Source organism: Acinetobacter sp. CIP 102129, from assembly GCF_000368305.1.
Lineage (GTDB): Bacteria > Pseudomonadota > Gammaproteobacteria > Pseudomonadales > Moraxellaceae > Acinetobacter > Acinetobacter parvus.
This window is the reverse complement of sequence record NZ_KB849341.1, coordinates 1,063,615-1,121,285: the sequence shown is the minus strand read 5'-3', so window position 1 is coordinate 1,121,285 and position 57,671 is coordinate 1,063,615. Positions and strand designations below refer to the sequence as shown.

Annotated in this window: 46 protein-coding genes, 3 tRNA genes and 2 pseudogenes (1 of these 51 running past the window's edge); 25 read left to right on the top strand and 26 right to left on the bottom strand. The window is 44.4% G+C overall.

The window, feature by feature from the left end; all coding sequences use genetic code 11:
- Nucleotides 1–249 precede the first annotated feature (249 nt).
- The 5 genes and pseudogenes from lpxO to F973_RS14865 form a co-directional block, all read left to right on the top strand.
- Complete coding sequence (lpxO, locus tag F973_RS13365; protein WP_004762296.1) at nt 250–1,164, top strand: lipid A hydroxylase LpxO; 915 nt, start codon at nt 250–252, stop codon at nt 1,162–1,164.
- A gap of 327 nt (nt 1,165–1,491) precedes the next feature.
- Nucleotides 1,492–3,291 (top strand): excinuclease ABC subunit UvrC, encoded by a 1,800-nt coding sequence (gene uvrC / locus F973_RS13360; RefSeq protein ID WP_034432778.1) that lies wholly within the window; start codon nt 1,492–1,494, stop codon nt 3,289–3,291.
- 104 nt (nt 3,292–3,395) lie between these two features.
- Entirely contained in the window at nt 3,396–4,193 is a 798-nt protein-coding gene (locus F973_RS13355; RefSeq protein WP_004674389.1) for a thioesterase family protein, read from the top strand.
- Between the two features lie 105 nt (nt 4,194–4,298).
- Nucleotides 4,299–4,886, top strand: coding sequence for a CDP-diacylglycerol--glycerol-3-phosphate 3-phosphatidyltransferase (gene pgsA, locus F973_RS13350; protein ID WP_004674390.1), 588 nt, complete (start codon nt 4,299–4,301; stop codon nt 4,884–4,886).
- Nucleotides 4,887–5,007: 121 nt separating this feature from the next.
- Nucleotides 5,008–5,160: pseudogene (locus tag F973_RS14865) on the top strand (fusaric acid resistance protein); the annotation flags it as partial.
- Here F973_RS14865 and ruvX read toward each other — a convergent pair.
- From ruvX to recN, 3 genes are all read right to left on the bottom strand, one after another.
- Nucleotides 5,161–5,604 carry a Holliday junction resolvase RuvX gene (gene ruvX / locus F973_RS13345; RefSeq protein ID WP_004674392.1) on the bottom strand — a complete coding sequence of 148 codons (444 nt, stop codon included), beginning with the start codon at nt 5,602–5,604 and terminating at the stop codon, nt 5,161–5,163. It lies immediately after the preceding pseudogene.
- Nucleotides 5,597–6,151, bottom strand: a complete 555-nt coding sequence (locus F973_RS13340; RefSeq protein ID WP_004674393.1) for a YqgE/AlgH family protein — start codon at nt 6,149–6,151, stop codon at nt 5,597–5,599. Before F973_RS13340 ends, ruvX begins: the two co-directional genes overlap by 8 nt.
- 134 nt (nt 6,152–6,285) lie before the next feature.
- Nucleotides 6,286–7,947 (bottom strand): DNA repair protein RecN, encoded by a 1,662-nt coding sequence (recN, locus tag F973_RS13335; RefSeq protein ID WP_004762291.1) that lies wholly within the window; start codon nt 7,945–7,947, stop codon nt 6,286–6,288.
- Between the two features lie 229 nt (nt 7,948–8,176).
- Between recN and F973_RS13330 the strand changes: the two genes are divergently transcribed.
- The 3 genes from F973_RS13330 (at nt 8,177) to F973_RS13320 (ending at nt 10,314) form a co-directional block, all read left to right on the top strand.
- Nucleotides 8,177–8,503 carry a pyrimidine/purine nucleoside phosphorylase gene (locus F973_RS13330; protein WP_004680708.1) on the top strand — a complete coding sequence of 109 codons (327 nt, stop codon included), beginning with the start codon at nt 8,177–8,179 and terminating at the stop codon, nt 8,501–8,503.
- Nucleotides 8,504–8,622: 119 nt separating this feature from the next.
- Complete coding sequence (gene rlmB, locus F973_RS13325; RefSeq protein WP_004762289.1) at nt 8,623–9,372, top strand: 23S rRNA (guanosine(2251)-2'-O)-methyltransferase RlmB; 750 nt, start codon at nt 8,623–8,625, stop codon at nt 9,370–9,372.
- A 30-nt stretch (nt 9,373–9,402) separates the two neighbouring features.
- A complete protein-coding gene (locus F973_RS13320) occupies nt 9,403–10,314 on the top strand; it encodes a DMT family transporter (RefSeq protein WP_004762287.1) in 912 nt (303 codons plus the stop codon).
- Here the strand turns inward: F973_RS13320 and coaE are convergent.
- From coaE to pilB, 4 genes are read right to left on the bottom strand one after another with little or no spacing between them, the layout of a single operon-like run.
- Complete coding sequence (gene coaE, locus F973_RS13315; protein WP_004762286.1) at nt 10,311–10,916, bottom strand: dephospho-CoA kinase; 606 nt, start codon at nt 10,914–10,916, stop codon at nt 10,311–10,313. The genes F973_RS13320 and coaE overlap by 4 nt on opposite strands.
- A gap of 1 nt (nt 10,917) precedes the next feature.
- Nucleotides 10,918–11,778 carry a prepilin peptidase gene (locus F973_RS15570; RefSeq protein WP_004762285.1) on the bottom strand — a complete coding sequence of 287 codons (861 nt, stop codon included), beginning with the start codon at nt 11,776–11,778 and terminating at the stop codon, nt 10,918–10,920.
- A complete protein-coding gene (locus F973_RS13305) occupies nt 11,778–13,004 on the bottom strand; it encodes a type II secretion system F family protein (RefSeq protein ID WP_004762284.1) in 1,227 nt (408 codons plus the stop codon). Before F973_RS13305 ends, F973_RS15570 begins: the two co-directional genes overlap by 1 nt.
- 23 nt (nt 13,005–13,027) lie before the next feature.
- The gene (pilB, locus tag F973_RS13300; protein ID WP_004762283.1) at nt 13,028–14,740 is read right to left on the bottom strand and encodes a type IV-A pilus assembly ATPase PilB; all 1,713 of its coding nucleotides are present in this window, start codon (nt 14,738–14,740) and stop codon (nt 13,028–13,030) included.
- 362 nt (nt 14,741–15,102) lie between these two features.
- Between pilB and tpiA the strand changes: the two genes are divergently transcribed.
- From tpiA to F973_RS13255, 9 genes are all read left to right on the top strand, one after another.
- Complete coding sequence (gene tpiA, locus F973_RS13295) at nt 15,103–15,894, top strand: triose-phosphate isomerase (RefSeq protein ID WP_004756291.1); 792 nt, start codon at nt 15,103–15,105, stop codon at nt 15,892–15,894.
- Nucleotides 15,895–15,906: 12 nt separating this feature from the next.
- Nucleotides 15,907–16,236, top strand: a complete 330-nt coding sequence (secG, locus tag F973_RS13290; protein ID WP_004680701.1) for a preprotein translocase subunit SecG — start codon at nt 15,907–15,909, stop codon at nt 16,234–16,236.
- A 57-nt stretch (nt 16,237–16,293) separates the two neighbouring features.
- Nucleotides 16,294–16,378: transfer RNA gene (locus F973_RS13285), tRNA-Leu, on the top strand.
- Nucleotides 16,379–16,419: 41 nt separating this feature from the next.
- Nucleotides 16,420–16,496 (top strand) — tRNA-Met (locus F973_RS13280).
- A gap of 88 nt (nt 16,497–16,584) precedes the next feature.
- Nucleotides 16,585–16,661 (top strand) — tRNA-Met (locus tag F973_RS13275).
- Between the two features lie 203 nt (nt 16,662–16,864).
- A complete protein-coding gene (gene rimP / locus F973_RS13270) occupies nt 16,865–17,389 on the top strand; it encodes a ribosome maturation factor RimP (RefSeq protein ID WP_004762281.1) in 525 nt (174 codons plus the stop codon).
- A 37-nt stretch (nt 17,390–17,426) separates the two neighbouring features.
- The gene (gene nusA, locus F973_RS13265; protein ID WP_004674409.1) at nt 17,427–18,911 is read left to right on the top strand and encodes a transcription termination factor NusA; all 1,485 of its coding nucleotides are present in this window, start codon (nt 17,427–17,429) and stop codon (nt 18,909–18,911) included.
- A gap of 10 nt (nt 18,912–18,921) precedes the next feature.
- Nucleotides 18,922–21,636 carry a translation initiation factor IF-2 gene (gene infB, locus F973_RS13260; protein ID WP_004762280.1) on the top strand — a complete coding sequence of 905 codons (2,715 nt, stop codon included), beginning with the start codon at nt 18,922–18,924 and terminating at the stop codon, nt 21,634–21,636.
- Complete coding sequence (locus F973_RS13255) at nt 21,636–22,037, top strand: ribosome-binding factor A (RefSeq protein ID WP_004680697.1); 402 nt, start codon at nt 21,636–21,638, stop codon at nt 22,035–22,037. The genes infB and F973_RS13255 overlap by 1 nt, the downstream gene beginning before the upstream one ends.
- 67 nt (nt 22,038–22,104) lie before the next feature.
- Here the strand turns inward: F973_RS13255 and F973_RS13250 are convergent, their stop codons facing one another.
- The 11 genes and pseudogenes from F973_RS13250 to F973_RS13200 all read right to left on the bottom strand — a co-directional run bounded on the left by F973_RS13250 (nt 22,105) and on the right by F973_RS13200 (nt 33,871).
- Complete coding sequence (locus F973_RS13250) at nt 22,105–22,485, bottom strand: Na+/H+ antiporter subunit G (RefSeq protein ID WP_004762278.1); 381 nt, start codon at nt 22,483–22,485, stop codon at nt 22,105–22,107.
- A gap of 11 nt (nt 22,486–22,496) precedes the next feature.
- Nucleotides 22,497–22,772: a monovalent cation/H+ antiporter subunit F gene (locus F973_RS13245; protein WP_004680695.1), complete on the bottom strand. Its 276-nt coding sequence runs from the start codon at nt 22,770–22,772 to the stop codon at nt 22,497–22,499.
- Nucleotides 22,769–23,296 carry a Na+/H+ antiporter subunit E gene (locus F973_RS13240; RefSeq protein ID WP_004762276.1) on the bottom strand — a complete coding sequence of 176 codons (528 nt, stop codon included), beginning with the start codon at nt 23,294–23,296 and terminating at the stop codon, nt 22,769–22,771. Before F973_RS13240 ends, F973_RS13245 begins: the two co-directional genes overlap by 4 nt.
- A 1-nt stretch (nt 23,297) precedes the next feature.
- The gene (locus F973_RS13235; protein WP_004762274.1) at nt 23,298–25,109 is read right to left on the bottom strand and encodes a monovalent cation/H+ antiporter subunit D; all 1,812 of its coding nucleotides are present in this window, start codon (nt 25,107–25,109) and stop codon (nt 23,298–23,300) included.
- Nucleotides 25,109–25,477, bottom strand: a complete 369-nt coding sequence (locus tag F973_RS13230) for a Na+/H+ antiporter subunit C (protein WP_004674421.1) — start codon at nt 25,475–25,477, stop codon at nt 25,109–25,111. Before F973_RS13230 ends, F973_RS13235 begins: the two co-directional genes overlap by 1 nt.
- Nucleotides 25,478–28,321: a monovalent cation/H+ antiporter subunit A gene (locus F973_RS13225; RefSeq protein ID WP_004762272.1), complete on the bottom strand. Its 2,844-nt coding sequence runs from the start codon at nt 28,319–28,321 to the stop codon at nt 25,478–25,480.
- Nucleotides 28,322–28,572: 251 nt separating this feature from the next.
- On the bottom strand, nt 28,573–29,955 hold the full coding sequence (locus F973_RS13220) for an AAA family ATPase (RefSeq protein ID WP_004762270.1): 1,383 nt from the start codon (nt 29,953–29,955) through the stop codon (nt 28,573–28,575).
- Between the two features lie 24 nt (nt 29,956–29,979).
- The gene (locus F973_RS13215; RefSeq protein ID WP_004674426.1) at nt 29,980–31,488 is read right to left on the bottom strand and encodes a UvrD-helicase domain-containing protein; all 1,509 of its coding nucleotides are present in this window, start codon (nt 31,486–31,488) and stop codon (nt 29,980–29,982) included.
- 9 nt (nt 31,489–31,497) lie between these two features.
- Nucleotides 31,498–32,265, bottom strand: a complete 768-nt coding sequence (gene hisIE, locus F973_RS13210; RefSeq protein ID WP_004762269.1) for a bifunctional phosphoribosyl-AMP cyclohydrolase/phosphoribosyl-ATP diphosphatase HisIE — start codon at nt 32,263–32,265, stop codon at nt 31,498–31,500.
- A 128-nt stretch (nt 32,266–32,393) separates the two neighbouring features.
- Nucleotides 32,394–32,535, bottom strand: a pseudogene (locus tag F973_RS15615) (VOC family protein); the annotation flags it as partial.
- Between the two features lie 19 nt (nt 32,536–32,554).
- Complete coding sequence (locus F973_RS13200; protein WP_004762265.1) at nt 32,555–33,871, bottom strand: FAD-dependent oxidoreductase; 1,317 nt, start codon at nt 33,869–33,871, stop codon at nt 32,555–32,557.
- Between the two features lie 292 nt (nt 33,872–34,163).
- On the opposite strand from F973_RS13200, the gene F973_RS15135 reads away from it, so the two are divergent.
- A protein-coding gene (locus tag F973_RS15135) for an IS4-like element ISAba33 family transposase (RefSeq protein ID WP_155756477.1) occupies nt 34,164–35,254 on the top strand; the annotation gives its coding sequence in 2 pieces (ribosomal slippage) (nt 34,164–34,704 and nt 34,704–35,254; 1,092 coding nt in all).
- A 207-nt stretch (nt 35,255–35,461) separates the two neighbouring features.
- On the opposite strand, the gene F973_RS13185 is transcribed toward F973_RS15135, so the two are convergent.
- Nucleotides 35,462–36,973: an acetaldehyde dehydrogenase ExaC gene (locus F973_RS13185; protein ID WP_004762262.1), complete on the bottom strand. Its 1,512-nt coding sequence runs from the start codon at nt 36,971–36,973 to the stop codon at nt 35,462–35,464.
- A gap of 140 nt (nt 36,974–37,113) precedes the next feature.
- On the opposite strand from F973_RS13185, the gene F973_RS13180 reads away from it, so the two are divergent.
- Nucleotides 37,114–38,295, top strand: a complete 1,182-nt coding sequence (locus tag F973_RS13180) for a helix-turn-helix domain-containing protein (RefSeq protein WP_004680686.1) — start codon at nt 37,114–37,116, stop codon at nt 38,293–38,295.
- A gap of 231 nt (nt 38,296–38,526) precedes the next feature.
- Here F973_RS13180 and mdh read toward each other — a convergent pair whose 3' ends face one another.
- Together mdh and tnpA are read right to left on the bottom strand one after the other, a co-directional pair.
- A complete protein-coding gene (gene mdh, locus F973_RS13175) occupies nt 38,527–39,699 on the bottom strand; it encodes an iron-dependent methanol dehydrogenase (RefSeq protein ID WP_004674434.1) in 1,173 nt (390 codons plus the stop codon).
- 446 nt (nt 39,700–40,145) lie between these two features.
- Nucleotides 40,146–40,559: an IS200/IS605 family transposase gene (gene tnpA / locus F973_RS13170; RefSeq protein WP_004761731.1), complete on the bottom strand. Its 414-nt coding sequence runs from the start codon at nt 40,557–40,559 to the stop codon at nt 40,146–40,148.
- Nucleotides 40,560–40,579: 20 nt separating this feature from the next.
- On the opposite strand from tnpA, the gene F973_RS13165 reads away from it, so the two are divergent.
- Complete coding sequence (locus tag F973_RS13165) at nt 40,580–41,638, top strand: RNA-guided endonuclease InsQ/TnpB family protein (RefSeq protein ID WP_034432673.1); 1,059 nt, start codon at nt 40,580–40,582, stop codon at nt 41,636–41,638.
- A gap of 102 nt (nt 41,639–41,740) precedes the next feature.
- On the opposite strand, the gene F973_RS13160 is transcribed toward F973_RS13165, so the two are convergent.
- The 4 genes from F973_RS13160 to F973_RS13145 form a co-directional block, all read right to left on the bottom strand.
- Nucleotides 41,741–43,360: an ABC1 kinase family protein gene (locus F973_RS13160; RefSeq protein WP_004762256.1), complete on the bottom strand. Its 1,620-nt coding sequence runs from the start codon at nt 43,358–43,360 to the stop codon at nt 41,741–41,743.
- Between the two features lie 12 nt (nt 43,361–43,372).
- Nucleotides 43,373–44,083 (bottom strand): ubiquinone biosynthesis accessory factor UbiJ, encoded by a 711-nt coding sequence (locus F973_RS13155; RefSeq protein WP_004762254.1) that lies wholly within the window; start codon nt 44,081–44,083, stop codon nt 43,373–43,375.
- 10 nt (nt 44,084–44,093) lie between these two features.
- The gene (ubiE, locus tag F973_RS13150) at nt 44,094–45,035 is read right to left on the bottom strand and encodes a bifunctional demethylmenaquinone methyltransferase/2-methoxy-6-polyprenyl-1,4-benzoquinol methylase UbiE (protein WP_004674440.1); all 942 of its coding nucleotides are present in this window, start codon (nt 45,033–45,035) and stop codon (nt 44,094–44,096) included.
- 192 nt (nt 45,036–45,227) lie between these two features.
- A complete protein-coding gene (locus tag F973_RS13145; protein ID WP_010589489.1) occupies nt 45,228–45,935 on the bottom strand; it encodes a DUF8198 family protein in 708 nt (235 codons plus the stop codon).
- Nucleotides 45,936–46,139: 204 nt separating this feature from the next.
- Here F973_RS13145 and F973_RS13140 point away from each other — a divergent pair, with 204 nt between their 5' ends.
- Together F973_RS13140 and F973_RS13135 are read left to right on the top strand one after the other, a co-directional pair.
- A complete protein-coding gene (locus F973_RS13140; protein WP_004762252.1) occupies nt 46,140–47,558 on the top strand; it encodes a polyphosphate:AMP phosphotransferase in 1,419 nt (472 codons plus the stop codon).
- 21 nt (nt 47,559–47,579) lie between these two features.
- The gene (locus F973_RS13135) at nt 47,580–47,837 is read left to right on the top strand and encodes a hypothetical protein (protein WP_228127465.1); all 258 of its coding nucleotides are present in this window, start codon (nt 47,580–47,582) and stop codon (nt 47,835–47,837) included.
- A 40-nt stretch (nt 47,838–47,877) separates the two neighbouring features.
- Here F973_RS13135 and F973_RS13130 read toward each other — a convergent pair whose 3' ends face one another.
- Nucleotides 47,878–48,384 carry a hypothetical protein gene (locus tag F973_RS13130; protein WP_004762249.1) on the bottom strand — a complete coding sequence of 169 codons (507 nt, stop codon included), beginning with the start codon at nt 48,382–48,384 and terminating at the stop codon, nt 47,878–47,880.
- A 182-nt stretch (nt 48,385–48,566) separates the two neighbouring features.
- On the opposite strand from F973_RS13130, the gene F973_RS13125 reads away from it, so the two are divergent.
- The 3 genes from F973_RS13125 to recD form a co-directional block, all read left to right on the top strand.
- A complete protein-coding gene (locus F973_RS13125; protein WP_004762247.1) occupies nt 48,567–52,205 on the top strand; it encodes an exodeoxyribonuclease V subunit gamma in 3,639 nt (1,212 codons plus the stop codon).
- A 3-nt stretch (nt 52,206–52,208) separates the two neighbouring features.
- Complete coding sequence (locus F973_RS13120) at nt 52,209–55,961, top strand: UvrD-helicase domain-containing protein (protein WP_004762246.1); 3,753 nt, start codon at nt 52,209–52,211, stop codon at nt 55,959–55,961.
- Between the two features lie 123 nt (nt 55,962–56,084).
- Nucleotides 56,085–57,671, top strand: the 5' portion of a protein-coding gene (recD, locus tag F973_RS13115) for an exodeoxyribonuclease V subunit alpha (RefSeq protein WP_416201899.1). The gene runs 117 nt beyond the window's last position; the window shows 1,587 of its 1,704 coding nt (coding positions 1–1,587); its start codon is at nt 56,085–56,087; its stop codon lies off the right edge, out of view.

Here is a 57,671-nt window from a genome sequence, read left to right as displayed (position 1 = left end):
ATCAATTTGTTGTAACTCATCGATTGTGTGAATCAGCTAGGCCATAAAAATGGGATAACAGTGTATTCCACTTTATTCAAAGATGGGTTTGGATAGAGGATAAATATCGTTTTTGTTCGATTTAAGTAAGGAAAATTGGTGTTTAAGTACTTAAATTTGGTAAAATAGTCGGCTTATTTTTTATGTGCGATTTGGAAAGTTTGCGATCAAATTGACATTGGGTTTTCATTTGGGCAGGTAGAGTAAGTTATGATTAAGTGGATCATATTAGCGATATTTATCATTTCTGCGCTTTATATTCAGCGCCGTGGTAAAGTGAAACATTCGTTTTATCGTCAGTTTTTTGACCATTCAACCATTCTCGCACCCATTAATTTTTTAATGTACCTCTTTTCCAGAGTGCCAAACCAGCCGTATATCGATACCCAGTATTTTAAGGATTTAAAGATTCTTGATGAACACTGGGAAATGATTCGTGATGAGGCCAAGGCTTTATATGACAAAGGTGGGATTAAAGCTTCAAGTAGTTATGATGACTTGGGTTTTAATTCTTTCTTTAAAACAGGCTGGAAACGTTTTTACCTGAAATGGTATGACTCGGCACATCCATCTGCTGCTGAACTCTGCCCGAAAACAACCGCTTTATTAAAGACATTACCTAGCATTAAGGCGGCAATGTTTACTGAGTTGGCACCAGATAGCCGTTTAGTTCGCCATCGTGATCCTTATGCGGGTTCATTGCGTTACCATTTAGGTTTGATTACACCAAATGATGATCGCTGTTTTATTGATGTTGATGGGGAGCGTTATTCATGGCGTGATGGTGAAAGTGTGGTGTTCGATGAAACCTATATTCACTATGCGGAAAATACCACTGACCAGAATCGTATTATCTTTTTCGCTGATGTGGAACGTCCATTAAAAACCCGTTTTATGCAAAAGTTTAACCACTGGTTTGGAAAAAGTGTCATGACCGCAGCTAGTTCACCTAATGAGGCAGGCGATCAAACAGGTGGCTTAAATAAAGTCTTTGGTTATGTTTATCAAATTCGTATCAAGGCCAAAGCGTTAAAGGCTAAAAATCGTCAGCTTTACTATTTCCTGAAATGGTTCATCATGTTAGGGCTATTTTTCTTAATTTTTATTCGACCTTATGTATTTTAAGTCTGAATGAGATCAACGCCCGAAAGGGCGTTTTTTTATAACGATGATTTAGTTATTTATTTGTTTATTAATATTGGCAAAAACAAGTTCAGTTGAGTACTCAAGATTATATTGAATCTTATCCAACCCAAAATCTGTCACATGTAAATGAACTAGCCTGTGATTTCTTTAATGGGTCTGCATTTAAGAGTGTGGATAAGCTGCTGAATAAGGCTTTCTAATTGGATACTTGCCAGCGGTGTTGGAAAGATGGATTTCAGTTGACCAGACTTGAAATTCATCTACTCAGGCTACATCATCAAAACATTACTAATGATGAAGTCTGCTGTGAATCCAAACGCGCGTGAACATATTGAAAAAATCCTGACTCATATGACTCAATTGCCTGGTGTTTATAAAATGCTCGGCAAAGATGGAGAATTACTGTATGTCGGAAAAGCCAAAAACTTAAAGAATCGTGTATCCAGCTATTTTGTTAAAACCATTGACCATCCCAAGACACAGGCTCTAGTTGCGCGAATTTATGACATCGAAAGTTTAGTTGTTCGTTCTGAAACAGAAGCATTGTTACTTGAACAAAATCTGATTAAATTACATCGTCCACCATACAATATTATGTTGCGCGATGATAAGTCCTATGTCTATATCTTTGTCTCGGCAGACAAGCCCTATCCCCGCATTGCCAGTGGCCGTGGCAAGGGCAAGCATCAGGTCGGCAAGTTTTTTGGGCCTTATCCCAGTGCTTATAGCGCTAGAGATACGCTACTTGTATTACAAAAATTATTTAATGTGCGCCAATGTGAAAATAGTTATTTTTCACAACGTAAACGTCCTTGTTTACAGTATCAGATTAAACGTTGTACAGCGCCTTGTGTCGGTTTGATTAGCCCTCAGGACTATAAGGAAGATGTGGATAATTCGATCCGTTTTCTACAGGGTGATACCAGGGAGCTGAATCAGGAACTGATTGGGAAAATGGAACAGGCCGCCGAAGCACTGGAATTTGAAAAAGCGGTGTTCTATCGGGACCGTTTGGCCTTGCTACGTGAGGTTCAGGCACAGCAGGCGGTATTTAAGATCAAGGGTGAGGCCGATATTTTGGCGATTGCCCATCAGGCAGGCGTAACCTGCGTCCAGATCATGTATGTGCGGAATGGGCGTATGCTGGGCGGAAAAAGTTATTTTCCTGATATGTTGGGAGATGACCTGGGCCAGATGCTTACTGATTTTATGGCCAACTTCTATTTTCAGGTGGCGGATGAGGTGCCAACTGAGTTGATTGTGAATGTCGATGTACCTGACCGAATACAGCTTGAAGAGGCCTTGCAGCAAACCTTTAATAAAAAGGTGCAGATTAAGTATAAAGTGCGTGAAACGCGGGCAGAATGGCAAGAGCTGGCACAAATGAATGTGCAGCATGCGATTAAAGGCAAACTCAGCAGCCATTTGGAATTGAACGAGCGTTTTCATCAACTTGAACAAGTGGTTGGTCGTCCCATTGACCGAATTGAATGCTTTGATATCAGTCATACTATGGGTGAAGCACCGATTGCTTCTTGTGTGGTGTTTGATCAGGGCGGTGCGAGAAAGCGCGATTATCGCCAGTTTGCGATTCAGGATATTACGGGCGGGGATGATTATGCGGCGATGCGTCAGGCACTGATCCGTCGCTATAAAAAGAATATGTTGCCTGATCTGCTCCTGATTGATGGCGGTAAGGGGCAACTGCATATGGCCATGGAGGTGATGCTGGAACTCCAGCTCGATGCCTTTATGATCGGCGTGTCCAAGGGTGAGGGGCGTAAACCGGGATTAGAAACGCTGCATTTTACCGATGGCACCAAGATTCAGCTAGCAGAAGACCATAAGGCACTTCACCTGATCCAGCAGGTTCGAGATGAAGCGCATCGTTTCGCCATTACCAAACATCGAGCTAAGCGTGATAAACGCCGTAGTAGTTCAGTTTTGGAAGCTATTCCTGGGCTAGGGCCAAAACGCCGTCGTGATCTACTCACTCATTTTGGTGGTATACAAGGTGTTTTAAAAGCCTCGGAAAAAGAGTTGATGCTGGTGCCAGGCCTAGGAGAAGTGATGGCAGGGACAATTTATAAAATTCTGCATGAATAATTTGACCGATTGGCTCAATCTCTCAATGACTGATGCGTCAATGATCATTCACAAACAGGTAAAAACATTTAAAGATAAGATGGTTTGACAATTAAGGAAAGATAATGTCATTGCTTCCGCTGTATCAACAGGTTGAACATCAAGAGTGGATTGACATTCCCTCAGGATGGTTACAAGGTCGCACCGTATTTGGCGGTTTAGTTGCAGGATTATTAATCCAAAAGGCACAGAGTGTGGTTCATGATACAACAAAGCAGTTATTGAGTTGTAATGTGACCTTTGTTGGTCCTGTGCAAGAAGGGCAGGCTAAACTCACGGCGGAAGTGTTGCGAGAGGGTAAATCGGTTACAACCTTAGAAGTGCGGTTATGGCAAGCAGATACTGTACAAAGTATTTTAATAGCAAGTTTTGGTTCGCAGCGTGAATCTCGGATTCATGTGCAAAATCTACCGCAAGTTCCTGATTATCCACTGCCAGCACAGTTGGAAAAAACAGCTTATATTGAAGGCTTAATGCCACAATGTTTTCAACAGTTTGAACTATGTTGGGCTGAAGGGTATTATCCAATGGCTGGCAGCAAAGTGCCTGACTTTGGTGGATGGTGTCGTTTTATTCCTCAGTTGCATCCAAATCGCGAAATGAAACTAGCCGATCTATTTGGATTGATGGATGTGTGGCCACCGGGTGTGTTGCCCATGTTTAAAACCCCTGCACCTGCAAGCTCATTAACTTGGCAAATTACCTATTTGCAGCCGATTGCTCATCAAGTACAGGATTGGTTCAAATACAAAGTAGTGACTGAATATGCTGAACATGGTTATTCAACCGAGTATGCTTATCTTTGGGATGATGAAAATCGACTGATTGCGGTACTTCGACAAACAGTTGCCGTTTTTGCCTAGTCGACACTGCCGTGCATTTCGTATAAAGTTGCTTACACATGGATACAATCTCGGCACATCCTTTGTGCGACATGCATATTTGATGCGAACAACATGGCGGTGTTTATGAGCACAGGGCGAATCCTGAACATTCCTAATATTTTAACTTTGGCGCGTATCGCCCTCATTCCTGTATTTTTGGCAATTGCCTATTGGCCGCCTGCCATTGGGATTGCTGAGCATCATGGGGGAATGATGCGACATCTGATATTGACCGCAATCTTTGTTCTTGCGGCAGTGACAGATTGGTTCGATGGGTATTTAGCTCGAACTTTGAATCAGACTTCTGCTTTCGGGCGTTTCCTAGATCCTGTTGCTGATAAGCTGATGGTTGCGGCGGCATTGATTGTACTGGTGCAATGGCAACCGACCATTTCAATGGCTTTTGCGGCGATTGTGATTATTTCCCGTGAAATTACTGTTTCAGCATTGCGTGAATGGATGGCTGAATTGGGTGCACGTACCAGTGTGGCAGTTTCTACGGTAGGAAAGTACAAAACAGCATTTCAAATGATTGCGATTAGTGTGTTTCTGCTCAACTGGAAACCACTGGAAATGTGGGCCTATGCCTTGCTTTATGCGGCGGTGATTTTGACGTTGTGGTCGATGTTTATTTATATGAAAGCAGCATGGCCCTATCTGAAACAACCGTAACTATTTTTCTGTATTGCCATATAAATTATAGTCAAACTACTTTATTATTCATACAGGATTCGAAAAAAACTCGAAATAATTCATAGACTGAGTTGTATTGGTTTTATAATGATTTGACTATAGCTCTAATTTATTGGCGAATGTGAATCCAACCTTTAGCTGGGTACGTTTGGCCCAGCGTGTGCCTGTTAAAATTATGCTGGATGAGCAACCACAGAATCCGTTGGCCTTTGTTTCAGGACGAACAGCAACGGTTAGAATTATTGAGAAATGATCAAGGCGTAATCCCAGCAGGATCACGATACCAGCTTTGAATCAGCAGTGCAGCAGCAAAACTATCTGCTGACAAACGTTTAGCCTGCCCCTTGTTCTGGTAAAACTCAAGTTCTTCCCTTGCTTCACGGGTGGTCAGGCGTTCATCTACCATCCATGTTTCAATATTGGTCTGATGGCGTAAACGCCGTGCAAACTTACGCGCACGTGCTGACAGTTCAGATTCACTATCATCCATATTCAATGGTAAGCCAACCAGAAACAGGTTGGGTTGCCATTCCCTGACCAGTTTTAACAACTGATTCCAGTCAGGAATACCATCTTTCATGGCAAATAATGGCAGGGGAGTGGCACTTTCAATAGTGGATTGACCAATTGCCATCCCCATTTTCTGGGTGCCAAAATCAAAAGCCATGATGGATTGGGACGCTTGCATATCAGGCATGACCAATTTCAGACGCAAACCAGGTACGGTCTACCCCAATTTTTTTATAGGCAGCATCCCAGCGATCGTTATAAGGCAGGTTGAAAATCAGGTCCATGTCAGATTCACAGATCAGCCAGTCACCCCGTGCAATTTCTTCCTCAAGCTGGTGTTTGCCCCAGCTCGCATAGCCTAATGCAATCTGGTAACGCCCAACACCCTCGTTATGCGCAATCGCATCCAGAATATCCTTGCTGGTGGTGATACAGACATTCTCGCCAACCGCAATCGACGAGTGCCAAGTCGGTTGGCCCGTATGCAGCACAAAGCCAGCTTCAGGACGTAAAGGGCCACCCTGCAAAACCGCATGTGGCTGTACGTTGTCTGCATCGATCTCCAAATCGTTGAGGAGTTCCCTGATCTGTAGGTTTGATGGGCGATTAATCACGATGCCCTGAGCACCATCCTCATCATGACGAGCAACATAAATGACTGTGTTTGCAAAGAAGTCATCTGCCATGTCTGGTGGAGCGATAAGACAACGGTGAGTTAAATATTGTTTCGTCACCTAGGCGGTTCTCCATCAAAACAAGTCCCACTTTAAAAAGGGGATTTAGGGGGATTAAATAATAGGTTGTTTTTATCAACATACAAGAGTTGATTGGATTTCGCCAATCATTTTCTGATATTTTGTTGCATAAACTAGGCTGACTGGAATTTGAGCTGACGCAACTGTCTGGCGTGCTGCAAGGTGGTTTCGCTAATTTCAACACCACCAGACATGCGGGCAAGCTCCAGAATACGCTGTTCTTCATCCAGTTCAATGATGGTGCTACTGGCGGGGTCGGTCTGTTGTTTCTTCACCAGCAAATGCTGGTCAGATTGTGCTGCAACCTGAGCCTGATGGGTGATACAAAGTAATTGTACATGCTGCGCCAAGTCAGCCAATAAACGCCCCACCACTTCAGCTGTGCCGCCACTGATCCCCACATCGATTTCGTCAAATACCAACACCTCAGATTCGGTTTTTTCAGCATTCATGACCTGCATCACCAGGGCGATACGTGACAGTTCACCGCCTGATGCAACACGGGCCAGCGGTTGTGGTGGAATACCCTTGTTGGCCGTGAATAAGAGTTGAATAAAGCTTAGACCCTCGGCATTGGCTGCTTCCAGGGGTTCAAACTTAAACTCAAAATATGCTTCTGGTAATGCCAGTGGTTTGACTTGCTCAGTCAACTGTTTTGCCAATGGAATGGCAGCTTTACGACGGATTTCATCCAGATGCTGTGCCTGTTGCATAAACTCCTGATAGGAAACTTCAACCTGTTCCGCCAGAGTTTCAGGATCTTCCAGTTGATGCAGTTGCTCTAGCTCTTGTTGCCAGATTTCATATTCCTGTTTCAGCAGTTCAGGCTGGGTACGGTATTTACGTGCAAGGCGGTGAAAAACTTCCAGTGTTGCATTGAGCTGTTCCATGCGCTCAGGATCAAAGCTTTGACGGTCAATAAACTGACGTAGGCTGGAGGTGGCGTCATCAATCTCACTTTGTGCATTTAACAGTGAATTGTAGATACTGGAAAGCTGTTCACTGCGACCCGCATGCGACTCTAAACGACGAATAATGGAAGCGATTTCCTGCGTGATGTTTTGCTCAGCTTCATCCAGCACATTCAGGCTATAAGCACAGTCCTGCATAATGTGTTCATGGTGACTAAGACGGTCAAATTCCTGTTCAATCTCTCGATAATCGGTTTGAATCACATCTTCCAGTTCTTCTATCTGTGATTCCAGAGTGTGTAGTCTTTGAATTCGGGTGGTCTGTGCATCTAAGGCGGCTTGATGTTGTCGGATATTTGTTTGCCATGTCGCATAGGCTTCACGTACTGCATCAGCAGGAGCGGCAAAGTTGCTATAACGGTCGAGCCAGTGTTTTGGATAGGGCGGTTCAAGTAACTGCTGTTGGCTATGCTGGCTATAGAGCTGGACCAACAAACGCCCAATTTCTTTCAGTTCAGCCAAGCTACCTGGACGACCATTAATCCACGCCTTGCTGCGTCCAGTGGCAAAAATCACACGTCTTAAATGAATTTCACCTGAATCATCATCCAGTTCATGCTCAGCCAGCCATTTAGCCTCTACACTATCGGGTTTATAGCTAAAGACAGCGGTCACATCGGCCTTATCCGCCCCATAGCGTACATAATTGGTGTCGGTACGTTCCCCCAGACATGCGGAGAGTGCATCTAACAATAATGATTTGCCGGCGCCAGTTTCACCAGTCAGCACATTGAAACCCTGTTCAATGTCCAGTGCCAGATGGTCGGCAAGTGCAAAATTAATTAAAGTTAAATGGGTGAGCATAAATGCATCCAATGCACAGAATATTTTGCTTAAAGATAAAGAAGTTTTATCCTAGCGACAAGAGTGAATTACGCTTGGCAATATTAAAAAAATAAAATCAACAGGGACTAAATATGGGAATAAAAATTGCTAGTTTTGCATAAGGAAATGGATTGATTAGTTGCGATGGCACAATTAAACTACGTCCAGCATAATCTAATATAAATGCGGCATTATTTGGAGAGTACGCATGAGTTCAGTGCAGTTTGATCATGTAACGGTCATCAAAAAATCGAATGTGTATTTTGGTGGGGCATGTATCAGTCATACAGTACAGTTTGAAGACGGTACAAAAAAGACTTTAGGTGTGATTCTACCCACTGAGCAGCCTTTAACCTTTGCGACCCATGTGCCAGAGCGTATGGAGATCATTTCGGGTGAATGTCGGGTTAAAATCGCCGACAGCACTGAAAGTGAATTGTTCCGTGCGGGGCAGTCTTTCTATGTGCCAGGCAATAGCAAGTTTGACATTGAGACGGATGAAGTCCTTGATTACGTTTGCCATTTAGAAGGCTAACCTATTCGCGTCTAAATCGGGTACACTAGATTTAATGGAAATCCTGTAAAAGTCATTTTGCAGGATTTTTATTTTTATGAAATCTCCTTTTATATTCCGCTTTCTTAAAGAGGTCGTTCATGGCAAAACCTGAATATTATTATGGCGTTCATTCAGTGGAGTCATTGCTGGAGCTGGAGCCTGAACGAGTTTTGACCTTATTCACCCTGAAAGGGCGTGATGATCAGCGTCTACAAAAGATTTTGCAGTTGGCTGAACCTTTTGGGATTAGTGTACAGAAAGCCAGCCGAGACAGTCTCGAAAAACTGGCAGGTCTGCCATTTCACCAAGGTGTAGTTGCTGCAGTTCGACCACATCCAACTTTAAATGAAAAAGATTTGGATCAGTTAATGCAGCAATCACCTGATGCTTTATTGTTGGCATTGGATCAAGTCACTGATCCGCATAATCTAGGGGCTTGTATTCGTACTGCTGCTGCAATGGGGGTGCAAGCCGTGATTGTACCGCGTGACCGTTCAGCAAGCTTAACCCCGACAGCACGTAAGGTTGCCGCAGGTGGTGCTGAGAAAGTGAAGTTTATTCAGGTCACCAATTTGGCTCGAACATTGGCGCATCTCAAAGAAACAACACATAGCCGTGTGATTGGCACTATGCTGGACGAAAAGGCATTGCCTATTCAACAGTGTGATTTTAACGGTCCAGTGGTGATTGTGATGGGGGCGGAAGATACAGGATTAAGGCCTATAACCCAGTCGCAATGTGACCAAACCGTTTATATCCCTATGTCTGGTGATTTACAAAGTTTAAACGTCAGTGTGGCGACAGGGATGGCACTTTATGAGGCATGCCGACAGCGTAATGCTGTATAATTCACACAATTATCGTCAATGTAATTAAAAATGACTGCTCGCACGCAAGGCTATCTGTTCGTTTGTATCACCATGTGCATCTGGGGCGGTTTTACCATTCTCTCCCGTTTAAATCTGCACTGGCATGTCAGTGCCTGGGACTTGGTGGCAATGCGTTTTGCGATTGCTTTTATCATTCTCATGCCTGTGCTGGTGTATAAAAAAGATTTAGCTTTCTTATGGCATCCACGTCCAGTCATTTTAGCCTTAACAGGTGGTTTAGCTTACTGTCTAACGGTTTATACTGCTTTTTTACATGCACCAGCAGCGCATGCCGCAATTTTTCTCAATGGTTGTATTCCACTGTGTACTGCCGTAGCTGCTTATTTATTGTTTAAACAGCCTTTTGATAAACATACCTGGCTCAGTCTCAGCATTATGTTGAGTGCTCTGGCATTGATGAGCTACCTGATGTTGCATGAGCAGGCTTCTGCTTTTGGCCTTGGCGATATTCTCTTTTTTCTGAGTGCGGTTTGGTGGGGCATCTTCACTGTATTGTTAAAACAATGGAAATTATCAGCCTGGCATTCGATGGCAAGTGTGGCCATTTGGTCAGCACTGATTTATTTACCGATCTATATCCTGTTTATTCCTAAACATTTTCAGGAAGCAGAGCCTGTCCATTTGCTGGTACAGGGTGTATTTCATGGTGTTTTGGTGGTGATTATTGCAACCCTGACCTATGTTGCCGCAATTGAACGTTTGGGTGCATTTAAAACGGGAAGCATTGTGACCTTGGCGCCATTTATTGCTGCTATCATTGCTGTACCTCTGTTAAATGAACCTTTGAGTCCAGCGATTATGTGTGGATTAGTGGGTATGGGTATTGGCGCTTTACAACCATGGCGCTGGTTCCGTAAAGATGCATTAACGGCCCAGTTGTCTCAACAGAAACAGGATTAGCCGATCTGCTCAGCCCGCTGTAAATAATTTAGGTGCAATGGTTTGAGTTGTTTGTGCAGATGTTCAAGTAGTCCATCGTTGAGTACAACATCATTGGCGAGCTGTTGTTTTTGAGTACGGGGCATTTGAGCTGCAATAATCTTTCGTATTTGTTCTTCAGTTTGCCCATCACGCTGGCTGGCACGTTGTAACTGGGTTTGTTCATCTGCATCAATCAACAGAGTGTGTTGAACCAGTTCATGCTGGTTGGTTTCAAAGAGCAGGGGTGAAACCAGAATCACGTAAGGGCTTTCTGTCTGCTGTAACTGCTGGATAATGGATTGGCGAATAGCAGGGTGGGTGATTTGTTCTAAACTGTGACGAGCCTCTGGGAACTGAAAAATATGTTCACGTAATGCGCGGCGGTCTAGATGACCATCTTCCAGTAACACCCAGTCGCCAAATAGCTGTTGAATTTTCTGTAACGTTGGCTGGCCTGGTTCAACAATTTCCCTCGCAACAACATCAGCATCAATGACGCGAATACCTTGGGATTCAAACCATTGCGTGGCGGCTGACTTACCACTGCCAATCCCGCCTGTAATGCCCAAGATAAAACGCATATTAACCACCTAAATAGACTTTCATAATTTGATCACCCCATAAAAATGCGATCCAGCCTGCAATGGCGATATAGGGACCAAAGGCAAAGGGCTGATTTTCACCACGTATTTTCATGAGAATAATACCGATAATGGCACCCACGACTGAGGAAAGCAGCACAACAAGCGGCAGCATCATAGGCCCCATCCAGGCACCTAGAGCGGCAAGCAACTTAAAGTCACCATATCCCATGCCTTCTTTACCAGTCACCAATTTAAAAAGATAGTAAACCACCCATAGACAGAGGAAACCAATCAAATAACCCCAAATCGCTGACGTGGCAGTTGTATAAATTGCAAAACTGTTAATTCCTAAGCCTAGTGCTGCCAAAGGAAGCGTAAAGCGGTCTGGCAGCAATTGTGTATCGAAATCAATAAAAGTGAGTGTGATCAATGCCCATGTGAGGACTAAACCAAAGAGCATCTGAATGGTTGCACCAAATACTGCTACAACGATTAATGAACAAACCATGGTGAGAAGTTCAATTAATGGATAGCGAATACTAATTGGATTCTGGCAAGAACCACATTTGCCACGAAGAATGATCCAACTGATGATCGGTATATTCTGATACCAGCGAATAGGGGATTTACATTGAGGACAGGTTGAGGCAGGTTGGCTTAATGTTAACTTACTTTGATCAATAAGTGGTTGCTCTGGATGAAGCAGCATTTGGCATTCCTGATGCCATTCTTGCTCCATCATTTTTGGCGTACGAAAAATGACAACGTTGAGAAAACTACCAATACATAGACTCAAAAGCCCAACTGCTAGGTACAGTGCAGTTGGGTTCTCGATAAAATAAGAGAGTGATTGTTGCATTAGACCACAGAACCCATTTGGAAGATTGGCAGATACATGGCAATGACAAGACCACCAACAAGTACGCCTAAAATAGCCATAATCAATGGTTCCATCATTGAGGTTAAGCCATCGACCGCATTATCCACTTCATTTTCATAGTGGGTCGCCACTTTGTCTAGCATACTATCCAAGGCCCCTGACTCTTCACCAATCGCGACCATTTGAATCGCCATAGATGGGAAGCGATTGGATACCCGCATCGCAAATTGTAATTGCTGGCCTGTGGCGACATCTTCACGGATTTTCATCACTGCTTCTTCATAGATCACATTATTGGTTGCACCAGCAGTTGATTCAAGTGCATCTATAAGAGGGACACCTGCTGCAAAGGTGGTGGCTAGGGTACGACTATAGCGGGCAATAATGGCTTTATATACTAAATCACCAAAAATTGGTGCCTTGAGTGCCATTTTATCTAAAAGGTCACGAAACTTCTTGCTACGTTTCTTTGCCTCAAGAAAAGCGGTAATAATTGCGCCAATCACGATGATAAGAATAAACCAGTATTCCTGCATCCACTTGGACATATTCACGACCATTTGGGTAAAAGCAGGCAGGTCTGCACCAAAGGAACTAAACAGATCCTGGAAAACAGGAACCACTTTGACCATTAGAATAATGGTTACGACCACTGCAACCACAATGACTGTGGCTGGATATTTCATGGCTTTTTTAATTTTTTGTTTAAGCAGTTCACTTTTTTCTTTATATATCGCTACACGATCCAGCATGGTTTCAAGGGCACCTGATTGTTCACCAGATTCAACTAAGGAACAAAAGAGGTTGTCAAAATACTGAGGATATTTTTTCAGGGCGCCTGCAAAAGTATTCCCCCCTTCTACTTCACCCTTAATCCCCAACACTACTTCGCGCATGGCAGGATTTTCCAGGCCTTCGGCAACGATTTCAAAACCTTGCACTAATGGCACACCAGCTTTCATCATAGTCGCTAATTGGCGGGTAAAGATGGTGATATCTAGTGTGGTGACTTTCTTTTTCATTAATCCTTCGAGAATGTTTTTACGTTTTTCCCGAATATTCTTGATGGTCACGCCTTGTTTTCGTAAAGTGACTTTAGCTAAAGCCATGTTGCGAGCTGGTAATTCCCCTTTAATTTTTGCCCCTTTACGGTCTACTCCGTCATAAGCAAAAGTAGGCATCATTTGCGCTTTTTTAGCTGCCATGATTGTAATCCTTTTTATTGATTTTATTCACTGGTGACTCGGTTGACTTCCTGTAGGGAAGTAATCCCCTGTATCACTTTTTTCAAACCCGAACGTCGTAAATTGTTGAATCCCGCTTTTTCCGAGGCTGCTGCAATTTCCAGGGCATTACCATCTTCCATAATAATTCTGGATATTTCTGGCGTCACTTTCATGACTTCATAAATACCGACACGGCCCTTGTAGCCTTCCCTGCATTCACTACAGCCTACAGGTTGAAATATCTGTAAATCTGGATTGGCCAAGTCTTGTTCAGTAAAACCTAGCTCTAAAAGACTTTGTTTAGGTACATCTACGGGTGCTTTACATTGTGAACATAAGCGACGTGCCAAGCGTTGCGCGATAACAAGATTAACTGATGTTGCGATATTAAACGAAGGTACACCCATGTTGCGTAAACGGGTTAAAGTTTCTGGCGCACTGTTGGTATGCAGTGTTGACATCACCATATGACCTGTTTGCGCTGCTTTAATTGCGATTTCAGCAGTTTCAAGATCACGAATCTCACCGACCATAATTACATCAGGGTCTTGACGTAAGAAAGCCTTTAATGCAGCAGAGAAAGTCAATCCTGTCTTTGGATTCACGTTGACCTGATTAATCCCTTCCAAGTTAATTTCCACAGGGTCTTCTGCTGTTGAAATATTGGTATCTTCAGTGTTTAAAATGTTTAGACCAGTATATAGAGATACGGTTTTACCAGAACCTGTTGGACCTGTAATCAGTAGCATTCCTTGAGGCTTTTCAAGTGCTTCCATGAATAATGCTTTCTGGTTATCTTCATAGCCTAATGCTTCAATGCCGAGCATAGCACTTGATGGATCCAAAATACGAAGTACTAATTTTTCCCCAAATAGCGTGGGTAAAGAGTTGACACGGAAATCAATCGCTTTGGTTTTTGACAATTTAAGTTTAATACGACCATCTTGAGGCATTCGTTTTTCAGAAATATCCATTTGGGACATAACTTTTAAACGAGAGGCAAGTCGATTCGCCATTTGTAAAGGTGGGGTAGCAATCTGGCGTAATACACCATCCACGCGGTATCGTACTCGATACATTTTTTCATACGGTTCAAAATGTAAGTCTGATGCACCCATCCGAATCGCATCAATCAATAATTTATTGATATATTTTACAATCGGAGACTCCTCTCCTTGGGCAGGTTCATCATCATCTTTAGGTGTGTCTGTCACGACATCCACATCTAGGTCAAAATCTTCACTATCACCGAAATCAAAGCTACCACTGTCACCAAACTGTTGTTCAATCAGTTTCTCAAGCTTGTTATGTTCAACAATAATCGGTTCAATATTAAGCTTGGTGTTAAAGCGAATGGCATCTAATGAATCAATATTGGTTGGATTGCTCGTAGCAACATACAAAATTTGTCCACGTTGTATTAACGGAACAACACGATGTTTTTGTATCAGCTTGTTGTCTGTTAAATCTTTGGGTAATAAGGCTGTATCATATACAGCAAGGTCAAAAAGAGGCTCATCGAATTCATGAGAAATACTTTCTGCAATGGTAAGTGGAGAAAGACGATGTTGTTCGATCAAATGAGCCACAATATCCTGTTGGGCCTTTTTTGCCGCATCAATGGCATTCTGCATGTTTGATGCAGACAAATGCCCCTCTTCGACTAAACGCCGAATGAACCCTGAAAATTTTGGAGACGTATGTAATCCTGACATCTGTCCGCCTTGTGACAATAAATGTTTATAATAGCTATCTTACAAAATTATACTTTTGTTGCGTAAAAATACTACTGGAGAAAGTGTCGTTTTTGACTTGATTCATATCTAAAACGTTGAACTGATCGAATTTTTTACAAATTAATTTTCTAAAACCAAGATAATTACCTAAAAATGGAAATAATAAAATCCGTCAGGAAATGACCTACTTTCAAATAAATAGAATGCTATTCCCTTATAACATTAATTTTTACAAACAACTGTACAGTGGTTATCAGGTTAAACCAGATAAAAAAACTGAATTTTATAAAAATCCGTGTAAAATATGCAGCATTTTTTACAAATTAGCAGTAGACCAAAGTATGTCGAGTCCGACCATTACCCCTTGGGTTGTTGGCAATTGGAAAATGAATCCAATGCATGCTGACGCTCTTCAATTAATAGAAGAATTTAAACGGCTATTACAACAGGACAATATTTTGCCTGAGCAATGCCATATTGGTATGGCACCGATTGCAATTGCGCTTACAAGTATTCAGGCACAGCTCAAGGATGCGGTTCGGACAATTTACACGGTGGCTCAGGATGTATCGCGTGTAGCGGGAACGGGTGCGTATACAGGTGAAGTGAGTGCAGAATTGCTCAAGGATAGCCAAATTGATTTTGTTTTGGTTGGCCATTCCGAGCGTCGTGAATTATTTGGTGATGGTGTCGAAACACTTCAGTCAAAATTGTATAATGCGTTGAATGCTGGTCTCAATGTGATTTACTGTGTGGGTGAAAGCCTTGAGCAGCGTGAGCAGGGACTGGCTGAGCAAGTGGTATTGCAACAAATCTGTGATATCGCCTCAGTGGTGAAGCCTGAACAGTGGCAAAATATTGTGGTTGCTTATGAGCCGATCTGGGCGATTGGTACGGGAAAAACTGCGTCACCAGCAGATGCCCAAACCATGCATGCAAAAATCCGTGAGGGGCTAAAGCAAATTACACCTGTAGGTGCGCAAATGGCGATCTTATATGGTGGCAGTGTTAAGCCTGAAAATGCGGCTGAATTGGCGGCATGTCCAGATATTAATGGTGCCTTGGTGGGTGGTGCATCACTCAACGCACAATCTTTTTACCAAATTGCAAAAGCATTTGCACAAAATAAGTAACGGGGAATAGAAATGTATAGTTTTATACTCGTTGTACATATCATTTTAGCAATCTTGATTATTGCATTGGTTTTGGTACAACAAGGTAAGGGTGCGGAAGCAGGCGCGTCATTCGGTGGCGGTGGTGCGGCAACAGTATTTGGTGCATCTGGGGCGGGAAATTTCCTGACCCGTTTAACTACTATCTTTACCGCATTGTTTTTCGTCACCAGTTTAACCCTGGCGGTTTTTGCGAAAAAACAGACCATAGATGCTTATAGTTTAAAAACTGTGCAAAGTTCAACGTCTGTTCCTACAACATCGCCTGAAACTTCATCAAATGCACCGAAAACGACAGAATAAGTCGAATTAATCCTTTCCTTTTGGGATTTAAAGGAATAGAATGCGTCCCAGAAAGCTGCGGTGGTGGTGGAATTGGTAGACACGCTACCTTGAGGTGGTAGTGCTTTCGGGCGTGGGGGTTCAAGTCCCCCCTTCCGCACCAAGCTTAATAACCAGTAAGTTTGGTGTTGCAGTGATTGTTGATGCGGGATGGAGCAGTCTGGTAGCTCGTCGGGCTCATAACCCGAAGGTCGTTGGTTCAAATCCAGCTCCCGCTACCATTTGATTAAGGTGCAACTTAATCAGGCAAATGTAAAGAAAACTTCAATTGACTTTTTTTTATATTTGTATATACTTTTTGCACGTTGATGCGGGATGGAGCAGTCTGGTAGCTCGTCGGGCTCATAACCCGAAGGTCGTTGGTTCAAATCCAGCTCCCGCTACCAAGTTTCTTAAAGGAGGCTCACAGTAAGGTGGGCCTTTTTGCACAGTGGGCAATGCTTTTCTGTGTAAAATAGGGGCGATTTACGCCCTTTTTTATTGGTTGTTTGGCTGTCGTGTAGTGTCGATATGAGTCGTATGGCGTGATCAAGAACATCATGCTTCACTATACGGGATTGATTGGCTCGCATGAGAGCAACGAGAGTAAATGAAATTATCAAATAAATCTCAAGCATTATATGATCTTATCGCACCAGCTGTGGCTGCCTGTGGTGTAGATTTATGGGGGATTGAGTTCCTGCCACAAGGTAAACGTTCTTTATTACGCATTTTTATTGATAAACCGATTGATGAGAGTGCTGAACCTGTCCTGAATGAAGAGGGTGAGGTTGAACAAGGGCGTGGCATTGGTGTTGAAGACTGTGTTCGCGTGACGCAACAGGTTGGTGCAATGCTTGATGTTCATGATCCAATTTCAGGTGAGTATGGCCTAGAAGTATCCTCACCAGGTTGGGACCGTCCATTCTTTCAGTTGTCACAAATGTCTGGGTATATTGGGCACCAGGTCGCTTTACGACTCATTGCTGCCGTTGAGAACCGTCGTAAATTTCAGGCAAAACTGCTTTCCGTTGATCTGGAAAATGAAATGATCCAGGTTGAAGTGGATGCTAAGCATATGCTTGAAATCGATAGTAATAATATTGATAAAGCAAACTTAATCTATCAAGACTAATATTAACTTAATTGTATAAGAAATCGGTAGGTGACTTATGGGCCGTGAAATTCTTACCGTTGTAGAAACGGTTAGTAATGAAAAAGGTGTTAGTCGTGAAGCAATCTTCCAAGCCCTAGAGCAAGCGCTGGTTGCGGCAACGAAGAAAAAGTTTTACGACGGCACACACTCGGAAGAAGCTCAGCTTCGAGTTGAGATTGATCGTAAAACAGGCGATTACCGCACGTTCCGTCAATGGACTGTCGTTGCGGATGAAGATCATGAAATGCCTGCATGTCAGGATGCCATCTCTGATGTAGACCCATCGAAGTGGTCAATTGGCGATGTGCGTGAGCTGGAAGTTGAATCGATTGAATTCGGTCGTATTGCAGCGCAAATTGCCAAGCAGGTGATTGTGCAAAAGATTCGTGAGGCAGAGCGTGCATTGGTTGCAGATGCTTATGAGTCGAAAGTGGGCGAGCTGATTTATGGTGAAGTGAAAAAGCAAACCAAAGATGGCTTTATCATTGACCTTGGTGACAATGCTGAAGCGTATTTGGCACGTGAAGAAACCATTCATAAAGAGATTTTACGTCCTAAACAACGTATTAATGCCATTTTGTATAGCGTCAACCGTGAAGGTCGTGGTGCGCAATTATTATTGTCACGTGCACGTCCTGAAATGCTGATTGCCCTGATGAAGAAAGAAATTCCAGAAATTTCTGAAGAAATCATTGAAATTAAGGCGGCAGCGCGTCAGCCAGGTGTTCGTGCTAAAATTGCAGTGAAAACCAATGACCATCGTATTGACCCTGTGGGTGCTTGTATTGGGATGCGTGGTACACGTATCCAGGCGGTACAGCAGGAGTTGAATGGTGAGCGTATTGATGTTGTGGTGTGGTCTGATGACCCAGCGCAATATATCGCAAGCGCATTGGAACCAGCTGATGTATCTGGAATCGTCCTTGATGAAGATGCACACAGTGCGGATATCATTTTCGCCACCAATGACCAGTTGGCGCGTGCCATTGGTTCGCAGGGGCAAAATGTTCGTTTGGCATCGGAATTAACGGGTTATAAACTCGACATGATGCTGGAAGAAGAGTATCGTGCTCGTCAGCAAAATGAGGCACAGCAATATCTGGATATGTTTATGTCCCGTCTCGATATTGAAGAAGATTTGGCTATGGCTTTGGTCGAAATGGGCTTCACTGCTCTGGAAGAAATTGCCTATGTGCCAGCTGAGACATTTGATGAAATCGAGCTTGAGGCTGATTTGGTCGAATTGCTGCAAAGCCGTGCAAAAGAGGCTGCTTTAACCGATGCGTTAAAACAGCAGGAAAATATTCAAGAGCCAAGTGCGGAACTTCTCGGTATGGATGGTATGACCACCGAGATTGCCTATGCATTGGCGGCGCGTGGTGTGGTTACGATTGATGACTTGGCGGACCAAGCGACTGATGATATTTCAGATATCGAAGGCTTGGGCCATGACAAGGCAGGTCAATTAATCATGAAAGCACGTGAATCATGGTTTAACTAGGAGATAATAGATGACGGACAAGTCGATTCAAGAGTTAGCGCTCAGCGTAGAACGTCCTGTAGAGAAACTCCTGGAACAGGTTCGCGATGCAGGTCTACCACAGCGTAAAGCAGATGACATTATTACCACTGAACAGCAGGATACTTTGGTTAATCACCTGAAAAAAGTACATGGTCAGGGCGGTGGTAACACAGGAAAAATTGCGTTGAAACGTACAACTACCCACACAGCCAAAGTCACCAGCACTTCGGGTAAAGCAAAAAGTATCAATGTTGAGGTGCGTAAAAAGCAGGTTTTTGCCAAGCCAAATCCAGAGCAGATCGCTGCGGAAGCCAAAGCACGTGCTGAAGCTGAGGCGAAAGCCCGTGCTGAGCAAAAAGGGCGTGAAGAAGCGGATAGCAAAGCTCGTATTCATGGTGAACAAAAAACCAATGCGACTTTGGAAGCCATGCGTGCAGCACATACTTCTGAAAGTGCTTCACAAGCTCCTGCAAAAACCGCAGTTGTGGTGAAAAAACGGGGTAGTGACAAGGTGATTAAAGCACCTGTTGTTAAGCCAACAGAAACACCTGAACAGAAAAAAGCCCGTGAAGCAGAAGCAGCCAAGTTAAAGGCGACTGAAGAAGCTGTACGTCGTAAAGCTGCAGAAGAGGCGCAGAAGCGTACGCTGGAGCAAATGCGCCAGATGGCTTCGAAATATTCAAATGATGATGCAACCACAACCATTCGTGTGATTGATGATTCACCTTTAGCCGCTGGACTTGTTGGTCAGGCGTATGAAGATTCTTTCAACAAGGAAGACCGTGAAATCAAGCGTGGCGGTGCAACTGCAAATCCACGTGCAAGCAAGAAAGGTGGTCGGGGTGGCGATGCCCAGGCGGAGCAGAGCTTTAGCAAGAGCCATCATAAGCGTGGCTTGAAAACCAGCCAGTCAAACAAACATGGTTTTGAAAAGCCTGTTAAGAAACAGATTTATGATGTAGAGATTGGTGAGAAGATCATCGTTGCCGATCTTGCACAAAAAATGGCGGTTAAGGTTCGTGAAGTCATCAAGACCCTGATGAAGATGGGTGAGCTTGTGACCCAGAACCAGGCCATTGAACAGGATACAGCAGTTCTTGTGGTTGAGGAACTAGGGCATAACCCTGTTCTTGTTTCTGATACGCAGGCAGAAGATAACTTGCTGGTTGCGGCTGAAGAGGCGCGTGGTGAGCAAACTACTCGTCCACCAGTGGTAACGATCATGGGTCACGTTGACCATGGTAAAACATCGTTACTGGACCGTATCCGTCGCTCTAAGGTGGCAGCGGGTGAAGCGGGTGGTATTACCCAGCATATCGGTGCATATCACGTTGAAACTGAGAAAGGCATTATTACTTTCCTCGACACACCAGGACACGCGGCGTTTACATCAATGCGTGCACGTGGTGCAAAAGCGACTGATATCGTGGTTCTCGTGGTTGCGGCTGATGATGGTGTGATGCCACAAACTGCTGAAGCAATTGACCATGCGCGTGCAGCAGGTACACCGATTATTGTTGCCATCAACAAGATGGATAAAGAATCAGCGGATCCAGATCGTGTATTAAATGAATTGACCACTAAAGGTATTGTGCCTGAGGAGTGGGGCGGTGATGTTCCGATTGCAAAAGTTTCGGCACACTCTGGTGCGGGAATTGATGAACTACTTGACTTGATCTTGATTCAGTCTGAACTGATGGAGCTTAAAGCTTCAGCAGAAGGTGCAGCACAAGGTGTGGTGATTGAAGCGCGTGTTGACAAAGGTCGCGGTGCAGTAACGTCAATTCTTGTACAAAATGGTACCTTGAATATTGGTGATCTGGTTCTTGCTGGTTCCTCTTATGGTCGTGTACGTGCGATGGTTGATGAAAACGGTAAGCGTATTACGTCAGCAGGCCCTTCGATTCCAGTTGAAATCTTAGGTTTACCTGATGCACCAATGGCGGGCGATGAAGTACTTGTCGTGAATGACGAGAAGAAAGCGCGTGAAGTTGCTGATGCTCGTTCAGACCGTGAACGTCATAAGCGTTTAGAGCGTGCAAGTGCAATGCGTCTTGAAAACATCATGGCGTCTATGGGTAAAAAAGATGTTCCTTATGTGAATGTTGTACTCAAAACTGATGTGCGCGGTACTTTAGAAGCATTACATGTTGCACTTGATGAACTTTCTACTGATGAAGTGAAAGTCCGTATCATTGGTTCAGGTGTTGGTGCAATCACTGAGTCAGATGTAACGCTAGCTGAATCTTCAGAAGCAGTGTTGTTAGGTTTCAACGTGCGTGCAGACAATACGGCCCGTCAAAAATCTGATCAGGATGGCATCGATATTCGTTATTACAGCGTGATCTATCATTTAATTGATGATGTAAAAGCTGCAATGAGTGGTAAGCTTGCACCTGAACACCGTGAAACAATTCTGGGTGTTGCAGAAGTACGTGAAGTGTTCCATTCAAGTAAGTTTGGTGCAGCAGCTGGCTGTATGGTGCTTGAAGGTGTATTGCACCGTAATAAACCGATTCGCGTATTACGTGATGACGTGGTGGTATTCCAAGGTGAACTTGAATCTCTTCGTCGTTATAAAGAAGTGGTTGAAGAAGTTCGTGCTGGTATGGAATGTGGACTTGCAGTCAAAGGCTATAAAGACATCAAAGTTAAAGACAAGATCGAAGTCTATGATGTTCAATTGATCAAACGGAGTCTTTAATGGCGGGTAGCCAACGCTTAAAGCGCATGGCGGATTCAGTACAACGTGAGTTGTCTGAGCTGATCCGTCAAGAGCTTAAAGATCCTCGCTTAGGTGGTCTGGTGACCATCTCTGCGGTGAAAGTCAGTGCAGACATGGGCTATGCTGAAGTTTATGTCACTGTGATGGGACGTGAACTTGGTGATGAGCAAAGTGAAGTCGCAAATAAAGAAACTTTGGATGTATTGAATAAAGCTTCTGGTTTTTTGCGTCATGAGTTGAGCCGTCGTATCAAGACACGTATTACGCCAAGATTGCGTTTCCATTACGATAAAACCAATGCTTATGGCAACTATATGTTTGGTCTGATCGCGGAAGCTGTGAAAGATCTGCCTCAACAAGGGCAAGACGATAAAGAATAAGTTCTAAAAGAAAGCCACCTTCGGGTGGCTTTCTTTATAGATGAATAATGTTATTAAAAAAGACCAACTATAGTTGGTCTTTCTTTTCTGTATTACGATGGTAACGTTGCCATGGTAGCGGACGATTTAAAGCCTCTGGTACATCACCGCTGGTTGAACGCAAACGTAAATGAATTGCAGCTTGTGCCATTAAATTTGCAGATACTGGAGCAGTAATAAAGGCAAATAAAGTAATCAATAATTCAGCAAAACCGAAACGACCTTGAGTCGCTCCAAATATCATAGCTGCAATTAAAAAACTTCCTAAGCCTAGCGTACTTGATTTAGTCGGTGCATGCAGACGCATAAATAAGTCGGGTAAGCGAATCATTCCGATGGAACCTACGAGCATGAAAAATGCACCAAAGATCAAAAAGAACGAAATGATAATCTCAAAAATTATTTGCATAACCACTCTCCTTAATCAATCACATGTCCAGTGGTGAAGTAACGGGCAAGTGCGGCTGTGGATACAAAGCCAAGCATTGCAACCAATAGGGCACCCTCAAACATATTGTTGCTGACCCAGTAAATACCCAGCACCACAACCAAACAGGTGGCATTGAGGAACAGTGTATCCAATGCGAGCAGACGGTCAATCACAGACGGGCCAATAATCAGGCGGATGAGGCAAAGGAACATGGAGAGGGTAATGGCAATTAGACCAATACCCAGCGCATACGGTAAAATCGTCATTTACTTGCTCCCTTGTTCAGCTTTACATCAAAGATTTCAATCAAAGGCATTTCATAGCGCTTTTTAATATCCTGAATATCCAGCTCGGTATCATCTGTGCTGAGTGCGTGAACGAGGATATCCCCCCGTTCCTGATCAATCCCTGCTGAAACAGTTCCAGGAGTAGTGGTAATGATCATCGCCAGCAAGGTGTTGATCTGTTCATGTTCCGTTTCCAGTGGCACGCGATACCATTTCGGGTGCAGATGATCCAGTGGACCCAGCACCAGTTTGGCAATACGAAAATTTGAAACGATGATATCCCACAGCACCACAAACACCAATCTGATCGCAGGCAGCCAGTGAATGTGGGGGGTTCTGGCAATAAAGGGACGTACCAGACGGGGAATGACAATGGCCAGTAATAGCGCCATTAAAATGTCAGTCGGGTCCACACTGTGCGATAGCATCAGCCAGCTCAGAAATACCAGAAATGACACAAAGGGATGGGGGAGCCAACGGTCAAGCAAACTTATTTTTTGCATGTCAGTGTTCCTCCATTGGCTTTAACTGGGTTGAATTTGGAACTGTCGGTGTGTCCAGTACTTGTTCAGCAATCTGGCGCTGCTTGTATTCTGAGATATGTTCACCCTGTAGAGTGGCTTTGGAAATAACATCGGGAATCAACAAAGCATTATGATCCTCAACTTCGCCGCCATATTTAGTTTCAGGCAGATAGGCTGGATCAAAAGGTTGTACGCTGATGACGCGACCCTGTGCATCTGTTTTTAAAATGGCCTGATTGTAGAGCGCATGGTTCTGGATTTGCTGTGCAGTCAATACGGTATAGGTCTGGATTGGTGATGCAAACACGACATAAGCCATCAGCCCTGCCAAAATGATATAAATGGCTGTGTCATTACGGTTGGGTGCATAGGCTGGCAATCCCTGATAAGTTTGATAGGCTGCTTCATTCGGGTCAATTTCAGGTGGACTGGCACGCCAGAACAGAATGAAACCCACACGGGTCAATGCAAGAATACTCAGTAGGCTAACGATCAGGATAATGGCGATAATCCAGCCCTGATACGCCGTTTCAGCGGTGGCCTGTAAAATAAAGACCTTACCCAGAAAGCCACTAAATGGTGGTAAACCTGCCATCATCATTGCTATCAGGAAATAGGTCAGTGCTGCTGCCTTTTCATTCTTGATTTTGGGTGCAACTTTCAGGTGATCCTTGAACATGCCGCGTTGGGCGGTAATCCAGCCACAGAACAGATAGAATGCAGCGGCAATCAGGGTACTATGCACCAGATAATACAGACCCGCTGACCATGCCTGTGTGTTGAACATGGCAATAGCGATCAGCAATGTACCCACAGATGACAGCACCATGAAGCCAACAAAACGACGCAGCCGTTCTGCACCAATTGCACCAATCACCCCATAAATCGAAGTGATCAGGCCAATCAACAATAGTGTGTTTTTAAAAATGCTTTGTGCCATGGCATCGTCAAACACTGTTCCATTAACACGTAAAATCGCATAAATCCCAACCTTGGTCATAATGGTAAATAGGGCGGCAACAGGTGTGCTGGCAACCGCATAGGTCTTTGGCAGCCAGAATCCGACAGGCAGCATTGCGGCCTTGATGCCAAACACTACAAACAGCAGTAAGCCACCTGCAATTGCCAGCTTGTGCTGGTCATCGTCCAGTGTAGGCAGGATACGACCCACATCTGCCATATTTAGGCTGCCAACACTGCCATAAATCATGCCCAGACCAATCAGGAACAGGGCGGATGCCAGTAGGTTGATGGTGACGTAATGGATACCCAACTGGAATCTTTGACGACCCTGACCATGTAGTAACAGTACATAGGAGGCCATTAACAGGATTTCAAAGAATACAAACAGGTTAAACAGGTCACCTGTCAGGAATGCGCCACAGACTCCCATGAGCAGGAAGTGGAACATGGTGTGGAAATAGCGTCCGCGGGTGTCCCAGTTGTCGCTGGCATACCAGATTACGGGAATGGCCAGTGCATAGGTCAGCACCAGCATAAAGGCCGATAAGCGATCCAGTACCAGTACAATACCAAACGGGGCAGACCATTCGCTGAGCTGGTAAACACTAATCTGTCCTGTACTGGCAATCATCAGGTAACTGATGGCAGTCAGCAGACCCAGAATCGCGGAGGTGAGGCTGATGCTACGCCGCCAGGGTTGTCGCCAGTCCTGTTTTAATGAACCTGCCCCAGGGTTACCCAGTAGCAACAGCATAAAGCTGGTCAATGCTGGAATCAGGATACTGATGATTGGAGTGTGAGTCTGCCAGAAAGTATTCAAGTCAAACATTATGGCTCATCCTCACGTGGGTCATAGGTCAGGGTCGGCTCTTCCTTGGAGTCGACATGATCATTTCCCGATTCATAACGGCTGCGTAGTGCCAGTTGCACAACAAAGGCGGTGGTGGCAAATCCAATCACGATTGCGGTCAAAACCAATGCCTGTGGCAATGGGTCGGTGACCTTGGTGGTTTCCGTCAAAATGGCGGGAGCATTGACCTGTAAACGTCCCATCGCAAATAGGAACAGGTTCACGGCATAGCCGATCATGGCAAGGCCAAGCACCACGGGAAAGGTTCTGGCACGCAGGATGAGGTAAATCCCTGTGGCGGTGAGTAGACCAATTGCCGAAGCCAATAAAAATTCAAGGCTGATCATTTATTTGTCTCCATTGGGAATAGGGCCAGACATGCTGGAGTGACGTGAGTCTCCCAGTACCGAGATCAATAACATGGTCGCCCCGACGACTGTGATATATACCCCCAGATCAAAGGATGCGGCGGAGGCAAGATGCATTTTGCCCAGTAAGGGGGGTTCCACATAAATGTGCGCGCTGGTCAGGAATGGACGTGACCAGAACCATGCCGCAATACCTGTCAATCCTGCAATGGTCAATCCTGAACCAATCCAGATTTCATAGAGACGACCAGACCGAGCTCCAATCATACGTTCAGCCTGTTCCTGACCCAACACAATATATTGAATGATCAGTGCCATCGCGGTAATCAGTCCCGCGATAAAACCACCACCTGGATAGTTGTGTCCACGCATGAAAATATAGGTGCTGACCACCAGTGCAAGCGGCAGTATCCATGATGCGGTAATACGTAACATTAAGGGTGAGGGATTAAAGCGATAGGTGAGTCCCTGGGTCATGGTGGTGCCATGCGCACGCATACCATCCATCAAACAGAGTGCACCAATGGCAGCAATGCCCAAAACGATAAGTTCACCGAAAGTATCGAAAACACGGAAATCGACAAGGATGACGTTGACCACATTCGAGCCGCCACCTAGAGGAATCGACTGTTGCATAAAGAACCATGAAATTGAATTATGGTCACGGGTTAAAATCAGCCAGCTAATCCAGCCAATTCCCAAACCACCTGCAATGGCCAGACTGGCATCGCGCCAGCGCCGTGAGCGACTGGATTCATAAGGAGTGAGCTGTGGCAGCAAGGATAGACTCATCAGCAGCAACACAGTGGTCACGATATCAACCGTAATTTGGGTCAGGGCAAGGTCTGGCGCTGACAGGGTAATGAATACCATGGTGACCACCAGACCCACTGCCCCACTAATCAACACGGCCTTGATGCGTTCATGGTGGAACCAGAGCATCATCCAGCAGCCAGAGAACAGAGTGAGCCACAGTACAATTGCCACCCACGGTGCATGGGTCAGTTCGCGTGTACCTGTGGTTAAGCCTTGGTTGAACAGTGGCAAGCCAACCATGAAAATGCTAAACAGCACAATCCAGAGCAGGTAGCTTTGCAAGGAGCCATTTTCAGTCGCCTGCTTAATCTTACGGCTGTTGAGCAACAAATGTTTTAGAAATAAATCAAATAAAATTCGGCCCTGAAAGCGTCCAAACGAGGGATCAAGGTCGATTTTACGCAGTCGCCCCTGTTTGGCTAGGGCAAAATAGAACAGCGTTCCACCGATCAGTGCAATCAGGCTCATGACTAAAGGAGCATTAAAACCATGCCAGATGGCAAGATGGACACCCTCAAAATTTGGCTGCATCAGGCTGGCTCTGGTGACACTGTTGACCAGCGTGCCCGCAAGCAGGGCAGGGAAAATACCCACCAGAATACATAAAGTCGCAAGGATAATTGCAGGCAGTCGCATACCAAGTGCTGGTTCATGGGCATCCTTGTTTGGAACGTTTTTACCTACCACACCATCAAAAAACACGCCATGTACCAAACGAATCGAATAGCTGACCGCAAATATTCCCGCCAGGGTTGCCACAATGGCCGAGACCACCATCACTGGGCCAGAGAGGTTTGCCAATAACTCAGTAAAGAACATCTCTTTGGAAATAAAGCCATTGGTCAATGGCACGCCCGCCATGGAGGCGGCGGTGATCATGGTCAAGGTTCCCGTAAATGGAAGCAGTGCCCAAATCCCACTCAGTTTGCGTAAATCCCTTGTACCTGTTTCATGGTCGATAATGCCCGCAATCATGAACAAAGCCGCCTTAAAGGTGGCATGGTTGATGATATGGAAAATGGCCGCCGCAACCGCAAGCGGGGAGCCCATCCCAAGCAGGCACACAATCAGGCCCAAATGGCTGATGGTGGAGTAAGCCAATAAGCCTTTTAAATCTTCTTTAAAAATGGCAAAACCTGCTGCCATACACAGCGTAAACAGACCGACAAAGGTGACAATGTTGTGGTACATCGCGGCACCAATAAAAATTGGGGCTAAACGTGCCAGCAGGAAAATCCCCGCTTTTACCATCGTTGCAGAGTGCAGATAGGCTGAAACTGGGGTGGGTGCAGCCATTGCATTGGGTAGCCAAAAGTGGAATGGAAACTGTGCACTTTTGGTAAATGCACCCAGTAAAATCAGTAATAGGGTCGGTACAAACAGGTGATGCTGTTGAATGGTATCTTTCATCAGCACCAGTTGATCAATTTCATAGGTTCCCGTGATCTGCCCAAGCAGTACAAAGCCCCCCAGCATGGCAAGGCCGCCCATACCTGTAAGGGTTAGGGCCATGCGCGCACCACGCTGTGCGGCATCGTACTGGCTCCAATAACCAACCAGCAGGAAAGAGGAAATACTGGTCAGCTCCCAGAACACCAATAATATGATCAGGTTGTTGGAGAGCGAGATGCCCAGCATGGCTGCCATAAACAGCATCAGCAACAAATACAGTTTACTCAGTGAGTTTTTGGGACTGAGGTAGAAATAGGCATAAATATAAATGAGCGTACCGATACCGCTAATCAGCAGGCCAAACAATAAACCGAGCGCATCCAGACGAAAACTCAGGTTGATGCCCAGTTGTGGCAGCCAATCCCAGCTTTGCAGCAGAGTATTGCCCTGAAGAACCGTTTCTGCCTGGGTCAGAAGTAAAATAAAACAACTCAGGCTGATGCCAATCGCCCCAAGTGCCGTCACGCCCCGTGAAATACGTTGCAGTTGTGAGACAAGGGTGGTGCCGAGTATGAGCGGTAATAAGATAATAATCGGTAGCACACTGGTATCCATATTGATGATTTAGGTCGGGAGACCTAAGGATGAACTTTCTTTCAGGATTCACAGGCACTCACGGAGAATACCAAAACTTCAAATCCAGAAACCCAATCAAGTGAACAGGGCAGCCACAAGTTGTATTGCACAACTTGAAAATAAAAAATGAGATTTATTTTACTATAAAATATCAATAAAAATCTGATGTTATTACATGAAGTTACATATCATGTTGATGGATTATTTTCAATACTGCCCTGAACCGTATTTCAAAGTGGGCTTTGTTGTGGTGTGTCATCAATCTTGAGCAAATTCAATAAATCAGACTTTTCCTGTGGATTCAGTGCCTGTATCTGGTGGAATAATGCATCCATTTTGGTTAATGTCGGTTCAGAGGGCAGGAGTGGTGGGGGTTGGGTCTCACTCTCTGGTTCAGGCTGCACCAAATCCTGATATAAGGCGGAAAGCTGCTGTTGTGATGCCTCCAGCTGAATTGGGTAAATACCGTGCTGATCCAGTTTTAGGCACTGATAATGCAGCCCATGTTCAAGCAATTCATCACGGTTGCCTGTCACAATGATTTGCAGGCGGGGAAATGCCTCATGCAAGCGCTCAAGAATTTCGGCACATGCATTCTGGTCCAACTGCATATCCACGTGGTCAATCAGCAGGATGCCCTCGCCCTCCAGGCATGGCTCAAAGCTATGTTGATTGAGCAGGCATAATCGGCGGCTAATATCACCCACCAGCGCAATCCAGGTTTTTTCTGATGCAGACAGTTGCTGAAATGGCATCACCCGATCTTCATAACGCACCATCAGTTGCAGCTTGGGAACATACTGAATGTAAAGGTCTTGCAGCTTGGGAAAAACGGTATTCAGGCTGGTTTTCAGGGCATGCAGGTTGGGTGCCGAGAGCTGTTTGGGATGCTTGACCAGTTCCAGTTGCAGTTCTTGTAATATTTCGGACTGATTCTGCTGGTTAAAATCGTTACCCATCAGGCGTCTGACAATATGGGCCGAGTGCGCATTCTCGACATCGCTGATTTCCCGCAACCATTCAAAAAAACGTGCAAAGGTGGTGTAGGGAATGGGTGTTAAATCATAGGCTGAAATGTCCTGCAAGGTGCCTGGCACATTTTTACTCTGTAGATTCACTTCGTGTACAAAACGTTCCGCAGGATAGTAGGCAATCATTGGCAAACCCAGCAAGGGGTCCTGTTGATTCATCTTTTGGTATAGGGTCACCATCTGGTCAAGCTGCTGGCTTTCAACCTGGCTAATTCCCACCCCCTGACTATTAAAGGTTTTGTAGAGTTTCCAGCTACAGCGTTGTGTGTCGGCTGCCTGTGCAGCGCTACTTTCAGTCAAGCCATGATTGAGTTCCTCACTCATGTGTACCTGAATCTGGATTTTGGCCTGTAGCCGAGTCAGCATAATGTCCTGATCCGCAATCACAACACCCGCAGTACGAATATCCTTATAGCGTGCCGAAAACCAGGTCAGAGCCTGATAGATATTTTTTAGAATGGTGGTTTTACCTGTGGACTGGTCACCCAGAATCAGGGTAATCGGATATTGTTCAGGTTGAAACTCAATGTTTAAGTCCCGAAACCTGCCAACATGCTTAAATAGAACCGATTCAAGTTGCATAAGTTCACCTCAGTCACGAGCGCTTTAACCTACGGACTGGCGAAGACTTGAGGGAGCGCTTTGTTTTAGCTTTAATTGTTGTATCAGGTCATAAAGATGATGGATATTTAAACTTACTTTAGCACGCGTACAGGCGACGTAAAGTAGTCTTAATTCCTCATCTGTAATTTTATGTTCCAGTCCGTTAATCTTGAACTGGTAATCATCTTCAATATGCACCCGATTCCATTCCAGCCCCTTGGCCTTATGCGCGGTTGAGATCACATAGTCTGCCTGTTCAATCGGGGTAATTTTCGCCAATGCCTTTTTCAATGGTTCAGTACCATGTTCATCCACCAGCTTGACCAAAGGCTTGATGTCACTGCCATCATTGGTTTCACAATACTCATGCACATCATGCCATGAATTAAACCACGCCAGTTCAGGCACATCGGTAATGCGTTTGCCCTGTTTCAGTAAACTGGCGGCATCGACAAAGCGACTGAGTTTTTGATGGTCGGCTTGCAGGCTGACCTTATCACCATGCAGCAAGCCTGAAAGCAGTAATTCCATTGCACGCGCATTGGTACGACACAAAATTGCATCACGCATTTTGGTATGGGGTTTATTCACCACACTCGATTTAACATTTGGATTGCCCAATAACGGAACAGTTTCGTTTAATGCACCAAGCAGACTATTGGCAACATCAGCAATCGCATCACCAAAACGGAAAGATGTTGTTAAGCGGCTTTCATGCAATGGCATTTGCTGCATAGCATTGACCGCACCACGCCAAGCATAGATTTGCTGATGTGCATCACCGACATAAATCACTTGTGTGCTTTTTTGACGTAGTAAAATACCCAACATGAGTGGATCAGCATCTTGTGCTTCATCAAACAAAACATAATCTGTTGGAATATTAGGTTCTGATAATGCCCAAAGTTTGAGGTAAATATCGTGACCAATCCCTGCCTGATGGTTTTGATCAATTGACTCTAACCAACGGCGTTCAACTGCTGGATATAAGTGCTGTTGTAACGATTCAATATCATCTTGATGCAACCAGCTTGGTGCTTGAATATGGCGAGGGGCAGGGTATTGTGAGCTAGTCGAGCAGAAATAGCTGACCGCATTGGCAACCAAACTCGCCAAGCGGCTTGGCATCAACACATATTTTTCATAACGTCCACCCATTAAACGCCTTAGGGTAATCGGTTCCAGCCGATATTCTTTCGCGATAAAGCTTGGGCTGAGACGGGGCAGGCGTAATTTATCAGTCACGCCACGCGGTACGCTGCGGAAAGCAAGCGAGTGAAAGGTACGACAATTTACATTGCCATGAAACTTGTTTTGCGCTTCAGATGCGATGGCTTTGTTAAATGCCAAATACATACCACGCCGTTCGGGCATGGCGTCACTGATCATTTGTAAAGTGGTGGTTTTACCTGTGCCAGCATAGGCAATCACTTTAAAGGATTGCCCTAAACGGGCGTTATCTATGGCAACCGCTTGCTCATAGGTGGCTTTGGGTTTTTCGATACTCGACACAGGAATGGGTTACGCCTCTTTACTACGGTTGGCTTTTTCAACCAGGCCAGATAAGCCCTGACGACGAGCAAGTTCATCAAGGACTTCTTGTGGATCAAGGTCAAAGTAACCGAGCATGACAATAGTGTGGAACCATAAATCTGCAACTTCATAAATCAGATCATGCTTATTTTCTAAAGAAGCATGTGCTGCATAATCTTTGGCTGCAATAATGCTTTCGATGCTTTCTTCGCCGACTTTTTCTAAAATTTTATTGATGCCTTTTTTGTATAGGCTGGCAACATAAGAACTATCTGCTTCAGCTTTTTTGCGTTCTTGCATCAAGCGACCTAAGTGACTGAGTACGTCGACTTGTTCAGCCTGACCATGATCGTGTGCTTCGACTTTCGCAGATGCGCCGTAAATTGCAGTCGGATCTTTCAGTTGAGCATCAACAATTTCCCAACCTTGAGGGGTGAGTTTGCGATAGAAGCAAGACTCACGACCTGTATGGCAAGCAATACCACCATGCTGTTCAATTTGCAGAATAATTACATCAGCATCGCAATCCAAACGAATTTCATGCACTGTTTGGAAATGCCCTGATTCTTCGCCTTTGTGCCACAATTTTTGACGTGAACGTGAGTAATACACGGCTTGATTTTTTTCAGCCGTCAGTTGTAATGCTTCACGATTCATCCATGCAACCATTAACACTCGACCAGTTTGATGATGTTGTGCAATGGCAGGAACAAGACCATTGGAATCAAATTTAACTTCATCTAACCAGTTTGACATGCGTGAAATCCGTTGTGGGCAAAGCAGCTAGTTTAGCGTTTGTGGCTAGGGTTGGCTATGCTTGTTGGGTAAAAAATGCTTTAGGGGCTGGATTGGATATAAGTACTCATGAGTTTTTTTGTTTTCTATTTCGATAAAGGGTATTGCAGTGCCTTTCGGTTTTTCACCAAAGCTGATGACCTCAAAATTCAATGCGGAGTGATAAAATTGGCAGGTGGTTTTAATATCAGCAACTGTCAGAACTAAGTGATCTAAATGGCTAATTTTCATAATTCAGCTCTTTTTGAGGTTATTCATATTCAGGCAAAGACTCACTTTTTCTACTGAACGTATTATCGCGTTCAGTATATTGTGCGACTTGTTGATAGCTCATTTGTTCGAACATACCCGTTTTTAAGCCTGAAATGGTCATCGCCATTTCTTTACGGAAATAGGGAATTTGATACATCCACGGAAAAGTAAGATCACGTATGCTACCCGCCCACCAATGATCGGATTGATATAGAGGTGTTAGTAAACGACTGAGGAATTGATAGAACTGGGTCGAAGAACGACGCTGTTGGTGATAGTTTTGCCACAACACTGCCCAGTCAATCTGCTGATTTTTCCTGGCGCGCTGCAAGGACTGTGAAAAGGCCCATGCATCTAAAAGCGCCATATTCGCACCTTGTCCAAGTTGGGGACTCATGGCATGGGCAGCATCACCGATCACCCCAATTCGCCCCTGTCCAAACTGGGACATCACAACATCACGATATTGGGCTGACAACCACTGAGATTGATTTTGTTGATCAGCCAACAGCTGTTTTAACCATTCAGCCACATCAGGCCAGCGATCTGAAACCTGCTTTAACCATTGCCGCTTTGCCGATTCATCCTTTAAAAATGATTGCAGTTGTGCGGTGGGCAAACTCCAGAAGATGCTGGAAAGACGCTGTTGTGGTGCAGAGGGGATTGCACCTGTCGGTAAAATCCCCATCATGATCTTGGAACGATCATAAAATTGATGCAGGATTTCAGAGTCCAATACAGGACATTCAGGCACAATGCTCCATGCAGCACCCCATGGATAAGCCTGATCAACCTTAACCCAGTCTTTGGGGCGAAGTTGGCTTCGTGCGCCATTGGCAATCAGGACAGCATCAAAACAGGCATCAAATTTCTGTTGTTGATAAGACCCGATGAGTCGAACCTCATGGGTACTTTCCTGAATCTGATCAACGCCATGTCCCATTTTCCAGTTGATCTGGCTGGAATATTCAGCCAACTTTTGCATCAGCACATGACATAAGGTGGCGCGATGTATGCCTAAACCGTAAAGATGATTTCCAGCCTGATGGTAATGGCTATTGACCAACAGACGCTGATCGGCAAGTTTTCCCTCCAGCCCTGTAACTTTTGCTCCAAGTTTTAAGGCTGCATCAAGTACACCAAGATGTTCAAAGACTGCCAGGCCAGCAGGTTGTAATAATAAGCCTGCACCCACAGGCGCGAGCTCATCCACCTGTTCAAAAATGGTGACCAGATGACCCTGACGGGCCAGTAAAATGGCAGTGGCGAGTCCTGCTGTACCCGCCCCAATAATCGCAAAATGGGGTGTTTTCATTGTTTGTTCTTATGCAGTCGTTATTGGGTTGTTTTTAAAGAGAATCCGACTTAATCCTATACCACTTCCCAACGTTTGATAATAGCTGGCAAATCAATTTCGAGGTGGAAGAACAATAACTAGTTTGACCAATAAAGATTAAAGTCGGGATGCGTTAAGAATTTTACCTATTTAAATCTAAAAGATAACAGTTGGATTCAAGTAAAATAATCCGAAAATTTCTTTGTACACGACAAAAAAAGATAACTCATTGAAATAATGGCATAATACTTGTTTTCTGACGACGAATATGATGACACATTTCAATGAGTTACATCTCATCTTAAACAAATATCTAAAGTGGAACAAGTCACATGTAAAATGTTTTACACTGATTATGATTGCATTAATTGTAAAACAGACATGTAATCTTTCTTCTGCATCTAAAGCCTTACCCATCAAGTGCTTACCACAATCATTTTATCGACGTATACAACGCTTCTTTGCAGATCAGTATTTTGATTATCGTCAAATTTCTCAGTTAATTTTCAATATATTTTCATTCGACAAAGTGCAACTGACTTTAGATAGAACCAATTGGAAATGGGGAAAACGAGATATCAATATCTTGATGTTAGCCATCGTCTATCGTGGAATAGCGATACCTATTGTTTGGACATTGCTCAATAAACGTGGAAATTCAGATACAAAAGAGCGTATTGCTTTGATTCAACGCTTTATCTCTATTTTTGGTAAAGACCGTATTGTGAATGTGTTCGCAGACAGAGAATTTATCGGTGAGAAATGGTTTACATGGTTAATTGAAAATGACATTAACTTCTGTATACGTGTTAAAAAAACTTTATTGTGACCAATCACTTAGCCAGGAATCATAAAATTAGTGATTTATTTCGTCATCTTCAAGTTGGTCAAACTGAATGTCGTAAACGACGTATTTGGGTTGGTCGAGTAAAACTGTATATTAGTGCGCTACGATTAGAAGATGGAGAACTTTTACTTGTTGTTTCTCCTATGTTTAATGCTTCTGCTATTCGTGATTATGCATTACGCTGGGAAATCGAAACCTTATTTAGTTGTCTCAAAGGACGTGGATTCAATCTTGAAAATACTCGTTTAACAGACCCTAGACGAGTCAAGAAATTGATAGCAGTGCTAGCTATCGGTTTCTGTTGGTGCTATTTAACAGGTGAATGGCAACATGATCGGAAAAAAGCGATAAAAATAAAGAAGCATGGACGACTTTCAGTAAGTTTATTTCGCTACGGTTTGGACTATGTTCAAATGGCTATTCTACGTTTGATTGGTTTTGGAAAAAAAGAAGAATTTAAGAAAGTGCTAGCAATTTTAAGAAAGAAAAAGCCTGATAGGACAAGGATCCTATGAAATTTGTCGTGTACAGAGCGAAAATTTATAAGATTTTAATTTATTAAATCAGAAAGGATGCCTTGCTAAAATTCTATGTGCCGCTTAATTACAATGAGTTTGAAAACATCGTTGCAACGTAGGTGGATCGTGGTTGAGTGAATAAATAAAAAGGGCAAATGTCATATACATTCGCCCTTTTCAAAAAGAATGACATGGATGTCGTGATTAGAAGAATCCAGCTGGTTTGGTTGAGTAGCTCACTAAAAGATTCTTGGTTTGTTGATAATGGTCTAACATCATGCGATGGTTTTCACGACCAATGCCTGACTTCTTATAGCCACCGAATGCCGCATGTGCAGGATAAATATGATAGCAGTTGGTCCATACACGGCCTGCTTCCACCGCACGGCCCGCACGATATGAGGTATGTGCGGAACGAGCCCATACGCCCGCACCCAGGCCATAGATGGTGTCGTTTGCGATTTTAATGGCTTCATCAAAGTCTTTAAATGTCGTTACTGAAAGCACAGGACCAAAAATTTCTTCTTGGAAGATCTGCATCGCGTTGTGTCCTTTAAACACCGTTGGTTCGATATAGAAACCTTCACCCACTTCTTGTCTAGCACCACCACCCGTAAGAAGTTCAGCACCTTCTTCTCGACCCATGTTAATACAACGTAGGATTTTTTCCTGTTGTTCTTGTGAAGCTTGTGCACCAACCATTGTTTCAGTATCAAGTGGATGTCCAACTTTGATACGTTTCACACGCTCAATGGCTTTTTCTAGAAATGCGTCTGCGATGCTTTCCTGAACCAAGGCACGAGAGGGACAAGTACAAATCTCGCCTTGATTGAGTGCGAACATTGCAAAGCCTTCAAGTGCTTTATCAAGAAAATCATCTTCTTTATCCATAATATCTTCAAAGAAAATATTCGGAGATTTACCACCCAGTTCGAGTGTCACTGGAATAATGTTTTCTGTCGCATATTGCATGATCAACTGTCCAACTTGGGTTGAACCTGTAAATGCAATTTTGGCAATACGAGGATTAGTGGCAAGTGGACGGCCTACTTCGACACCATAGCCATTCACAACGTTTAACACACCAGCAGGTAGAATATCTTGGATTAACTCTAAAACGAGTAGAATGCTTGCAGGTGTTTGTTCTGCTGGTTTTAATACGACACAGTTTCCTGCCGCAAGCGCAGGAGCAAGTTTCCATGCCGCCATCAAAATTGGGAAATTCCACGGAATGATCTGACCCACGACACCCAATGGTTCATGGAAGTGATAGGCAATGGTGTCGTCATCAATTTCTGAAATGCCGCCTTCCTGTGCACGGATACAACCTGCAAAATAACGGAAATGATCAATTGCCAGTGGAATGTCAGCTGCCAATGTTTCACGAACTGGCTTGCCATTATCCCAAGTTTCCGCAACCGCAAGCATTTCAAGGTTTGCTTCCATGCGATCAGCAATTTTGAGCAAGATATTTGAACGCACTGTTGGAGAACTTTTATTCCATTCAGCCTTTGCTTTATGGGCTGCATCAAGTGCAAGTTCAATGTCTTCAACCGAGGAACGCGGTATTTTTGTAAATACTTTGCCATCGACAGGTGAAACGTTGTCGAAGTATTCTCCTCTTACAGGAGCTACCCATTGGCCACCAATAAAGTTTTCATACTGTGCTTTAAACTGGACTTTGGAATCTGGTTGATTCGGATCGATGTAACGCATATATATATTCCTTTGCTTATAATTGATCTTAAGCGTCTACAGCTTTGGTATAAGGTACTTTTGTACGCTATTTGACTAGCATATAAGGGTGAAGGTTGGAGAAAGGTTGGAAAGCATGCTCAAGTGTGAGGGATACACAAATGTTTACAAAACAAGAGCTGATACGGCAAAGACAGTCTATTGATCAGTTAAAGCATCAAAATAGCCTGTCTCCCCAAAGCGCTGAGAAGTTAGAGCAGAGTATTGCGAGTTCTTGGCAGCGATCAGTGCTGTCTTCAATTCCAAAGGAGCGTTTGGCAGCACCTTTGCTCAACCACAATAAAAAACATAAAACCAGTCTGGATAAGGCCTTAAATGCCTGTTCCAGTGAACTGGGCCATATTGCCGCACAATCCTCGATGGTGATCGCTGTCGGTGATGTGGGAAGTACCATTATATGGACTGCTTCAAGTACACAAATGCAAAGTGCCGCTGAAAAGGTACATTTCATTGCAGGTGGGCAGTGGGCAGAGGAGGTGGTTGGAACCAATGCTTTGGCCTTGTCATTAAAAACCCAACAATCCAGTTGTGTGTTTTCCAATGAACACTACATGGAATCCATTCATGACTGGGTCTGTTATGCAGCTCCAATTATCGACCCTTATTCCAAACAGGTACTGGGTGTGGTCGATTTATCAACCACCTGGAAAAAGCACAATAGTCTAGGGGTTCTGGCAGCGGAGCGTTGTGCCTCCATCATTCAAACCGCACTTATTGATCAGCAAAGACAACATTTATACATCCGTGCTTTTTCAACCCCACAAATCTTCTTTAATGGTAAATCGTTGGTTCTTACACCACGTCAAATTGAGATTTTGGCAATTTTGGTGCTGTGTCCAAATGGCTTGAATTTAGAAAAACTACACCAAGCCCTATATGGTGAGCGTAAAGTCAGCATTGGCACATTAAAAGCTGAAATGTCACAACTCAGGGATATTCTGGGTGGGATGCTAGGTTCACGGCCCTATCGTTTATTGGCCGATGTGGAGGCCGATTTTCTTTTGGCGGAACAGGCGCTTGATTCTGGATATGTGGCTTCTGCGTTACAGTTATACAAGGGGGTGTTTTTGGCCAAGACAGAAAGCCCTTTTTTATGTGCATGGCGGGATTGTCTGGAGTCGCGTTTAAGTGACGCGATTTTTAAGACCACAGAAACGGATCTTTTACTGAAGCATGTTGCTCATTTCCCAGAGGCAATAGATGCGGTTGAACGCCTGATGGAGTTATTGCCCTCAGAGCATCCGGCGCATTTATCACTGCATAAGTTTAGAGATGTGTACTAGAGCTTGCATGTGGCATTTCATAAAAAGCTGCTGTTGACGTGCAAAGTGAGGCCATATTTTATTTTTGGTTTAATGATTAAAGAAATCAAATGTATATCAGGATATTAGTTCAGTGCTTATGAACTGAGATCAAGAATTTATAATAAAAAAAGTGGGAATATCACCAGTTGGCTATTCCCACAAAAAAGTAAGCTGGTTCTCGCAGGCTTTGACTTACTTTTAACAGAAAGGTCAGAGTGCTGCCTTGAAGATCTCCACAACCTGGGCGTGAGTCGCCTTACGCGGATTGGTCAGCATGCATGCATCCTTTTGGGCATTTTCAGCCATGATTGCAAGATCCTCAGTTTTTACGCCAAGTTCATTCAGGCCAGATGGGATTCCAATTGAGGATGATAATTCCCGAATGGCATCAATGGCCGCGAATGCAGCTTCAGTTTCAGTAAAGCCGTCAGTATTTACACCCATCAATTCTGCAATTTTTGCATAACGATCCTGACAGGCAATTAAGTTGAATTCACAGACATGAGGTAGCAGTACCGCATTGCATACACCATGCGGCAGGTTATAGAACCCACCTAATTGATGCGCCATCGCATGGACATAACCAAGAGATGCGTTGTTAAACGCCATACCCGCCAAATACTGTGCATAACTCATGGCATCACGTGCCTCAATATTTTCGCCATTGGCGACAGCGGGGCGTAACCACTGGCTAATCATGGTAATGGCCTTTTCTGCACAGGCATCGGTAATTGGATTTGCTGCTGTGGAAACATAGGCTTCTACCGCATGCGTTAAAGCGTCCATGCCAGTTGCGGCGGTCAAGCCAGCGGGTTTGGCCACCATGAGTTTAGGATCGTCAATTGCAATCAGTGGGGTACAGCGCCAATCGACGATTGCCATTTTTACATGGGTGTCGGTGTTGGTAATGATACAGAAACGGGTCATTTCAGATGCTGTTCCCGCCGTTGTATTGATTGCAATCAACGGTGTCATGGGAACAGTGCTTTTATCAATGCCTTCATAGTCACGGATATGTCCACCACCAGCCGTTACCAGGCCGATGCCCTTGGCGCAGTCATGTGAGGAACCACCGCCTAAAGAAACGATGAAATCGCAGCCATTGTCATTATAGGCCTGTACGCCATGATGTACATTGATATCTGTTGGATTGGGCTCTGCCCCAGCAAAGATATGGCTGTCTACGCCAGCATCTTTTAAATATTCTGCAATGGTATTGGCTACACCAAATTTAAATAAGCCTTCGTCCGTTACAATCAAGGCTTTTTTAGCGCCGAGATTTTGAGCTTTCGTTCCAATTTCTTTGGCACAGCCAGGGCCAAAAAGTGACACGCAAGGGATGTAAAAACCGTTTGTTTGATCTGCAATATTCTTAAAAGCCATGGAGTGATTCCTTCTTCCATAATCCATTGTTTGTTATTCAGTGATCTCATCACTGTAGGTCTAGTATGGGAGGGTTAAATTTTTTTCCCACCTACCAAAAACCTACCAATAAATAAATGGGGTAGCATTGGAAACAGGAGAAGTGGTTCTGATATCCAACACAACAGGGGGTAGGATTTTCTTGGAAATAGTTTAAAACCACAGTTGATGGCATAATATTTTAATTAAATCAAATTCTTAATTTGGTTTTTTACGAGCTGGATGGAAGAGTTAAAATCAGGCGTTCAGCAGGAAATGGTTTTACTCAATTGAAAGGGTTTGGAATATTAATCATTTATACGAAGATTTAAAACGGAAGTATATAAGTCCTTTCACTTGAATCTTTATCCATTGGAGCGTAAAACCTCGGGGTTTAGCCCGAGGATATAAGCGACTGGCGTAAGCCATTAATGCGGTGTTTGCTGTTGTTGAATATACTGCTTAATAATCCCAATAGGCGCACCTGCGCATGATGCAGCGAAGTAACTAGGCGACCACAAGGCATTACCCCATAATTTGCTTTTAATTTCAGGGTGTTTGGTTCGTAAAATTCGACTAGATGCACCTTTCAAGCTATTTACCAAACTAGAAATAGCGACTTTAGGTGGATAATTGACGAGCAAATGTACATGGTCATGTTCACCGTCAAACTCTACCAACTCAGCTTCAAAGTCCAAGCATACACGCTCAAATACTTCACGCATCGTTTCAAGCATTGCTTTAGTAAAAACATCACGCCGATATTTAGCCACAAAGACTAAATGAACGTGCATATTAAAAACACAGTGGCGACCTGTTCTAATCTCTTGACTATTACTCATAGACCAAATATATTTTAAGTATGAAAACACTTAAATTACGCATAAAAGACAAACATTGCAAGGTGCTAAATCAGATGGCATCTGAGGTGAATTTTGTCTGGAATTACGTGAATGATTTGTGTTTTAAACATCTACAACGAAAACAACAATTCTTTTCAGCATACGACATTGCCAAATACACAAAAGGCACATCGAAAGAATGTAATTTGCACAGTCAAACCATTCAAGCGGTAACAGAAGAACTCATTACACGCCGCAAGCAATTCAAAAAAGCAAAATTAAAATGGCGAGTCAGCAATAAAAAATCAGCTAGGCGTTCATTGGGCTGGATACCGTTCAAGAAAGTAGCAATCAAATATGCTGATGGCTATGTTCAATACGGCAAGCATCAATTCAAACTATGGGACAGCTACGGACTAAGCAAATACAATGTTAAAACAGGCTCGTTTGTAGAGGATAGTCGTGGGCGTTGGTATGTCTGTCTTGTAGTTGATTCAATTAAAACAGAGAAAACCAGCGCTAAAACCTCAATTGGCATAGACTTGGGTTTAAAGGATTTAGCCACTTGTTCAGATGGAGTAAAGCTCAAAGCCCCTAAAATCTATCGGCAATATGAACAAAAACTTGGCATAGCTCAACGTGCGAGAAATAAAAAGCGCGTCAAAGCGATTCACGCCAAGATTAAAAATATACGTCAAAACATGTTGCATCAATTCAGTCATAAACTGGTGAATGAACATGCAGCAATCTTCATTGGCAATGTGAATGCCAAAGCACTAGCACGGACTAAATTAGCTAAGTCTGTATTAGATGCAAGTTGGACAACACTAAGAACCATGCTCAAGTATAAATGCGAGAACGCAGGGGCATGGTATGAAGAAGTCAATGAGGCCTATACCACCCAAACTTGTTCGTGCTGTGGCTCACGCTGTAGTAGTCCGAAAGGTAGAGCAGGCTTAGGAGTAAGAGAATGGCAGTGTATGGAGTGCGGTACGCTCCATGATCGGGATGTAAATTCCGCACTGAATATTCTTGCGCTCGGACATGAGCGTCTAGCAGTAGGAATCCCCGTCCTTTAGGTCGGGGAGGATGTCAAATTTATTAACTGGCCGTGATGAGGAGCCAGTCGCACCCCATCATACTTGAAGCTAAAAAGTCCCTTGTTTATAGGCGGGTGTGGCTTATTTCATAATACGCCACAGCGCCAACAAGCTACTCAATACAATTAAGACAATTGAGACAAACCACGGCGTAATAATGGCAATGGTCAGCAAAATCAGCATGGTGCTGCCAAACATCCAGCTACGGCGTTGCTGCTGTTGCATTTGCAAACGCATCTGCTGAATTTCTTTCAGCTGTTTATCATGCCAGGCTGACTGGTTTTTCAAGCCATTGAGGCTGTCAATCAACAGGCTAGGCAAGTCCTGTGCGCCCAATAATAAATCAGGAATTTGCTGACCAATTTCCTTGAAATTTTTCACTGGATTCATATTGGCCTTGACCCATTCAGTGAGAATCGGTTTTGCCAGTTTCCAGATGTCCAGTTGTGGGTAAAGGTCAGTGCCCAGACCCTCAACATGAACCAGCGTTTTTAAAAGCAACATGAGTTGTGGTGGAATTTCCAGATGGAAACGCCGTGCAATATCCATCACCTGAATCAGGATGCCTGCAAAATCCAGTTGATCCATCGGCTTGGACACCATAGGGCCAACGGTACGACGCATTTCACGTGCCAGTGCATCCTGATCGGTTCCTGGTGGAATCCAGCCAGCCTGATGCACAATCTGAATCAACTGCATAAAGTTGCTGTTCATCACTGCCAGTAACATTCGTGCAACGGTCATTTGATCAGACTTGGACAGCTCACCCATAATGGCACAGTCCAGTGCAATAAAGCGTGGATTGCTTGGATTAATGGTTTCAACAAAGACATTGCCAGGGTGCATGTCCGCATGGAAAAAGTTGTCTCGAAATACTTGGGTAAAGAAAATGGTCAAACCTTTTTCAGCCAAATCTGCACGATCCATACCCAAACGATCAAAGGTCGTGATATCTGAAATAGGCACACCCGTGATGCGTTCAGCCACCATCACGTCTTTACTGTCCATATAGACTTCAGGTACATACATCATGCTGGAGCCTGTAAAGTAATGACGCATTCGGCGGGTATTGTCCGCTTCTAGACTCAGGTCAAGCTCATTTAAAATGATCTGACGGTAGTCCTGAATAATCTCGGACAGGTGCAGGGCACGGGCAGCTTCCAGACGGTTTTCCAGCCAATTCCCCAGCCATGCCAGAATTTCAAAGTCCCGAAGAATCTGGTTATGAATATCAGGACGGGTGACTTTTATCACCACCTCACGACCATCATGCAATGCGGCAGTATGCACCTGTGCAATCGAGGCAGCGGCAAGTGGCTGTTCATCAAAACGGGCAAACAATGTGCCAACATCGGCCTTGAGAGATTCTTGAATCCGCTGTTTGGCCAACTGGGTGTCATAGGGCTTTACACGGTCTTGCAACAGCACCAGTTGCGATAAGAGTTCTGGTGGAATCAGGTCGCGACGGGTAGAGAGGAGTTGACCCAGCTTAATTGCCAAAGGCCCCATCTCTTCCAGTGCTTGCTTGAGTTTAAGCGGATTCTTTTTTTCACGGCTTGACCAAGCCGCAGGATGCATTTTAATCACACCCAAGGCATGTTGGGCTTTTACAGGTAATTCTTCCGCAGGAAATAAAGTGTCAAGGCGATAATGTGCTGCAATGCGCCAAAGTTCAAATAACCGTCTAACATGCGGAATCATATAAAATCTTACCTAGTTTTGTGTGGGGTTCAATAATTCCTCCCCTTTTTGAGGGGAGGTTAGGAGGGGTTTCAATTGGGCCTGTAATTGCTGAAATCTGGCTTCCAGACGGTCTACTTCCTGATTAAGTTGGCGGGTCTCCCGATTCAGGTCATCCATCTGCCAGCGAGGTGCAAATAAACCACTATCTTCTTTTAAAGTATCTTCAATAAAGAACAAATGACTTTGTAATGAACGCTTGAGTTGTTTGGGTGCAAGTTGAATCTTAGCCAACTCATGTGCCAGTTGTGGGCCAATCCAGGGCGATAAATGCGCAGCGAGATCAGGCTCAGCTTGCTGCATAATTCTTTGAATATCTTGTAATAGATGGTAATCACCTTGTAGGGGAATATTACCAATCTGATCCATATCACTGAGCAGGAGTTTGACTAATTCGACCACATTGGCGACATGCAGGGTGGCTGTGGCATCTGTAATTTTATTTTGGACATCGTAGGGACGCTGTTCAAATATTGATGGGGTTGGACTGTGTCCAGTCACGGTAGGTTCCAGACGAACTTTATTTTCATCAAAAAAAACATCAACCGAGAGCTGTGGATGATCAATCACCACCCGTAACAGTCGACCTTGTAGCTGATTGAGCTGAATACGGGTAATCGCATCCAGATCAATCACATGATGAATGATACGTTCGACTGCACCGAGTGCTAAAATCGACCACATATCTTAAGCCTTAAAGTTTGAATCCGCGGTGAACTGCAACAATACCCCCAGTGAGGTTATGGTAGTCACAGCTTTGGAAGCCTGCATTTTCCATCATGCCTTTGAGGGTACGTTGGTCTGGATGCATACGAATAGATTCTGCAAGATATTTATAACTTTCAGAGTCATTGGCAACCAGTTTGCCCATGATTGGTAAAGCCGTGAATGAGTAAAGATCGTAAAGCTTTGAAAATGGCTCAAACACAGGTTTGGAAAATTCGAGGATCAGTAAGCGGCCACCTGGCTTAAGTACACGGTACATGGCTGCAAGTGCTGCATCTTTATCAGTCACGTTACGTAAACCAAAACTGATGGTCACTAAATCAAAACTGTTATCGGCAAAGGGTTCTAATGTTTCAGCATTGGCAAGCACAAAATCCACATTGGTACAGCCTGCATCAATCAGGCGGTCACGCCCAACATTGAGCATGGATTCATTGATGTCTGAGAGTACGACATGACCTTGTGGACCGACTTCACGGCTAAATACTTTTGCCAGATCGCCTGTACCACCCGCGATATCCAGTACATGCTGTCCACGGCGAACACCTGACATATTAATCGCAAAACGTTTCCAAATACGATGGATACCGAATGACATCAGGTCATTCATGATGTCGTATTTGCTGGCGACGGAATGGAACACTTCCGCCACTTTCTGTGCTTTTTCATCGCTGCTGACAGTTTGATAGCCAAAATGGGTGGTTGCGCCAACATTACCTGTATTGGCACCACGCGGCAGGTTGTATTTCGGTACGGAACCTGTTGGTACTGAGGTCAAATCCTGTTGTAAAGATTGCTGTTGACCTTGTGGCACTCCCTGCGGAAGCGGTGTGCTGAGGAAAGGACTGACTTTGTCTGAACCTGGGTTTTGCTCAACTTCTGGGGTGGGCTGTTGGTTTTCGTTAGACATTGTTTTCTCCTAAACTTTCGCTCTAGCGGCACGAATCAGCATGCATCATGACAGATTTTGTATTTTTTTACAGGGCCTAGCATATCATTGTTATGAATAATATACAGAAAGTCACTTTCCAAAAAGTGTTTTAATTTTTTATGTGAAGATGAAAAAATCCCTCTTGGTAGAGGGATTGGAATAGTCCAGCATTTAACTGCGGAAAGGATCTGGATGCCCTGAATGGACTTTCTCAATGATCTCGCGTTCTTTTGCGGTAAATGTTTTGATAAACGTTGCAGCAGACTTCATAGGCTTCATTGCAGCAAAACCTTCTTGGATAAAATCGTACATAGGTTCAAATTGATATTTGGTTGCAATGCCTTTACACATTTTAAAAGCCGCATACATCATCGTAGAGCGCATATACTTATCTAATGTGAGACCAAGCTCGTCAAGTAATTGTAATTGTTCATAACGTACATCGCCTTGATCGAGTTTGACTAAGGTCTGGCGCATGATTTCATCAGTTAGTGGTGTTTCCAAAGGATAATCTTTGAGTAGTTGTTCTGCGACTTGTTCATCGAGTTGAGTGGCAAGTACAGCAAGACTGACCGATTTTGTTCCTGTTTTAATTGCATTTTCAGGGAGTAAGCTCTCTGCTTTATGTGCATATTTCAACAGGCGTTCGATTTGCTGTGCAATTGCCTCAAAATCAGGACCGCCATACAAACGATTGAGAAAATACTGTGCCATCAGTTGATTTTCAGGCAGAGCAAAAAATTCTTTATGGGTTTCTGCGATGCGTGCTTTCATCCACGCTTGTACTTCATGCAGACGTTGCTTAAGTGCTGTATTTTGGTGGTAATTCAGAGTTTGGTATTGTAATAAAAGATGATCAAATGCAGCGAGTTTTGACATATTCGAACTCAAATAAAATAAAACCAGAAAATCATAGGGCGCATCATAACTGAGAACCATGACAGCATAAACCCTAAATGTCCAACAATCGGTCAATATGTTGATACACGGATTGAGTTCTACAGAAACTGTACAAGGGTTTTGCATGCAGTGAAATAGATTTCATTATACTTATTCTTAATAATGAGCCATTTAGAGCCGAATATGAGTATACAACAACCAAAATTTGAATTACGTGATGAAGATGCGTTGTCTTTAGATTTGATTGAAGCACAATATGCCTTAAAAGATAGCCAAGATAAAAAAAATGCAAAAAGTGTTCTGATTTTAGTAAGTGGGATTGAATTAGCAGGGAAAGGTGAGGCGGTCAAGCAGTTACGTGAGTGGCTTGATCCACGTTACCTGAAAGTCAAGGCGGATGCCCCAAAGCTATTGACAAATAACCAGACATTTTGGCAATCCTATACACGCTTCATTCCTGCCGAAGGGCAGATCGTGGTGATGTTTGGCAACTGGTACAGTGACTTGCTGGCAACAGCAATGCATGTGTCCAAGCCGTTAAATGAGGCGTTGTTTGATGACTATGTTGAGCAAATGCGTGCGTTTGAACATGACCTGCAACACAACCATGTGCATGTGGTTAAGGTCTGGTTTGACCTGTCATGGAAATCATTGCAAAAACGGCTGGACCAGATTGATGCCTCGGAACAGCACTGGCATAAACTGCATGGTCTGGATTGGCGCAATAAGAAACAATACGATACCTTGCAGAACCTGAGCCACAGGTTCACCGATGACTGGTTTATCATTAATGGCGAGGATGAAAAGTACCGCGACCAGTGCTTTGCACAATATGTTTTGCAAACGCTTCAGGAACTTCCTGACCATCAAACTAAAGTCACGGAAAAATGGCAACAAGCACAGATTCCCACAGCACTATTAGAACCTTCAAAACAAAGCTTAGATAAAGATGACTACAAAGAAAAATTGAACAAATTAACCAAAAAAGTAGCTGATGCATTACGTTACAACGAACGAAAAGTGATTGTTGCTTTTGAAGGTATGGATGCTGCAGGTAAAGGGGGAGCGATAAAAAGAATTGTGAAAAAGCTTGATCCGCGTGAATATGAAATTCATAGCATTGGGGCGCCTGAGCGCTATGAATTGCGTCGCCCCTATTTATGGCGGTTTTGGACACGATTGAATGATGGCGGCAAGATTACGATTTTTGATCGGACATGGTATGGGCGTGTACTGGTGGAGCGTGTTGAGGGTTTTGCCTCAGTGGTTGAATGGCAACGTGCCTATGATGAGATTAACCGTTTTGAACAGAACCTTGTGGATAGCCAGACGGTGATTGTCAAAATCTGGCTGGCGATTAGCAAGGATGAACAGGCCGTCCGTTTCAAGGAGCGTGAACAAACCCCACATAAGCGCTTTAAGATTACTGAGGAGGATTGGCGTAACCGTGATAAATGGGATGACTACCTTGAAGCCGCTGCGGATATGTTTGAGCGTACCTCCACCGACTATGCGCCATGGCATGTGATTGCGACGGATGATAAAAATACGGCACGAATCGAAGTTCTAAAAGCGATTTTAAAACAGTTGAAAGTTAAGTAAGACTAAACTTCTGATGAGTTCATGAATATGTGGAAAAAATTGTTAAAAATAGGATTAATTTTAAGCTCCATATTTCTGCTCGCTTTTGTTTTTTTTATTGGATTTTATCTGTACATGATCTATGGAATTCATCCCTCTGATGAGGGCAAGACAAGTATTTCATGTATATGGGAAAATGGAGAATTAACAGCAGAAAGAATAACCATTATTCAAGGCAAAAGAGTGATGACACAAGCTCAGGCTGAAGATTGTGCCGATTTAACACACTCGATGAAATGACTGAATCACTGATAGTCGGCTGATCAGTCATGTTCATGTTTTAAGCTACAATCGTACTACGGCTTTTTTGCTGAATCCGTTTTGCAAGTGTGTAGCAGTCCTGAATATGTGCCTCGGTGATTTTACGCATCATAAAGTAGCCAAGGCTGGCCGCCACCAGTTGCCCACCCAGAGGAATGAATTTAGTCACCTGTTTGGTGGCAATCTTGGTGAAAAAACCATTAAATGTTTTCTTCATTGCGGTACGTGCCACCACAAAACCTGACAACTCGAAGCCACGTTTACGCAGTTCATCCCAGTGAACTTTCTTGGTCTCTGGGTCATAAACGCTAATATGTTCAGGTGCTAGGCCAAAACGTGCATTAATATCAGGAATGATCTGCGTGAGCATGCCTAAATCAACCACCACATCGAAAAATGGAATGGGGACAATGGCCGCGCCAGCAGAGCAGTAGGCGATCTTCTTGGTACGCGCCAGACATTCATCACGGATTTGTTCCAGATTTAAGCCTGGGTCAATTGAATCAGGAATTTTTTCAATTTTCATAAAGTTATACCTAAAGTCTATCTCTTGGTCGTATATTCAAGCGCATTAAATGGTGAATTTCAAAAATTTTTTATTTCATGCTGTGTTTAACGTGACATAGTTCTACAAGCTTGTATAGTGATGATTATCTACTTATTTTTATGTATCAAAATAGTCGTTTATTGATGAGGTTGTATTAACGGATGGGTATTCATGTTATTCAGAGTCAACGTCTTGATGTGTTATTGCAAGGTGTGATGGCATCCATTACTCAACCCAGTGCCTCCCCGTTTCAGGTGTTTAAAACCCAGCATTTTATTGTGCCGAGTCCTGCCCAGGAGCAGTGGCTGACCCAGAAAATTGCTGAACAGCAGGGTATGACTGCGAATTATCAATTCCATCAAAGAATTCGTGGTTTCCAGTGGTATGCCTATCAACAAGTGTTGGAGAATAAAGAACAAGTCCGTAAGGCCAATATTCCGCGTTTGATTTTAAAGTGGCGTATTCATCAAGCTTTACAGCCTTTTATTCAACCCGAACAGAATACTGTTGTGAATGAGCACCCTTTATATTCAATTGTGCAACGGATTTACGACAGCGCCGATCAACTGCAACAAGGCACTGAAAAACAACTAAAAAAACAAAGTATGCTGTATTGGGTGGCGGAGCAAGTTTCGCAGCTGTTTAATAACTACATGATTTATCGCGGTCATTGTCAACAGGGATGTACGGGCGTTTGCCGTTGTGCTGGCAACTGGCTGGCGGCATGGGGGCAAGATCATCCGCTGGATATTGAACGGCTAATCTCGCAAACTGACCAGCAGGTGTCTGCATTTAGCCTCAACCAAACCCAGCAACTAGAAGCTTGGCAGCGCTGGCTATGGCAAAACTATTTTCATGCCGACTTTGAGGAGATGCAAAGTATTGATGCCGATTTCTGGCAGGTTCTGGACAATCCACAGACCCGCCAGCGTGCATTGTCACAGCTTCCAAATCAGGTGATTGTGTTTACCCTGCTGGACTTGCCACCCAGCCAACTACAATTCCTGCGCCGTCTGGGGCAGTATCTGGATGTGTTGATCCTGCACTACAACCCCTCGCAGGAATATTGGGCGGACAGTGTCGATCCACTGTGGAAACAGCGTTATGATTTGGGTGTTAAGGAACGTTTTATTGCCAAAAATCCTAATGCGAGTGATGCGGAAATCCAGAACTTTTTTGAGCAATTTAATTTAGAATTTAATGCCTTAAGTCGTGAATCACGACATCCCTTACTGACACGTTTGGGCAAACAGGCACGTGATCATTTCTCTTTATTGTCACAACTTGCAGGAGGGGAAGAAGGAATTTGGGAAGATCTCTTTGTTGATTATTTTCCAGAAACCTTACTGGGTAAAGTCCAGTCCGATATTTTTTATCTGGCTGAACCTAAAGCGGAACAATATGAGCTTGCACCCGAGGATGATTCGATTCAGGTGCATGTCTGCCATTCCAGTTTGCGCCAGCTTGAGGTACTCAAGGAGCAGTTGACCCATTGGTTATCGCAGCCAGATTCCGTTGCTCGTCGTCCCAGTGATGTGCTGGTGCTTGCACCCAATCTGGCTGAGCTTGAGCCTTTGATTCGTAGTGTATTCCCTGCTGTTCCCAATGAGCATGAAGTGTTTCTGCCCGTCAAGATTGCAGGCGTGGCTTCACTGGATGCCCTGAATGCATGGCGTGCGGTGCTGGGGCGTTTGCAGCTTACACAGGGACGCTTTGCCCATGATGATTTTGCCGACTGGCTCAATCTGTCTGCAACACAGCAGCGTTATGGTCTGGACTATACCCAGGCACAACGGATGCTGGCCTTGTTAAGTGATGCAGGCTTTAAGCGTGGTCTGGACGCTGAACATTTAAAACAGAGCCTGAGTGCCGATGATCAGGACTATCGCTATAGCTTTAAATTTGCCCTGGATCGTCTGGCATTGGGAATTGCTGTGCCAGCGCATGTGTTGGTGCAGGATATACTGAGCTATGCACAGGTGCAGCCAGATGATTTTGAGCTGATTGGAATCTTGATCCAGATTTATCAGGATTTATCTATCCGACGCAATTGGCTGATTGCGCATGAGTTGGGGCAGCAGTCACCTGTTGAGGACTGGCTGAAAAAGCTCAAGGATGATATTCAGGAGTTTGAGCAAGCCGATATTGTTGCCCTAAAGGCCGTGCGTGAGATTGTGCAAAAGCAGGAGCGTATGCTGACTCTGGCGAGTTATTATGATGATGCTGAAACCCATTTGCGCCAGATTACTCTGCCGTTGCCGTATATCATTGAGGAAATTCAACGGACGCTGCAAAGCCAGTCAGCACAGGTTGAGCCAACAGGGCAAATCACCTTTAGCCAGATTGGACAGATTCGCCCGATTCCTTATCGTCTGATTGTGCTGCTTAATCTGGATACAGGCAAGTTTCCCAATCGGGATGCGCATATTCCCTTTGACTTAATGGATGCATTACGTCAGCAATTGGGAGATCGTTCTCGTCTGGAAGATGATCAGGGGGCCTTTCTGGATGCGGTGCTTTTGGCTGAGGAGCAATTGTGGCTGTTTTATAATGGTTTTGATGTCAATGATGGGGAAGTGCGTGAACCCTCCAGTATTTTGCAGGCCTTTCGCGATCATTTGGCGTTGATTGTAAAACCGACTAGCAGTGAAGATAGGCCTCCTTTATCAGAAGCGGATTTAGCTGGATTGGAGGCATTACAAATCCCACCACAGCTTTATCCGCTGTATCATTTACATCGTCTACAACCATTCGATCCACTCGGCTTTGTTTCGGATCGACCTGTGCGCTTCCAAGATCAATGGTTTAAGGTCGCTTCACAGATTCAGCAGGTCAAAGGAGAGCGGCAGGCATGGGTGAATACCCGTTATCCTGTTGAACATGATGAGATGCTGATTCTAAATAGCCAGCAATGGATTCAGGATGTGGCGTTCCCAGCACGTTTGTATTTAAAAACCCTAGGCGTGGAAAATTTAACGGCAACCGAACTGGTGGATCAAACTGAACCGTTATTGCTGGATGGTTTGGGGAAATATGCTATTCGCCATTTTCTACAGCAGCAGGATGAGCAGACCTCGGCTGGCATCTTGCAGGATCAACTCCCTGTTGGAAAGGTACAGCACAGTGCATGGCAGCAAAGCCGCTTAGAGCAACAGCGCTTGCTTGAACGTTTACAGCAGTATGCGGCAGCCCCGACACTCACCACACAACGGGTCTGGCGTATCTCAAAACAACTACAAATGGTTTGTGTCACGCCAAAACAGAATGTACAGGACTGGGTTAGTCTGGAAGCGTCGAGTGCGCGGGCCAAACGTTTTGTTAAGGTCTGGCTGGAGTATTTGTTGTGGCTGGCCGTGCTGAACGATGACTCCGCTACAGAAAAACGCCGTATCGTGGTGTTTAGTGATCAGACTGTGATTTGTGAGGGACTGGGTTCTGAACAGGCGAAACACTATTTAAAGCACTGGTTGCAACTATGGCAAGAGGCGCAGCAACAGCCTGTGGTGTTACCCGCAGCCTTAATCTTAAAGCCAATCGAGAAAGGCAAGTCCTATGAATGGGTTGAGCAGGAGTCTCGATGGGTTCTGGTTGAAGACAGCCAAAAACAGGTTTTAAAAGATTGGAATGATACAGGTGATTTTTCTGGTTTTGATATGGCTCAAAATGAAGCGTGTAAATTGCATCGTGATTGGCAGTTTCTTTTGCAGGAACAGGATGCAACCGCATTGTTACACTATGCCTGTGATCATTATTCCCATGTCTTATACCAGCCTATTTTTGAATTTTTACGTGTGGAGTAAGACATGAACTCAAAATATCCAGTGTCTTATGAACCCATTCAGGATATTCAGTTTGAGGGGCTGCACCTGATTGAGGCCTCGGCTGGAACAGGTAAAACCTATACCCTGTCCAGTTTGATGGTACGGATTTTTCTGGAAAAATACCTACCGAATCAGGTCATTGCCACCACGTTTACCCGTGCTGCCGCCGCCGAGCTAAAAAGCCGTATCCGTTTGCGTCTGGTGGAGATTCAGCAGTATCTGGAACCGTTACGCAGCGTACTGGAAGCTGATATTCACATGCAGGCGGAGCAGGAAACCGATCCGCTGAAACAGCATGTGTTAAAAACCTTTGCGCCACGTATCGCCTATGCCTGTGAACGGCTAAAACTGGTGATTGACCAACTGGACGAGCTGTTTGTCGGGACACTGGACAGCTTTAGCCAGAAGTTGTTGCGCGAGTTTGCCTTTGAAAGTGGCAAGATTGAACGTGCCCAAATCACTGAGGATGCCAAGAGCTATACCCGTCAACTGATTCATGATGTGTTACGGGAATGGATTCAGTCGCAGCCACAACAGGTGATTGATTTTTTATATATGAGTCAGCAACTAAAGAGCGTAGATCAGTATATTAAAGTGGTTGAAGAAAGTTTGAATTTTAGTTCAGCACATTTGAAACAAGTAGATTTACCTGTATTTAGCACAGTTGAGTTTGAATCATGCTTGCATCAGTTCGCAGCAACTTCATCACAATACTTACAAGAGTTACAGGATTATTATCTACTCGATGGTGCATATTATAAGTTTATTAATAAAAATGCTTTTGCAAAAGATCGTTTTCATTTCATTTTTCAAACAGGCTTAGTTCGGCTGGCTCAGCAAATTCAAGAGCAGGGCATAAATATCTATTTTGATCAAAACGCGTTCAAAGACGTCGATGTTTTATTTTTAGATTCTAAAGGACGAGCTCGAAGCAGTATTTTTAATAAATGTGATCAAAGTATTCAGGACTGTTTTTACCAGCATCCTTTGATTCAGTTATTAAAAGATATTTGGGAGATGAAACTTAAAATTCAAAATGATTTAGATCAATTCAATACCTATTTACAGTTTCATCTTTGTCAGCAAGTCAAAAAGCGTTTGCCTCAAGTGTTGCAACAAAAAGGTGAAACCACTTTTGCCCAGCAGATCAAAACCCTGTCAGATGCCTTAAAGGGCGAACAGGGACAACATTTTGCGGTATTTGTACAGGCACGTTATCCATTGATTCTGGTGGATGAGTTTCAGGATACCAATCAAGATCAGGATGATATGCTGGCGAGCATCTGGCGGCATCCACAGCGCTACCAAAAAGGTTGCATGATTATGGTGGGTGATCGTAAACAGGCGATTTATGGCTTCCGTGGCGGCGACATGCTGACATTCCTGAATGCCTATCAGGATATTATGGCGAAGCAGGGGCGTGAATATAAACTGATTCATAACCACCGTTCGGTCAAAGAACTGGTTGAAGTGGTTGATGTGCTGTTTCAGCGGCAAATGGATTTTGGCGAGCAGGTGATCTATCACCCAATTCAGGCTGGTTCACGTCCACATCCTGCCCTGATTGACAAGGAACAGTTCAATCCAGCACCGTTGCGCTGGCTGCAACTGCAAGAGGGCAATGAGCAAGCGACTCAAGTGGCCTGGAAAATTCAAAGCTTATTGAATCAGGCGCATTTGCAGCAGCTATGCCTGGATGGTGAGATACGCAAAGCCATTTGTGAAGATGATATTGCGGTGCTTTCCCGTAGCCACCGACAACTGGACGAGGTTCAATATGCACTGGAATACTTGGGAATTCGTGTGAATCGTCCCTCAAAGCGCAGTGTGTTTGACTCAAAGATTGCACAGGATATAGGCGCTTTACTCACGGCCTTGCTGCACCCCTATGATGAAGCCAAGCTCAAACGGGCTTTACTCAGTCGATTATTTGGATTTGATCTGGCTCGATTATTGGCCTTAGAACAAAGTCCAGAGGGCTTGAGCCATTATATCCAGCAATTCGATGACATCCGTGAGATGTGGCTGAATCAGGGATTTCTGGTGGCATGGCAACGTTGTCTGAATCAGTTTGGTATCTGGCAGCAACTGGTTGCAACGCAAAGTAAAGACAATGAACGGGCAGTGGTCAATCTGCGCCATCTCACTGATATCCTGAGTCAGCACAGCGAGCATGTGCAGGGGGCACAAAACCTCTATCACTGGTATTTAAAGCAGCTCAATTCACCAAGTGACCGTGAATGGGAGCTGGAACATAAGCTTTCCAGTGAAGCTGGGGTGCAGTTAATGACTATCCACCAGTCCAAGGGTTTGGAATTTAAAATCGTCTTTTTACTTGGAGCAAATAAAGCAGCACCAGACTCAAAAAAAGAGGCTTTAAATTTTTCAACCACGGAAATCCAGTTACCAGAAACAGGGCAGACCCGAACGCAACGCGTGGTGGCGATTGCGGATAAAAACTTTCTGCAACAGAATGAGCTGGATCAGCACCAGCAACGGGCGCAGGCTGAGCAGAACCGTTTGTGGTATGTGGCGCTGACTCGTGCCAGTCATCGGGTCTATGCGGTGTTTGAACCTGAAAAGGGAGATAAGAACAAACTTTCAGGATTGGCATTCTGGAAGAATCGGGGTGAGGCATTCCAGCATCCACACTGTTTGGATGAAGCTCTGGTTTTGGAACGACCACAGGCTTTGCACCGCCAGCAACAGACCCAACAAAGAATCCCACTTTCTGCTCAGCCTTTACCTATGCAGCGTTTTTATGCACGAGGCAAGACCAGCTTCAGTTATCTGGCACAGCATTTAAGACACAAGGCCAGTCATGCGGATCGTCTGGCCAATATTGAGCAGAACTTTGATCAGGCTGAAGATGAGCTAAACGTTATACTGACAGCATTTGCGCCTGTTTCCCAACCAATCGCTTGGATTAAGCAATATTTTCCGAAAGGAACACTGGCTGGAAATTTCCTGCATGAGATTTTTGAGCAGATTGATTTTCAGCGACCTGAAACATGGGTTGAGGAAATCCGCCGCCGTTTTAAGAATACCTATCAAGGCTTATGGTTTGACTTGCTGGATCAATACCAGAATCACTTTCCAGCACGGGAAAATTCAGAGCAGCAACTATACCAATGGATTGCGGTATGGTTGGGTGAGGTATTGGCCACGCCAATGAACGACGGCTTCCAATTAAAACAATTGCTGACAGGACAATATCTGTCGGAATGTCCATTTTATCTGGCCTTGTCGGATCGTGTGCTGGCCATGCAGCGCGTACAGCAACTGTTCACAGAATATGGCATCAGCATGCCTGAATTACTGGAGGCGAAATCTGCCCGCTACCTGAATGGCTCTATTGACTTGGTCTATTTTGACGGTCAGCGTTATCACATTGCTGATTATAAAAGTAACTATCTGGGCGCTGAACAGGCAGATTACCAGCCTAGCCAAATTGCAGATAGTATGTCGCTGTCGAGCTACTGGTTACAGGCGGCCTTGTATCTGGTGGCACTACACCGTTATCTGAGCGTGAAACTACAGAATTATCAGATTGAGCAGCATCTGGGTGGAGCATCCTATCTGTATTTGCGTGGCATGAATGGACAGGCGCAGCAGGGCTATATGTACTGGAAACCTGCTGATGAATTTATCTTGCGTCTGGATGCTATCCTCGGATATTTCTCTGAGGATAAAATGGCCAAACCAATGTGGATAAAAGTAAAGAATTTAGATTAAACAGTAGCTTATCATGTGGATAAGCATGTTTATAACCTTGTGGACAAGCGTGTGGGTAAGTTTGAGGATAACTCTGTGGACAAACAAGAAAATAATCAGTCAGCAACCGTAGGCTGGCTTGAGATGTGGAGTAGCTATCTCACACAGGCACCATTTTCCCAATCAGCTCATGCAGTTAGTGCAGCGCAAATCCTACAGCAACTGATTGAGGCCAGCCTGCAAGGCGACAGTTGTATTGAGGCAAATCCAGCACAGCTTGAGGCACTGGCCGATCTGGTGGTTTGCAGCGATGTTGCAGGCACTCAGGTTGCCCCATGCGTCCACGATCAGCAGGGCTTGGCATTATACCGATATTGGCAACTGGAACAACGCCTAGCTGATCAGATTTGTCGATTAAAGCGACAAACGATTCAGTTGCTCGATTCAGCACCTTATCAGCACTTGCTCAGCGATGAACATCAGCAGGCCGCCCTTAAAATGGTGATGCAGCAATGGCTGAGTATCATTACAGGGGGGCCAGGAACAGGCAAAACCTATACGCTGGCCCGTATTATCGCGGTACTGAACCAGATGATTCCTGACCTGCGCATTGCGATGGCGGCACCCACAGGTAAGGCAGCCCAGCGTATGCAGGAGGCCTTGCAGCATTCATTGAATGACCCCAAGCTGCTTGAGTCGGGATTGGTCACCGATGAACTGCGCCACCAAAGCACCCAGACCCTGCACCGTTTGCTGGGTATAGGCAATCGGCAGATCCCACGTTTTCATCAAAAGCAGCCTTTGCCCTATGATGTGATAGTGGTGGATGAAGCCTCCATGCTGGACTTGAATCTGGCAACCCTGTTGTTTGAGGCGGTGCCTGAAAACTGCCGCATTATTTTACTGGGTGATGCCAATCAGCTGGCTTCTGTGGATGTGGGTTCTGTACTGGCAGACTTACAGCAGGTGCAGGGCTTGGCTGAAAACCGTGTCTGGTTGCAAAAAAGCCGCCGTTTTGCGGGTGAGGCAAAAATTGGACAGTTGGCAAGATTTATTCAGGCCCAGCAGCAGCCAACACAACATGCTCAGGTATTGACCAGACTGGAACAGGAGATTGCTGCACCTAGCAGCTTGCAACCGATTGCATTATCCAAAGACATGTCAGACTTTATTCAACTGGAATATTTGCCCAAGTATGGTGAGTTCGAAATTGAACCCTATCAACAAAAGCTGATGTATGGGTTTCAGGGCTATGTTGAGGCACTGCAACACTATGTGCAGGGCGATGAACCAGAACCGTATATCCAGCAGGTGATACACGCATTTGATGATTACCGAATTTTAACCGCCGTTCGACATGGGCAACTGGGATTGCAGCAACTGAACCGTTATGCTGAACAGTGGCTCAATCAGCAGCTTAAACAGATTGCGGTGGGCGACTGGTATGTGGGCCGTCCCGTGATGATGACCTACAACGACTATCAGCTTGGAATCTCCAATGGAGACATTGGCATTTGTTTTAAACATAGAAGCCAATCTCAGCAGTTTGAGGTGTATTTTCCAAGTCTGGATAAATGGATTGCTGCACACCGCTTACCTCGTAACATGCAAACTGCATTTGCGCTCACCATTCACAAATCACAGGGCTCTGAATTTACCCATACCGCGATTGTTCTGGATGCCCCCGCAGAGAAGTTACTGAGTCAGGAACTGATTTATACCGCAGTGACG

Coding starts and splice junctions, on each gene's coding strand:
- F973_RS13135 (WP_228127465.1), top strand. CDS start 47,580: ATGAATATGTGGAAAAAATTGTTAAAAATAGGATTAATTTTAAGCTCC.
- recN (WP_004762291.1), bottom strand. CDS start 7,947: ATGCTCACCCATTTAACTTTAATTAATTTTGCACTTGCCGACCATCTG.
- tnpA (WP_004761731.1), bottom strand. CDS start 40,559: ATGAGTAATAGTCAAGAGATTAGAACAGGTCGCCACTGTGTTTTTAAT.
- F973_RS13185 (WP_004762262.1), bottom strand. CDS start 36,973: ATGCGTTACATCGATCCGAATCAACCAGATTCCAAAGTCCAGTTTAAA.
- pgsA (WP_004674390.1), top strand. CDS start 4,299: ATGAGCACAGGGCGAATCCTGAACATTCCTAATATTTTAACTTTGGCG.
- F973_RS13165 (WP_034432673.1), top strand. CDS start 40,580: ATGAAAACACTTAAATTACGCATAAAAGACAAACATTGCAAGGTGCTA.
- F973_RS15570 (WP_004762285.1), bottom strand. CDS start 11,778: ATGCAACAATCACTCTCTTATTTTATCGAGAACCCAACTGCACTGTAC.
- F973_RS13250 (WP_004762278.1), bottom strand. CDS start 22,485: ATGCAAATAATTTTTGAGATTATCATTTCGTTCTTTTTGATCTTTGGT.
- coaE (WP_004762286.1), bottom strand. CDS start 10,916: ATGCGTTTTATCTTGGGCATTACAGGCGGGATTGGCAGTGGTAAGTCA.
- F973_RS13125 (WP_004762247.1), top strand. CDS start 48,567: ATGGGTATTCATGTTATTCAGAGTCAACGTCTTGATGTGTTATTGCAA.
- mdh (WP_004674434.1), bottom strand. CDS start 39,699: ATGGCTTTTAAGAATATTGCAGATCAAACAAACGGTTTTTACATCCCT.
- F973_RS13140 (WP_004762252.1), top strand. CDS start 46,140: ATGAGTATACAACAACCAAAATTTGAATTACGTGATGAAGATGCGTTG.
- tpiA (WP_004756291.1), top strand. CDS start 15,103: ATGTCGAGTCCGACCATTACCCCTTGGGTTGTTGGCAATTGGAAAATG.
- pilB (WP_004762283.1), bottom strand. CDS start 14,740: ATGTCAGGATTACATACGTCTCCAAAATTTTCAGGGTTCATTCGGCGT.
- ubiE (WP_004674440.1), bottom strand. CDS start 45,035: ATGTCTAACGAAAACCAACAGCCCACCCCAGAAGTTGAGCAAAACCCA.
- F973_RS13355 (WP_004674389.1), top strand. CDS start 3,396: ATGTCATTGCTTCCGCTGTATCAACAGGTTGAACATCAAGAGTGGATT.
- rlmB (WP_004762289.1), top strand. CDS start 8,623: ATGGCAAAACCTGAATATTATTATGGCGTTCATTCAGTGGAGTCATTG.
- nusA (WP_004674409.1), top strand. CDS start 17,427: ATGGGCCGTGAAATTCTTACCGTTGTAGAAACGGTTAGTAATGAAAAA.
- F973_RS13155 (WP_004762254.1), bottom strand. CDS start 44,083: ATGTGGTCGATTTTAGCACTCGGTGCAGTCGAACGTATCATTCATCAT.
- rimP (WP_004762281.1), top strand. CDS start 16,865: ATGAAATTATCAAATAAATCTCAAGCATTATATGATCTTATCGCACCA.
- F973_RS13180 (WP_004680686.1), top strand. CDS start 37,114: ATGTTTACAAAACAAGAGCTGATACGGCAAAGACAGTCTATTGATCAG.
- F973_RS13230 (WP_004674421.1), bottom strand. CDS start 25,477: ATGATCAGCCTTGAATTTTTATTGGCTTCGGCAATTGGTCTACTCACC.
- ruvX (WP_004674392.1), bottom strand. CDS start 5,604: ATGCCTGATATGCAAGCGTCCCAATCCATCATGGCTTTTGATTTTGGC.
- F973_RS13255 (WP_004680697.1), top strand. CDS start 21,636: ATGGCGGGTAGCCAACGCTTAAAGCGCATGGCGGATTCAGTACAACGT.
- F973_RS13235 (WP_004762274.1), bottom strand. CDS start 25,109: ATGTTTGACTTGAATACTTTCTGGCAGACTCACACTCCAATCATCAGT.
- F973_RS13225 (WP_004762272.1), bottom strand. CDS start 28,321: ATGGATACCAGTGTGCTACCGATTATTATCTTATTACCGCTCATACTC.
- F973_RS13240 (WP_004762276.1), bottom strand. CDS start 23,296: ATGCAAAAAATAAGTTTGCTTGACCGTTGGCTCCCCCATCCCTTTGTG.
- F973_RS13200 (WP_004762265.1), bottom strand. CDS start 33,871: ATGAAAACACCCCATTTTGCGATTATTGGGGCGGGTACAGCAGGACTC.
- F973_RS13330 (WP_004680708.1), top strand. CDS start 8,177: ATGAGTTCAGTGCAGTTTGATCATGTAACGGTCATCAAAAAATCGAAT.
- F973_RS13145 (WP_010589489.1), bottom strand. CDS start 45,935: ATGTCAAAACTCGCTGCATTTGATCATCTTTTATTACAATACCAAACT.
- F973_RS13245 (WP_004680695.1), bottom strand. CDS start 22,772: ATGACGATTTTACCGTATGCGCTGGGTATTGGTCTAATTGCCATTACC.
- F973_RS13220 (WP_004762270.1), bottom strand. CDS start 29,955: ATGCAACTTGAATCGGTTCTATTTAAGCATGTTGGCAGGTTTCGGGAC.
- F973_RS13320 (WP_004762287.1), top strand. CDS start 9,403: ATGACTGCTCGCACGCAAGGCTATCTGTTCGTTTGTATCACCATGTGC.
- lpxO (WP_004762296.1), top strand. CDS start 250: ATGATTAAGTGGATCATATTAGCGATATTTATCATTTCTGCGCTTTAT.
- F973_RS13305 (WP_004762284.1), bottom strand. CDS start 13,004: ATGGCAGCTAAAAAAGCGCAAATGATGCCTACTTTTGCTTATGACGGA.
- F973_RS13160 (WP_004762256.1), bottom strand. CDS start 43,360: ATGATTCCGCATGTTAGACGGTTATTTGAACTTTGGCGCATTGCAGCA.
- F973_RS13130 (WP_004762249.1), bottom strand. CDS start 48,384: ATGAAAATTGAAAAAATTCCTGATTCAATTGACCCAGGCTTAAATCTG.
- hisIE (WP_004762269.1), bottom strand. CDS start 32,265: ATGTCAAACTGGTTAGATGAAGTTAAATTTGATTCCAATGGTCTTGTT.
- secG (WP_004680701.1), top strand. CDS start 15,907: ATGTATAGTTTTATACTCGTTGTACATATCATTTTAGCAATCTTGATT.
- infB (WP_004762280.1), top strand. CDS start 18,922: ATGACGGACAAGTCGATTCAAGAGTTAGCGCTCAGCGTAGAACGTCCT.
- F973_RS13120 (WP_004762246.1), top strand. CDS start 52,209: ATGAACTCAAAATATCCAGTGTCTTATGAACCCATTCAGGATATTCAG.